At 55.2% G+C, this 57,671-nt stretch carries 41 protein-coding genes; 6 read left to right on the top strand and 35 right to left on the bottom strand.

Annotated elements, in window-relative coordinates:
* Positions 1–85: 85 nt before the first annotated feature.
* Positions 86–1,900 carry an asparagine synthase-related protein gene (locus tag AAF465_06340; GenBank protein ID MEM7082334.1) on the top strand — a complete coding sequence of 605 codons (1,815 nt, stop codon included), beginning with the start codon at positions 86–88 and terminating at the stop codon, positions 1,898–1,900.
* Between the two features lie 21 nt (positions 1,901–1,921).
* On the opposite strand, the gene AAF465_06335 is transcribed toward AAF465_06340, so the two are convergent.
* From AAF465_06335 to AAF465_06260, 16 genes are all read right to left on the bottom strand, one after another.
* Entirely contained in the window at positions 1,922–2,872 is a 951-nt protein-coding gene (locus AAF465_06335; GenBank protein ID MEM7082333.1) for a polysaccharide deacetylase family protein, read from the bottom strand.
* A gap of 2 nt (positions 2,873–2,874) precedes the next feature.
* Complete coding sequence (locus tag AAF465_06330) at positions 2,875–4,203, bottom strand: putative O-glycosylation ligase, exosortase A system-associated (protein ID MEM7082332.1); 1,329 nt, start codon at positions 4,201–4,203, stop codon at positions 2,875–2,877.
* A gap of 16 nt (positions 4,204–4,219) precedes the next feature.
* Positions 4,220–5,536 carry a nucleotide sugar dehydrogenase gene (locus tag AAF465_06325; GenBank protein MEM7082331.1) on the bottom strand — a complete coding sequence of 439 codons (1,317 nt, stop codon included), beginning with the start codon at positions 5,534–5,536 and terminating at the stop codon, positions 4,220–4,222.
* Between the two features lie 42 nt (positions 5,537–5,578).
* Positions 5,579–6,754, bottom strand: coding sequence for a glycosyltransferase (locus AAF465_06320; GenBank protein MEM7082330.1), 1,176 nt, complete (start codon positions 6,752–6,754; stop codon positions 5,579–5,581).
* Positions 6,755–6,763: 9 nt separating this feature from the next.
* A complete protein-coding gene (locus AAF465_06315; GenBank protein MEM7082329.1) occupies positions 6,764–8,680 on the bottom strand; it encodes an XrtA/PEP-CTERM system amidotransferase in 1,917 nt (638 codons plus the stop codon).
* Positions 8,681–8,683: 3 nt separating this feature from the next.
* Positions 8,684–9,823 (bottom strand): TIGR03088 family PEP-CTERM/XrtA system glycosyltransferase, encoded by a 1,140-nt coding sequence (locus AAF465_06310; protein MEM7082328.1) that lies wholly within the window; start codon positions 9,821–9,823, stop codon positions 8,684–8,686.
* The gene (gene xrtA / locus AAF465_06305) at positions 9,816–11,366 is read right to left on the bottom strand and encodes an exosortase A (protein ID MEM7082327.1); all 1,551 of its coding nucleotides are present in this window, start codon (positions 11,364–11,366) and stop codon (positions 9,816–9,818) included. The genes AAF465_06310 and xrtA overlap by 8 nt, the downstream gene beginning before the upstream one ends.
* Positions 11,366–12,556, bottom strand: a complete 1,191-nt coding sequence (locus AAF465_06300) for a TIGR03087 family PEP-CTERM/XrtA system glycosyltransferase (protein ID MEM7082326.1) — start codon at positions 12,554–12,556, stop codon at positions 11,366–11,368. Before AAF465_06300 ends, xrtA begins: the two co-directional genes overlap by 1 nt.
* Before the next feature lie 2 nt (positions 12,557–12,558).
* Positions 12,559–14,484, bottom strand: a complete 1,926-nt coding sequence (asnB, locus tag AAF465_06295) for an asparagine synthase (glutamine-hydrolyzing) (protein ID MEM7082325.1) — start codon at positions 14,482–14,484, stop codon at positions 12,559–12,561.
* Positions 14,485–14,617: 133 nt separating this feature from the next.
* Entirely contained in the window at positions 14,618–15,667 is a 1,050-nt protein-coding gene (locus tag AAF465_06290; GenBank protein MEM7082324.1) for a FemAB family XrtA/PEP-CTERM system-associated protein, read from the bottom strand.
* Positions 15,667–16,494, bottom strand: coding sequence for an XrtA system polysaccharide deacetylase (locus tag AAF465_06285; protein ID MEM7082323.1), 828 nt, complete (start codon positions 16,492–16,494; stop codon positions 15,667–15,669). The genes AAF465_06290 and AAF465_06285 overlap by 1 nt, the downstream gene beginning before the upstream one ends.
* An 84-nt stretch (positions 16,495–16,578) precedes the next feature.
* Positions 16,579–17,652 (bottom strand): AAA family ATPase, encoded by a 1,074-nt coding sequence (locus tag AAF465_06280; GenBank protein ID MEM7082322.1) that lies wholly within the window; start codon positions 17,650–17,652, stop codon positions 16,579–16,581.
* Positions 17,653–17,660: 8 nt separating this feature from the next.
* Positions 17,661–19,145 carry a TIGR03016 family PEP-CTERM system-associated outer membrane protein gene (locus AAF465_06275; GenBank protein ID MEM7082321.1) on the bottom strand — a complete coding sequence of 495 codons (1,485 nt, stop codon included), beginning with the start codon at positions 19,143–19,145 and terminating at the stop codon, positions 17,661–17,663.
* Positions 19,126–20,097, bottom strand: a complete 972-nt coding sequence (locus tag AAF465_06270; protein ID MEM7082320.1) for an XrtA-associated tyrosine autokinase — start codon at positions 20,095–20,097, stop codon at positions 19,126–19,128. The genes AAF465_06275 and AAF465_06270 overlap by 20 nt, the downstream gene beginning before the upstream one ends.
* Positions 20,094–21,689: an XrtA system polysaccharide chain length determinant gene (locus tag AAF465_06265; protein MEM7082319.1), complete on the bottom strand. Its 1,596-nt coding sequence runs from the start codon at positions 21,687–21,689 to the stop codon at positions 20,094–20,096. Before AAF465_06265 ends, AAF465_06270 begins: the two co-directional genes overlap by 4 nt.
* 92 nt (positions 21,690–21,781) lie before the next feature.
* Positions 21,782–22,327: an XrtA/PEP-CTERM system exopolysaccharide export protein gene (locus AAF465_06260; protein MEM7082318.1), complete on the bottom strand. Its 546-nt coding sequence runs from the start codon at positions 22,325–22,327 to the stop codon at positions 21,782–21,784.
* Positions 22,328–22,729: 402 nt separating this feature from the next.
* Here AAF465_06260 and AAF465_06255 point away from each other — a divergent pair, with 402 nt between their 5' ends.
* The gene (locus tag AAF465_06255) at positions 22,730–24,847 is read left to right on the top strand and encodes a tetratricopeptide repeat protein (GenBank protein MEM7082317.1); all 2,118 of its coding nucleotides are present in this window, start codon (positions 22,730–22,732) and stop codon (positions 24,845–24,847) included.
* A 111-nt stretch (positions 24,848–24,958) separates the two neighbouring features.
* On the opposite strand, the gene prsT is transcribed toward AAF465_06255, so the two are convergent.
* From prsT to AAF465_06225, 6 genes are all read right to left on the bottom strand, one after another.
* Positions 24,959–27,784: an XrtA/PEP-CTERM system TPR-repeat protein PrsT gene (gene prsT / locus AAF465_06250; GenBank protein ID MEM7082316.1), complete on the bottom strand. Its 2,826-nt coding sequence runs from the start codon at positions 27,782–27,784 to the stop codon at positions 24,959–24,961.
* A 12-nt stretch (positions 27,785–27,796) separates the two neighbouring features.
* The gene (prsR, locus tag AAF465_06245) at positions 27,797–29,164 is read right to left on the bottom strand and encodes a PEP-CTERM-box response regulator transcription factor (protein ID MEM7082315.1); all 1,368 of its coding nucleotides are present in this window, start codon (positions 29,162–29,164) and stop codon (positions 27,797–27,799) included.
* A 29-nt stretch (positions 29,165–29,193) separates the two neighbouring features.
* Positions 29,194–31,239 (bottom strand): XrtA/PEP-CTERM system histidine kinase PrsK, encoded by a 2,046-nt coding sequence (prsK, locus tag AAF465_06240; GenBank protein MEM7082314.1) that lies wholly within the window; start codon positions 31,237–31,239, stop codon positions 29,194–29,196.
* A gap of 36 nt (positions 31,240–31,275) precedes the next feature.
* Positions 31,276–32,679 carry a TIGR03013 family XrtA/PEP-CTERM system glycosyltransferase gene (locus tag AAF465_06235; GenBank protein ID MEM7082313.1) on the bottom strand — a complete coding sequence of 468 codons (1,404 nt, stop codon included), beginning with the start codon at positions 32,677–32,679 and terminating at the stop codon, positions 31,276–31,278.
* 345 nt (positions 32,680–33,024) lie between these two features.
* Positions 33,025–34,101, bottom strand: a complete 1,077-nt coding sequence (locus AAF465_06230; GenBank protein MEM7082312.1) for an endonuclease/exonuclease/phosphatase family protein — start codon at positions 34,099–34,101, stop codon at positions 33,025–33,027.
* Between the two features lie 70 nt (positions 34,102–34,171).
* The gene (locus tag AAF465_06225; GenBank protein ID MEM7082311.1) at positions 34,172–35,167 is read right to left on the bottom strand and encodes a hypothetical protein; all 996 of its coding nucleotides are present in this window, start codon (positions 35,165–35,167) and stop codon (positions 34,172–34,174) included.
* Positions 35,168–35,240: 73 nt separating this feature from the next.
* Here AAF465_06225 and AAF465_06220 point away from each other — a divergent pair, with 73 nt between their 5' ends.
* Positions 35,241–36,554 (top strand): nucleoside transporter C-terminal domain-containing protein, encoded by a 1,314-nt coding sequence (locus AAF465_06220; GenBank protein MEM7082310.1) that lies wholly within the window; start codon positions 35,241–35,243, stop codon positions 36,552–36,554.
* Positions 36,555–36,700: 146 nt separating this feature from the next.
* Here AAF465_06220 and AAF465_06215 read toward each other — a convergent pair whose 3' ends face one another.
* Positions 36,701–38,839 (bottom strand): ATP-dependent helicase, encoded by a 2,139-nt coding sequence (locus AAF465_06215; GenBank protein MEM7082309.1) that lies wholly within the window; start codon positions 38,837–38,839, stop codon positions 36,701–36,703.
* A 149-nt stretch (positions 38,840–38,988) separates the two neighbouring features.
* On the opposite strand from AAF465_06215, the gene AAF465_06210 reads away from it, so the two are divergent.
* The gene (locus AAF465_06210) at positions 38,989–42,711 is read left to right on the top strand and encodes a hypothetical protein (GenBank protein MEM7082308.1); all 3,723 of its coding nucleotides are present in this window, start codon (positions 38,989–38,991) and stop codon (positions 42,709–42,711) included.
* 111 nt (positions 42,712–42,822) lie between these two features.
* On the opposite strand, the gene AAF465_06205 is transcribed toward AAF465_06210, so the two are convergent.
* Together AAF465_06205 and AAF465_06200 are read right to left on the bottom strand one after the other, a co-directional pair.
* The gene (locus AAF465_06205; GenBank protein MEM7082307.1) at positions 42,823–43,338 is read right to left on the bottom strand and encodes a cyclic nucleotide-binding domain-containing protein; all 516 of its coding nucleotides are present in this window, start codon (positions 43,336–43,338) and stop codon (positions 42,823–42,825) included.
* Positions 43,339–43,499: 161 nt separating this feature from the next.
* Positions 43,500–44,183: a GntR family transcriptional regulator gene (locus AAF465_06200; protein ID MEM7082306.1), complete on the bottom strand. Its 684-nt coding sequence runs from the start codon at positions 44,181–44,183 to the stop codon at positions 43,500–43,502.
* A 116-nt stretch (positions 44,184–44,299) separates the two neighbouring features.
* On the opposite strand from AAF465_06200, the gene AAF465_06195 reads away from it, so the two are divergent.
* Positions 44,300–45,373, top strand: a complete 1,074-nt coding sequence (locus AAF465_06195; GenBank protein ID MEM7082305.1) for an alkane 1-monooxygenase — start codon at positions 44,300–44,302, stop codon at positions 45,371–45,373.
* A 40-nt stretch (positions 45,374–45,413) separates the two neighbouring features.
* Here the strand turns inward: AAF465_06195 and AAF465_06190 are convergent, their stop codons facing one another.
* From AAF465_06190 to AAF465_06165, 6 genes are all read right to left on the bottom strand, one after another.
* Positions 45,414–46,286 (bottom strand): NAD(P)-dependent oxidoreductase, encoded by an 873-nt coding sequence (locus AAF465_06190; GenBank protein MEM7082304.1) that lies wholly within the window; start codon positions 46,284–46,286, stop codon positions 45,414–45,416.
* 136 nt (positions 46,287–46,422) lie between these two features.
* Complete coding sequence (locus AAF465_06185) at positions 46,423–47,226, bottom strand: ATP-binding cassette domain-containing protein (GenBank protein MEM7082303.1); 804 nt, start codon at positions 47,224–47,226, stop codon at positions 46,423–46,425.
* The gene (locus AAF465_06180; protein ID MEM7082302.1) at positions 47,223–48,158 is read right to left on the bottom strand and encodes an ABC transporter ATP-binding protein; all 936 of its coding nucleotides are present in this window, start codon (positions 48,156–48,158) and stop codon (positions 47,223–47,225) included. Before AAF465_06180 ends, AAF465_06185 begins: the two co-directional genes overlap by 4 nt.
* A gap of 6 nt (positions 48,159–48,164) precedes the next feature.
* Complete coding sequence (locus AAF465_06175; protein ID MEM7082301.1) at positions 48,165–49,019, bottom strand: ABC transporter permease; 855 nt, start codon at positions 49,017–49,019, stop codon at positions 48,165–48,167.
* Positions 49,016–49,969 (bottom strand): ABC transporter permease, encoded by a 954-nt coding sequence (locus tag AAF465_06170; protein ID MEM7082300.1) that lies wholly within the window; start codon positions 49,967–49,969, stop codon positions 49,016–49,018. The genes AAF465_06175 and AAF465_06170 overlap by 4 nt, the downstream gene beginning before the upstream one ends.
* 58 nt (positions 49,970–50,027) lie before the next feature.
* On the bottom strand, positions 50,028–51,860 hold the full coding sequence (locus AAF465_06165; protein ID MEM7082299.1) for an ABC transporter substrate-binding protein: 1,833 nt from the start codon (positions 51,858–51,860) through the stop codon (positions 50,028–50,030).
* A 269-nt stretch (positions 51,861–52,129) separates the two neighbouring features.
* Between AAF465_06165 and AAF465_06160 the strand changes: the two genes are divergently transcribed.
* Complete coding sequence (locus AAF465_06160) at positions 52,130–53,197, top strand: glycosyltransferase family 4 protein (GenBank protein ID MEM7082298.1); 1,068 nt, start codon at positions 52,130–52,132, stop codon at positions 53,195–53,197.
* 80 nt (positions 53,198–53,277) lie between these two features.
* Here AAF465_06160 and AAF465_06155 read toward each other — a convergent pair whose 3' ends face one another.
* The 4 genes from AAF465_06155 to AAF465_06140 are packed head-to-tail and all read right to left on the bottom strand — an operon-like array spanning position 53,278 to position 57,590.
* Positions 53,278–54,279 (bottom strand): VWA domain-containing protein, encoded by a 1,002-nt coding sequence (locus tag AAF465_06155; protein MEM7082297.1) that lies wholly within the window; start codon positions 54,277–54,279, stop codon positions 53,278–53,280.
* A gap of 53 nt (positions 54,280–54,332) precedes the next feature.
* On the bottom strand, positions 54,333–55,430 hold the full coding sequence (locus AAF465_06150) for a VWA domain-containing protein (GenBank protein ID MEM7082296.1): 1,098 nt from the start codon (positions 55,428–55,430) through the stop codon (positions 54,333–54,335).
* Positions 55,423–56,790, bottom strand: a complete 1,368-nt coding sequence (locus AAF465_06145) for an FHA domain-containing protein (GenBank protein ID MEM7082295.1) — start codon at positions 56,788–56,790, stop codon at positions 55,423–55,425. The genes AAF465_06150 and AAF465_06145 overlap by 8 nt, the downstream gene beginning before the upstream one ends.
* A gap of 2 nt (positions 56,791–56,792) precedes the next feature.
* On the bottom strand, positions 56,793–57,590 hold the full coding sequence (locus tag AAF465_06140; GenBank protein ID MEM7082294.1) for a MotA/TolQ/ExbB proton channel family protein: 798 nt from the start codon (positions 57,588–57,590) through the stop codon (positions 56,793–56,795).
* Between the last annotated feature and the right edge of the window lie 81 nt (positions 57,591–57,671).

Raw genomic sequence — 57,671 nt, 5'->3', positions numbered from 1 at the left:
TCCTTTCGGACGACTCGCGTATAATTACCACCCTGCCGCGACGACCATCTGTCGTCCGTCTGGTGAAGCAAAAGGGACAAACAACATGACCGGACTCTGTGGCTGGGACCTTGCCAGCGCGCCCACAAAAACCGATCCTGCCGTGCTACAAGCCATGAGGCGACAGCTGCCGCCAATGGACGCGGTCAGTGAGGAAGTCGTCGAGCACCAGTTTGCCGGTTGCGTGCAGGCCATGGCCCACGGCCAACTCCACCGCGCTGCCGACGTGATGGTCTTAATCGATGGCAACCCTCGACTGAGCGGATCAAATCAGTCCAATGCCGCCGCCGTGGCCGCGCTGTACGACCGATACGATCTGGACTTTGTTCAGCATGTGTCTGGCACGTTCGCCATCGCCATTGTCGATCAAACGCGTAAGCGCACGGTCCTGGCGGTGGATCGAACCGGCACTCAACCGCTCGCTTATCACTGCGGTCAGAGCGTGGTGTTCGCCTCCACGTCCACCGCGGTGTATGCACACCCGGATGTACCGCGTGGACTCGATCATCAGAGCCTCTACAACTATCTCTATTTTCACATGATTCCGAGCCCTCGAACGATATTCGAGAGCGTTAAGAAGCTGCCGCCCGCTCACATGCTCGTCGCCGAAAACAAACGCATCACCCTCACCCGTTACTGGATGCCGGACTACACCCGTGCGAATCGCTCATCACTGCAAGGCCGACTATTGACCACACTCGGCACAGCGGTTGATCGCGCCGCAAGCAGCAACGCATCCGGCGCATTCCTAAGCGGCGGGCTCGACAGTTCCACCGTGTGCGGCCTGCTTCAACAACAACGTGCTGAAAAAGCCAACGTGTTCACCATTGGTTTTGCGCAGGAAGGTTACGACGAGCTTGAGTACGCTCGACTCGCCGCCGACCATTTTGGTCTCAATCTGACGTCCTACTACATCACGCCCGAGGATGTGCTCAGTGCGCTACCGGAAGTTGCCAAGGCTTATGATGAGCCGTTTGGCAACTCATCCGCCGTACCAACACTCGTTTGCGCTAGGCTCGCGCGCAAGGCCGGCATCGATACGCTGCTGGCGGGCGACGGCGGCGATGAGCTGTTTGGTGGCAACGAACGCTACGCAACGCAGAAATTGTTTAGCTATTACGACTATATGCCAGGCGTGCTCGATCGGGCCATCATGCGTCCGTTTTTCTTTCGCGATGCCGTTAAGCGCCGATCCAGCGGGTTTCAACACAAAGTCCGGCGTTACATCGAGCAAGCCAGCATGGCGATGCCAGAACGAACCCAGAACTACAATCTGCTTCACCTGCTCGGTGCCGACACAGTATTTACGCGTGAATTTCTCTCTAACGTGGATGCGGATGAGCCACGACAACTCTTGCGCGCCGAATATTGGCAAGACGGCATTCCAGACCAGCTAGAACGCCTGCTGTTCATGGACTATAAATTTACGCTAGCCGACAACGATCTGCGTAAAGTCAATCGCATGTGCGCGCTCGCCGGTGTGCAAGTGAAATACCCTATGCTCGATGATGAAATGGTGGCGTTTTCAAATACGGTGCCCAGCAACGTCAAATTAAAAGGACAGGTTCTGCGCAGCTATTTCAAAGACGAAACGCGCGCCTTCTTGCCGAGCGACATTATTAACAAGAGCAAGCACGGGTTTGGCTTACCGTTTGGTGAATGGCTCAAACTCGATCCGGATCTTTCACGTCACATTCATTCGAATATTGAGCGCCTACGGGATCGCCACGTTTTCTCACCTGCGTTTGTCGACGACCTACTGGATAAACATGAGAATCAGCATGCTGCCTATTACGGCAATCTGGTTTGGGTAATGGCGATGCTGGAAGAATGGCTGACACAGCACGCGCTTAGCGTGTAATCTCGCCTGTCGACTCGTTTACTACGCTGCGCGATCCGAAAACTCCGTCGGCGTATCAAAGTAGCTGCGCAGCACCTTGAGCACTAGCTTGAGCCCCACGTTGCGACTGAATCCCACACGCGGCAATTCAAACAGCGGCATGGAACGATCCACGTATCCCCACTGTGTCGTAAATGCGGCGTTGAAGCCAAGTTCTGGCAGCAGACGGGTGTGTTCGTGCTCAAAGTCTTGTCGATACTTACCGTTCGGATACGCAAAAAACCGCGGAGGGTGGCCTAAAATATCGGTTAGCCGATCGCGACCGCGGGCGATGTCCGCTCGCGCTTCGTCCAATGACAGTGTGAGCAGTATTGGGTGGCTAGAAGTATGACCACCAACTTCCATCCCGGCGCTGTGTAGCGTACGAATTTGCTCCGCACTCATCATCAAATCATCAGGCAGCGATACGTCTAGAGCTTGAGCAAGCCGATCCACGACACGCTGTCGCACATCGGCAGCCAGATACTTGACCGTGGGTATCAGTGTTTCCATTGCGTGCTTGCGGGCGGCATTACTGGCAAACGACAACGGCGCGTCGAGCCCCAACGGCTCGAGACCATCCGTATTGGCATCGAGTACCGGCCGCTGCGTCGTACGAACCGCCTCGATGAGCGTATCGTTCCACATGCGACCGCCATCGAGAAAGTCGGTGGCGATAAAAAACGTGGCCGCACATCCTGCACGATCGAGTTCTTCCAACGCCACATCGTGATTGTCGCGATACCCATCATCAAAGGTAATCGCCAACGCGCGGCTTGGTAAGGCATCATTACGCAACGCATCCATCGCTTGCGCCAACGGCAAGACATTAAAATAGCGCTTAAACGCGTGAAGCTGATCGCGAAATACCTGTCGATCGACCTGATCGGGCTTCATCCAGTCTGCCTGCTCCGGCACCTGGTGATAATTCAGCACAACAAGACGTTGGCGCACGCTTAGCTCCTTTGCATCGCTGGGCGCGGGGTGCTCATGGCCCGCTGCACCTCGATCTCTCGTAACTGGCTACTGACTTCACTGAAGTCCTCGTTTTCAGGCGGTGCGCGGATAATCATGCGAATGATGATGATCATGGCGATAAAATGCCAATACAAATCGAAGTAAGCCAATCCCAAAAAGGCGCCGCCAATCGCATAGGAACAGAGGCTCACGATGATCATGCGGGAGAGGTTTTCAGCCCACTTTAAATCCGGTCGTTTTTTCGCAAGCGAAATATTTCGCGCGCTGGTGATCAGCGCGCCCGCGCCGATCAACAAAAAGAGCACTAAGCCGACGTAGCCGTGCTCGGCGAGCACTTCAAAGTAGATGCTGTGCGCATCGTGGAAATCTTCAGGTTCCGGCGCGTACTGCATGAATAGCTCAGGCGTGAACGTACCAAACCCACCCCCTGTCCAGGGATGGTCATTGGCAAAATGGTAGGCAAAATACCAGGCATTAATCCGCCCCAGCGCTGAGCCATCTTCTTTGTAACTACCGATTGAATAAATGCGCTCGTGCCAGTGTTCCGGCATAAAGTTCCACATGACGATCGCCGCCACCACCAACGCACAGCCGATCAGCACTTTACGCGAACTGTAGTACCACAACACGACGCCCATGGTGCCGCACGCCAAAAAGGCACCACGGGAATGCGTGGTTAAAATAGACAGCGATGTGAGCGCCATAATGCCTAACAACGCCCAACGTACGCGCTTATCTTCGGCTTGGCCGAACAAGTAAAAAATGAGCGGCATTGTCATCACCATCGCCAGCCCAAGTTCATTATTGCCCTCGATAAAGCTACCTGGCGGCCCCCAAACCAAATAGTTGCCGCCGGTCAGAATCGAAAATAGCCCGCCCTTAACGCCGAAAAAGCCGAGCGAGCCCACAATCACCCAGATGAGAATATTGAGTTGATGTTTAGTGCGGATCAGCACCATCATCAAAATCGTGAACAGCATGATCTTCATTGTGCGGTCCCATTCGATCATCGAATAGGGCCGATCGAGTGCGGTCATTGTGCTCACGTTCATCCAGAGAATAAACGTAAACCAAAACACCACAAGCGGCGTGATGGGAAACTTTTTGGGACCTTTGTAAAAAATGAGTGCCACAAGGGTCGTGAGCGCGACCAGCATGGCGAATGGGAAGTTGTACGCAAACCCCCAAGTCAGACGATGAGGGTTCATATACCCCAACCAGGACCATACGAGGATACCTATCCATGGTCGGGACAGGATCAGTGGCAGCGAACCTGCCACAAGCATGAATACTAGTGCGTCTCTCATCGTCCTCTACGTTGGGTTACCAGCAGGCACCCCGATAGTCACTGGGCAGCGCCTCCACATCCGCAATACCCACCAGATCGAAAAGATAGTGCGCGCTGGTGAGCTTATCGCGTACCTGCGACACGATATCGTTGTCACCCAGACCAAGCACAATGACCTCGCCGTGGTTCATCACTTCGTCACACGAATCACACATGAGTTCAGCGACATGAGGAATGCTCTCTTCAAGATAGCGTTTATTCGCCCCCATCAACCGCGCCAGATTGACTTCGGGATCGTAGATTTTAATGTTCATACCCTTGCCGATCAGTCGTTCTGCGAGCGTTAATAAAGGACTTTCTCGCAAATCGTCCGTTCCGCTTTTAAAACTCAAGCCGATCATGCCAATTTGGCGTGTGCCGCGAGCCAAGATGGTCTCCACCGCGAGATTGACGTGTTCATCATTGCTGGGTAACAAGCCTGCCAACATCGGTATGTCCACGTCATTCTCGCGAGCAACATGCAACAGCGCCCGCAGATCTTTGGGCAAACACGAGCCGCCGAAGGCGAAACCGGGCCGCATATACGCCGTGGAAATATTGAGTTGCTTATCTTCACAAACAAGACCCATCACTTTCTTTGAATCCACGCCCAGTGATTGAGACACCCGACCAATTTCGTTCGCAAACGTTACCTTCAGAGCGTGAAAGGCATTACAGGCGTATTTCACACACTCAGCCGTGCCGACGTCGGTACTGATGAACTTGCCGGGTAAGTGACCAAATAGCGACTCAAGCTGAGTCGTCGAATCAGGATGATTGCAGCCAACGATGGTCATTGGCGGATTGTCGTAGTCGCGTATGGACGTACCCTCACGAAGAAACTCTGGCTGGAAACACAATCCAAAATCCTCACCGCTTTTCTTACCGGAGTGCTTCTCAAGCAGGGGTTCGATTTTCTGCAAAACCGTGCCGGGCCGCACCGTCGAGCGAATAACAATCGTGTGAAACGCGTCTTTTTTGCGCAGCGCTTCACCCATTTGTTCGGACAGTCGCAAAATGGCCGTCATGTCTTGATCACCGTTCTTTTTTGACGGCGTGCCGACGCAGACAAACGACAGCTCAGTCGCATTCATCGCCTCGTCGCACTCTTTCGTAACGTGCACGCGACCGCTGCCGACCGCTTCCGCCATGGTTTCCTGAATACCCTCTTCAATGATCGGTGGCTTACCGCTGGCGATCAAGTCCAGCTTGGTCTGATCGATATCGACGCCATACACGATGTGCCCGTCCCGCGCGAGACAGGCGAGGGATACTGCACCCACGTAACCAAGACCAAAAATACTAATGTTCACAATGCATTCCTTTCTATTGTCGATGGGTCGTCTGGGCCCGATTTAATGCGCCATTATACGTTGAATCAGTCCGTCCAACCTGTGACATGTGTCGCCCCAACCGAATTTTTGCGCAAATTGCCGAGTTCGCTGGCGACCGGGATACTGGGCATAGAGTTGCTCAATTTCCGACCAAATGGCCTCTGGCGTGCGCGTGGTGACCAGCCGGCCGGCGGCGGCGTCCGAGACCACCTCGGCATTCCCCCCCACGTCGGTGGCAACCACGGGCAGACCGCTGGCGACTGATTCCAACAGGACATTAGCCAGCCCCTCACGACTCGATGCAAGAACCAACATGTCAGCCGCCGCATACAGCGTGCGCAGCGCGTTACGACTCTGCTGCCCCAGCAGACGCACTCGGTGGGCGAGACCGAACTGCAAAATGCGGTCTTCAAGCTGAGCGCGAAACGGCCCCTCTCCCGCGATCAGCAACGTGACATCCTCATGCGATCGGATGGCGTCGATAATCAAGTGATGACCTTTTAGCTCAATCAGGTTACCCACACTCAGCAACACGCGACCCTGCACACCCAGTTGCTCGCGCGCCGCATCTTGCGCGCGCAATCCGAAATATTCCAGATCGACACCGTTGCGCAACACATGAATTTTGTCGCTGCCAAAGCCAAGATCGGCCATACGATTGGCCAGTGCGGACGAGACAGCCACAATCGCATCAGCCTGCGCCGCCGTTTCGCGCATGAGCCGCAACGGCCGCGCGTATTGCGTGATCAAATTGATATCGCTACCGCGCGCCGTAACCATTAATGGTCGGTCAAGGGAGCGCGCAACGCGCGCGGCGGCCACAGCATCAGGATAAAAATAATGTGCGTCGATAAGATTGGGTATAAAACCCTGCTTTGCAAACGCTCGCGCCAATCGTACGCCCGCTCGTCCCATTGCCGCCGGTGCGGTATGCATGCCGATTTTAGGCACATGCAAATAGCGCGGATGGTCGATCTGAATACCGTGTCGGGTGCCTGAATGAGGCACACCGGCAAACGCACTGAACTTGCCAAAACGTGGATGCGTAAACGGAAACCAAGGCACAGGCGCGACCACGCGGGCGGCGTAGTCGCGTCCGCGCATAAGCTGAAGCAAGCGCGTTTCGACAAACAACCCAAGTCCGGGTTGCGTCTCGTTCGGGTAAAGATTACTGAACGTCAGCAGAGAGGTTGTCATGGCACACGATCAGGCAGCAGCCTTTGATTCGGATAACATGACGCGCTTGTAAAAACCCTCGAACATAAGCAGCGCCCAAATAATGGCAGTGTGATCGCTTTTGCCACTAAAGTGCGTCTGACCGATTGCACGCAAACGGTCGGCATCAAAAAAACCGCTGTCCGCCAGCGCGCCACCTTCGAGGCATTGCTCAACTTTGTGCTTGAGCGGCCCTCTGAACCAGCTGCCAATCGGCACCGCAAAACCCATTTTAGGCCGGTACAAAATATCATGCGGCAACATCGGTTCCAGCGCCTTTTTGAACGCGTACTTTCCTTCACGGCCATTGAGTTTGACATTAGGCTGCAGCCCAGAAACCCAATCAACAAAGTTGTGATCCAGAAGCGGAACCCGAACTTCTAAACCCTGCGCCATGCTCGTGCGATCCACTTTGGTGAGAATATCGCCGGGCAAGTACGTTTTAAAGTCCAAATATTGTACCAACGAGAGCGGATCATCGGTCGGGGCTTGCCCGGCATAACGGCGAAAATGCTCGATCGACTCGTAGCCCGCCAGGTCACGTTTGAGTTCCGCCGAGAACAACTTCTGCCTCAATCCCGTTGGAAAAATCGATACGCTGTGAAGATACGCCGCCAAGCTGTCTCGTCCCAACGCCTCAAACGTTGATTTGGCACGGAACATCTGTGGCGCCCAATCCATCTTTGGATAAAGACGACCCAAACCGCCAAACAATGGGCCACGTATCGCTTGCGGTAGACGGCTACGCACTTTCTCTTCGTACATATGCCAACGGTATCGGCGATACCCAGCGAAGTTCTCATCGCCACCGTCTCCCGACAGCGCCACTTTCACGTGTTTGCGCGCTAACTCGCATACGCGATATGTGGGCATGGCAGAACTGTCCGCATAGGGCTCGTCGTAGAGATAGCTCAGATGATCAATAAGGTCGAAGTCTTCTGGGTCCACCTGTTCCACATGGTGCGCAGTGCCCAGGTGCTTAGCGACCTGGTCGGCATATTTGGCCTCGTTGAACTGTGGATCACCAAATGAGATTGAACAGGTTTGCACTGGCGCGTCGGAAAGACGCGACATGAGACCCACAATTGCGCTCGAATCAACGCCGCCAGACAAGAACGCGCCCAACGGCACATCAGCAATCATACGCAGTTTTACCGAAGCCTGAAGGCGCTCAATAATCTCGCGCTCGATATCCTCCGCGGTCATTATCGGTGAATGCATTGAGAACGAGACGTCCCAGTATTGCTTGGGCGCAGCCGGTTTTTTGCCGCGCTCAATCAACAGTGTGTGACCCGGCGGTAGCTTGAATACGTGCTGCAAGATCGTGTGCGGTTCTGGCACGTAACCGAAGGTAAAATAGTCTTCTACAGCAGTCGGTAATATCTCGCGCGGTATGCCTGGATATTCAAGCACCACTTTTAGCTCGGAGCCGAAGACAAAATGCTGATCGGGCGTTAACGCGTAGAAAAACGGTTTGATCCCGATGCGATCACGCGCAGCAAAAACGGCCTCACGATTTCGATCCCAAATCACAAAGGCAAACATACCGTTAAATCGCTCAACACATCGCTCGCCCCACGCCTCCCAGGCGTGAACGATTACCTCGGTATCGCTGTCGGTCTTAAAGGCAAATCCAAGCTGTCGCAACTCGTCACGCAGCGGTTGGTAATTGTAGATTTCGCCGTTAAACGTCACGGCGACCGTGCCATCCGCATTGAATATGGGTTGCTTGCCGCCGGCAAGATCGATAATTGATAAGCGTCGATGTCCGAGCCCAACGCCCGGCTCAATATGCAGACCAAAGTCATCGGGACCCCGATGACTCACGGTGTCGTTCATGCGCGTGAGTAAGCCTTGGTCGATAGGGCGACGCTGCTGATAATCAAAAATTCCTGATATTCCACACATCGTTCAGATTCCGTCATTTAGGGAGTAGCGCTCGGAAGCGGTGCCGGAGTTCAAGCACTGCTGATAAAACTGTTCATAGCGGTGCACCATGGCACCCAGCGTAAACTGTTGATCGACGCGTTCGCGTGCAGCCGCGCCATGTTGTCGCCGCAATGCCTCATCGTCGGCATAGCGTCTAAGACATTCGGCCATTTGCTCATCACTATCGCTGTCATACAAGTACCCGCAGTGATCGTCGACAACGAGCTCCGGATTACCGCCTACGCGCGTCGCCACGACCGGTACGCCGGACGCCATGGCCTCCAGAATCGTATTGGATATGCCCTCGTTGTACGAAGGTAAGACAAACACATCCATGTTGCGCATCCGCTGCGGTATGTCCGATTGCGCGCCTAACAGCCTCACCTGTTCATGCAGTCCACCACGATCGATTGCGGCTTGCATCACATCGGTTTGCGAGCCGCCGCCAATCACGTCGAGTTGCACGGGACGTTTGGCGGGCCGATCTGCCAGGCGTTTCATTGCTCTTACCATCGATTGCGGATTCTTAACTTCTTCGAGCCGACCGACGAAACCGACTCGCAGCGTGGTATTGGCATCGCGCGACTCAGGACAAAACGTATCGGCGTCGACGCCGTTATAAATATGTTCCAGTTTTCTCGCGTCAATACGCACCGTATGCTCGAGCCAGTCGCGAATATTGGCTGACACCGCCAACCAGCCCACCGCCAGCGGCGCGAGCCAGCGGCGCAATCGAATGTACTTCGGATTGCCGCCTGCCAAATCGCTCATGTCCCAACCGTGTTCGCTGTGAATCAACGTGCGCACCCCCGCCAGTCGCGCGACAAGACCGCAATCCACCGTTCCAAAATTCCGCGTATGCACGATTGTCGGACGGATGCGCCGCAAGAGCTTGAACAAACGCCAATACACACCGAAGTCTTTGCCAGGTTGTTTGTCTAATGCGCTGACTCTAACCGCGGAATTGCTAATGCGCTCAGCGAAGTCGGTGACGTCGGTCAACGACACGATATGATGCTCAAACCGAGCGTCCATTCGGTTGACAAGATTGACTAGCCCGTTTTCCATGCCACCGGTAGCCAATCGATAGATGATATGCACGATGCGGATAGGCTTAGTCATTCACTTCGCCTCGTTCACACTCGTTACCCATCTCGATCGCACAGCGCTTGAGCGCAGCGGCATGGGTGGCAAGGAAGTCACCGAGCCGCTGCTCCGCCGCAACGCCGCGTTCCGGTGTCGCCAGCACAACGAGCGCCTGGTCTAAGTTGATGCTGCCGGTCAAGAGTGACACAGCCTCAGCAAGCTTTGCCTGGACAAGGCCGCTCTTAGTCTGTTCATTTAATTGATACCAATGCCAGATCGTGTATTCGTCAAAGCGATCACCCAAGTTGGTTTCGATCACAGCATGAACATCGGTTTCGCGGGCTCGCTGATCGAACACAGCCCAACGATCAAGATCTGCCAAGACATTGGTCGCAGTCACCATCTCGTGTTCGGCGCTGAAGGCTGGGTATCGAAACACCCAGACAAACACCGGTTGGTATCCGGCATCCGCACGTGCGCCACGCTGAGGCTCAAAGCGCCCCCGTGTTGACGCGATAGCACCGCTAAAATCTGGTGCAAACGAGGTGGTGACCGTCTCCGGTCCGCGCCAGGCTGAACCGGCTTTTGGTAATGCCACCGGCAGCGCCGTTGCCGCGTTGGTCGACCGTGCGTATACGCCGAGTCCATGCGGGATCACCAACGCCACGCCCAGTACGAGTACCGCCGTTATGAGCTGTTTACCGTTAATGAAATGGGGCGACATCACCGGTTTCTCACCCTGTGGCGCTAAATCGTCCGCGGAGCGAAAGCGCCCCCCAATATAGAACAAAAGTAGCATCACAAAACCGAAAAACATCCAGCCGTAGACAAGGTGATCGACACCAACCGCATAACGCATATCCGAAAAATGCGCGATCATGACGATGCCATAGGCTCGGATACCATTGGCAATAATCGGAACGATCAGAGAGATAATCGAAAACACCAGCTGCTTACGAAAACTGCGGAAACTCAGATAGGCATAGAGCGTGCCCAAGGCAAAGGACGCCATCAGATAGCGGATGCCACTGCAGGCTTTTGCCACTTCGAAATCGCCGGCCGGAATACTAAAAAACATCCCATCGCGATAGACGGGCAGTCCGGTTGCCTTGAGGGCCCAAATGGTAAAGTCCGCGGTAAAATCCATAAGCACCGGCACTAGGCTCTCACCCATGGGTACGGCAAAATAGAGGTAGGCCAAAGGAAATAATAGGGTGGCGACCTTACTCAAACCAAAATAACTGGCGGCCAATACTAAAATCATCGAAACGAACATGAGTTGACCAATCACATGCACGTTGAGTAGTTCGGCCACTATCCACAGCAATCCGCAGCCAATCAGTACCAAAGCGCCCAACAGAACAGGCTGTTGTGGCGCAGCGGCAAAGCGCGACCATTGTGTGTAAATGAGATAGGCAGACATAGGAAAAACAATGAAGCCATGCTGATAGGTGTTCGAATCACCCCATGTGTGCCACATGGTTTGCAGCGACGGAAAATAGAGCACGCCGAGTAACACAAGCAATACACCGCCGCCCACAAGTGCGGCGCGATGCAGGGAATCGGCGGCGCTGTCCATCAGCCCGTCTGCACAACCGATTTGATCAGCGCATCGAGGCGAATCATTGACTGTTGCCAATCATGATTGCTCAAGACACGTGCGCGGCTGGCCTTTGCAAGGCGACCGCGATAATCAGGATCATTGAGTAGAGACAGAATGTGGTCCGCATACTCTTGTGGCGAGGTCGCCACCAATAGATGCTCAGCTGGCACGGCGTCAACACCGCCTGCGGCCTGTGCACTACACACCACCGGCACTTCCTGAGCCATGGATTCCAGAATCTTATTTTGTGTGCCACGTGCGATTTCCAATGGCGCAACCGTCAGCTGGCAGTTTTGCACGTAGGCACGGATATCATCGACGGTACCGGTAACGGTCACCCCGTCCAACTCACCTAAGGCACGCACTTTGGCACTGGGTTCCGCGCCGATAATATAGAGCTTGAGACCTGGCTTCGCCGGCCTGAGTAACGGCAGAACCTCCTCGCAAAAGTCGAACATCGCCAATTGATTCGGATAATAATCCATCCGCCCAACAAACCCGATCGCATCGGTCTCCGGTTCGATACCAAGCGGCTTGAAGAACGTCGCGTCCACGCCATTTGGAAACCAGCCCGTAGCGTGTGCAGCCCCATACTCGTTTAGGGTATCGAGCTCGGCTTTGGTCGTGCAGGTGCTCAGATTAAACTGGCGCGCCAGCCGCTTTTCCTCGCGCTCAAGTCGCACACCTTCATACCAATACCCAACCGACAGAGGAAAGGGCTTGAAGGAAGAATAGATCTGCCATTTCTGCGAATCCATATCGCCAAAGTCGATAATTTTTGGCACGTGCTGGACATGACGAACAAACTGCGCAACGGATGAACAATGCACGAAAATCAGATCGTACTGATTCTCTTGCAGCAGGCCATCAATCACGCCTTTTAGTTCAGTTGTGTAAAAATAGCCCATGCTGGCAGGTACCGGCGTTGGCAATCGCAACACCATGCGCGCAATCGGCAACCACTTTCCTGTCACCGACACATGGTAGGCGTGGCAGTGCTCCTTGATGCCGTCTCCAGCCTGTGCCTCGTCCTTGTCTCGGGCGAGAGAGCAAACCGTTACATCGTGGCCCGATCGCGTCAAATGACTAATGATATTAAACGGCCGAATCTTGCCTCCGCGTTTGGGCGGAAAAGGGAATCGATGACAGACAAATAAGACACGCATAACTACATTACCTGCTTGAGTTCGCTGTTCACGTCGTCATGGCTGCGACCGTCAAGATACATTTGCGACCAGATCTCAAGGTTAATCAGCGCCATCAGTTCATCGGTTCGGTCGGCTTTGTTATGGCTGTGCTCATCGATCATATTGGCCACGATTTGCGGTTTAAACCAACCGCGTCGCTCAATACGATCCGCCGCAAGCAAATGCTCCATCATCGGCTTGAGCTCATGCTTGAACCACGCACCCATCGGCGCGCCAAAACCGCGTTTTTTTCGAAACAGAATGTTCTTGGGCAAGACCGGCTCGAGCGCTCGCTTCATGATGCTCTTAAGCTCGCGACCACGTATTTTTTGTTTGCCAGGCATAGCCATCGCCAGCGAAACCATGCGCTCATCGAGCAATGGTACGCGGCACTCCAGCGACGCAGCCATTGACATTTTGTCGGTGAGCATGAGTAGGTCGTCCGGCATTTGCGTCACCAGATCGAGTTGCATCATGCGATTCACGCCATCGCCCGTCGTAAAACGCGCAAAGGCGTTTTCCAGTGCATCCTCACCCTTCTGTGTCGAGTCTTGCAGCAAGTCGGCGACCGCCGAGTCTTGCATAGCACTAACATACCCTTTGTAGCGCTGTTCAAAGGACAGCTCACTCGACTCGAGTACGGCCTTGGCGTATCGACTCAAATTCATCAATGGCGAATGACGATCGGCTGGCAGTCGATTGACCACCTGCTTGAGCAACCCGCGGCGCAGTCCACGCGGCATCCAATTCACCGCTTTAAGGTAGTAGTCGCCTAAATAACGACGATAACCCCCGAACAACTCATCGCCGCCGACACCGGACAAAATCACCGTGACGTCTCGACGCGCAAACTCCGAGACCAGGTACGTCGTGACAAATGCTGTATCGGCAATGGGCTCGTCCATATGCCACAACAAGCGTGGCATCAGGTCTACCGCTTGCGGCTCAACCACGATTTCTTGGTGATCGGTCTTAAACAGCACGGCGACTTGCTGAGCATAAGGTAGTTCATTGTAATACTGACCACCGGACGCGTTGCCAAAGCCAATCGAGAAAGTCTTAACCGGGTGGGCACTGTTGCGTGCCATATAGGCTACGACGGCGCTCGAATCAATACCGCCTGACAAAAACGCGCCGAGCGGCACATCACTGATCATCTGGCCCGTTACCGAGGACTCGAGATCGTGACGGAATCGTTCGCACCACTGCTCGTCCGTCATCGTCTCGATCTGTTGCTCGAGTGCCCAATAGGTGTGTTCACGCAATTCGCCGCGTTCAACCACCAGCAAGGTGGCCGGAGGTAGCTTGCGTATGCCCTTCACCATCGAGTGAGGCGCCGGCACGTAGCCAAGCTTGAGATACTCAGTGAGCGCCTGCTCGTCCAGCTGCGCGCTCACGCCCGGCAGGGCCAGAATGGACTTGAGCTCGGAGGCAAACAGGATGTTGCCATCAACCACCGAAAAGTAGACGGGCTTGATACCCAGGCGATCGCGCCCGATCACCAAGCGTTGTTGACGGCCGTCCCAAATCGCAAAGCCAAACATGCCTTCCAGCTTGGAAACGAAATCGAGCCCTAAACGCTCGTAGAGATGGAGAACCACTTCCGTATCGCTGTGGGTTTTAAACACCGCACCCGCGGCCAGGCATTCTTCTCGCAACGCCTGAAAATTATAGATCTCTCCGTTACATACGACCCAAATCGAATCGTCCGCATTGGAAATTGGCTGATGACCGCCCTCGACATCGATAATCGACAGTCGTCGCATCGCGATAATCGCCTCTGACGCAGCGTATAAACCCGCGTCATCCGGACCACGGTGGGTGGTGATGTCACCCATGCGCTCAACATCTTCACGCGAAAACCGCAGCGGTCGATTAATCGACGCGACACCATGGATGCCGCACATTATCGACACCCTCGCCATTGGACGCGACGGACGCACGCTTCACGATTGGGTGACACGGCTCGCTCTGTGTGAAACGAATGTGTTGTGAATAGCACCATGCTCAGAAAACGCTGCTCAATGGGTTATCGCTATATCAGCCAAGTTGGCGAGCAAGCCACGGGCCAACGCGATTGGCGATGCCCACCGGCAGCTTGCGCCAGGTATCAACAAAAATTCTGTACTTTGGATTATTCGGGCTGATGTTGGGCACCGCATCCGCTTTAACCAAATGATACGAGTACGCAAGAGGCACTGGCTCAAACCCCCAGTGCTTCTTAAATCGATAGGAGCCTGAATCGACTTTGCTCCGTCCGTAGTCAAACAGTGTGATACCTTTTTCCCGCGCGTTCTCCATGACCTGCCAGTACATGAAGTCATTCGCATAAAGCTTGCGTGCCGCAAACACACCACCACCGTAATAAGGCAGTACTTCGTTCTTGAAATAAAAGCTCATCACACCGGCAACTGGCGTACCGTCATGGGTGATAGACAACACTTCGCAGTCATCACCAAAAACTTCTTTGAGAATGGCAAAATAACGCTTTGGAAAAACTGGCGTTCCAAGATTCCGTACGCTTTCGGCATAGCACGCGTACATGTCGTCTACGTGTTGATCCTCGCGTGCGGTAAGCCCGAGCTTGATGCCCTTTCGCACCATTGCCCGTTGCTTGCGCGGAATATTCTTCATGTTGACATCGGGATCTGGATCAATCTCACGCCGGAAAGTGACGTACAACTCTTTACCCGGCCAACCCTGTTCGGGCGTACATCGATTCCGCAGCTCCAAGACATCCACATTCAGACCGGCTGCAATCTGGCAGGCCTCATGAATCAGCGCTTGGCGGTCGATTTCATTTGTCCCAACCGCGCCGCCATATACGCAAAAGGGCACAGACGTCAGGGCATTGCCAAACAAAACACTTTTTGTATGAAAGAGCGGGAGTATGGCCGACACTTCCCCATCGCGCTCCGTATAGAGGTAGTACGGCGTATGACGAAACGCGCGCGAGATAACGTCAAACCACTCTGCCCGATGGAAAAACGTTGCGTCATCACAGCGATCTACACACTGATTCCACTGCGCAAACTCATTGGGCGTTAACTGTTTTACCTCAACCGCTAGCTGATCAATCGCTGCCGCCATTACGCTGCCTTCCTTGCTGGTGCAAACACGCGATCCATCCGGTCCCAGGCAAAATCCCGTACCAGACGCTTCAAGCGCGCTTCCATTCTATTGAGATTAAGATAGTGACGAAATCGTGTTTTAGCAGTCGCGCCCGGGACTCGCGGCTGATCCGGATCGATTTCCCACGGGTGAAAATAAAACACACCAGGTTGCTGATCCACGGCGTTGACCCTCTGTAGTGCTTTGCGATACATCGGATAAGGCAACAATCGAAAATACCCGCCGCCGCCGCATGGAAAATTCCGCCCGCCGAATGATGCCGTCGTCACCGGCACTTCCAACAGACCATTTTCACCGGTAAGAAACGCAAACCGAGGCGCCTCGGGCATGCCGTACAAATCGTGACGGATGGGATACAAACTGGATGAGTATTCATGCCCCGCTGCGTGAAGCTCATCGAGCGCCCATAAATTATCGCGACCGATCGAATAGCTCGCCGCACGATAACCGGTTATCGCGACACCTGACATGTCTTCGAGCAGCGCTTTGGTTTTACGGATATCCGCGCCAAATTGCGCCCGATCTTGATGAATGACGCGCACGTGTTCATAGCCGTGGCTGGCAAGCTCATGTCCTTCTTTCACGATACGCTGGATGAGGGAGGGACAGCGTTCAGCGACCCAACCGAGCATAAAAAATGTCGACTTAATACCAGCCTCGTCGAAGATATCCAGCACACGATGGGTGCTGCGTTCGACCCGCAGCTCCCAGTTATCCCAGTCGTTGCGTTTGATCGTCTTTTCAAATGCCGACACTTGAAAGTAGTCCTCAACATCGACGCTCATCGCGTTGACAGGTCGTTCAGAGCGCAGCCTGTCAGCCTGCTCAATCCAGTGAGAGGGATACGAAGACATGATCAAACCTCGGAACTAACGGCGTTGTTGGCGGGATTTTTCACTAAGCTTTTTCAGCTTGCGATCCAAACCGCGAAGTCGTTTTTCAAGTGGCGAGCTTAACGTGTCATCCGGTGATGGATCGGCATCGGCTTGACGATGACCATTGGAACCGTTACTGCCGTTAACCTTGGTCGCCGGCTCTTCTGGCTCTTCCTCCTCATCAAACGCCATTTCTTTCTGTGCATTTGATTTGGCCAGTGCGCGCTCGCGCAATACCGGGCGCAGAAAATCGCCCGCTAGCTCATTCGAAAACTCTTCGGCCACTTTCTCAGCGTGGTCACGGGTAAACTCATTGATCTCTTCCAAAAACCCATAGACGAGAAAACGGTCCATAAAAATATTGATGCGCCGTGGAATGCCATCGGTAAAGTCGAGGACAACATCATAGACATCATTATCAATCGTTGGATTGCCATCCCAGCCGACGGCCAACAATCGAAAACCGATATAGCGTTTGAGCTCGGCGCGCGTCAGATGCGCCATGTGATACGAGGCAACCGTGCGCTGACGCAGTGGCTCCATCTCTGTGAGCAACAGCGTTTCACGAAAGTCGCTTTGACCGACTAAAAAGATCTGCATGAGGGCTCGGCCGTTGCTCTCCAGATTGGAGAGAATGCGCAGCTCCTCGAGTGCATCCGGTGTGAGTGTTTGGGCTTCATCCACAATCAGCAACACACCCTTTAGATACTCACGAGCGCGACGCAATGACAGCTCGAGATCACGTATTAAAGCGGTTTTGCTTTTACCTTCATAAGGCTGTTTCAAAGCCGCCGCGACCATCGGAATTATTTCTTCTTTGGTTAGGTTTGCAGCCGCTACTCGTGCCGTCGCGATCTCCTGCGTCTTGAGGTCCTCGAGCAGCGCTTGAATCAGCAGCGTTTTACCGGTTCCAATATCGCCAGTAATAACGACAAATCCCTCGGCTTGCTCCAGTCCGTAATGCAGGTAAGAAAGCGCTCGCTTATGGCTTTCGCTGCGAAACAAAAATCGCAAATCGGGCGTTAACGCAAACGGCTTCCCATTGAAGTTATAAAAATCTGAATACACTGTCCGTCCTAGAACCTACGACCGAATCCAATTCGAATAGCCAACTCTTCATACTCTTGGTTAGCCTGTGGCGCATTGCGCTCATTGCGACCGATGCTCGCGGTAATGTAGCTTTGATTCAAAATTTCACGACGCATTTGTACGCTGATCCGCAAATCTTCGGGGCGACTGACTTCGTCTCTTGAATCGAGCAACTGATAGGTTGCGCGGGTTGCCACACTGGTTGCCCCATCCAATTCCCAAGACCATTCAAACGACGCGCCTCGCACATTCTCACGCGCACCGTCCAGCTCAGTTCGGATAAAACTGCGATCTTCGTAGTAGATGCCTGCACGGATGGAGCTGCGGCCCGATTCAAGCGTATTGCTAAAATCCAATCGGCGGCGGATATACAATTCCGGATCACGTGTGGGCAGTTCGAATCCGTCCACTTCGATTTCGTTAGCAAAATTGCCAGCCAAATTGAGCAGCGACAGTCCATTGGAAAAATCCAGCTGCTGGGCGCCGATGGTCGTGGCCTCTTCCGAATAGTTCAGTGAGGTCGTCAGTGCGCGGGACGAACGCGTGAACTGCACGCCATAAGAATCACCAAAAAACTGCTCGCCAACGCGCAGGTCAAATTCCACCGTATCGCCAAAACCACCTCGAAACCCTACGTTCCAAAACGTGCCTTCGGCGACGCGTGTGCCAGGCAGGGCACCAAAATCGTTAATGTCTTCGCCCCCGGACATGACAAACTCGGTACGCGGGCTGATTCTAATGCCCACCTCAGCCGAATAGCGGGCCAGCTCGATCTCGCGATCGACATCGTATTCCACCCGTTTAGAGGTAAACCCCAAGGACCAATCGAGCGGCCCTCCTCCGCCTGAGTTCGTGATCGAACCAAAGTAGTCCAGCTGATTGTTATCGATCAGGCGAGGCTCATCGTACTCGACCAAACCAGCGGAGGCACCCAGACGCAAAAATGTGGACGGGGCGAGACGTCGCAAAATATAAGGCGACGCATTGATTGTCATGGTTTCGGCGGTATTTCCGCTAACGCTGATCGAACTGTTACCGGATGCCACACGAGGATCAATAACGGTTTGACTGATACTGGCGTCCGCATCGAAAAATAGAAAATCAGGAATCACCAATGCCTGCAGCGTCGATTGCAGATAGTTATACGCTTCGTTGAGACGATCTTCCCGAGCGTAAAACAAGCTTTGCAACCGATAGTCGAACTCAATGTCGACACGCTTGCCGTCTCGCGACGCAATTATCGTCGGGCTCAATTCCCAGACATACTCTTCGTCCTCGCCCGGTGGTGGCGACAGGATAAAGTTGTCCGTATAGGTGATGCCGGTAAACAAATCCGCGGCAAATTCCCACTCGGCGGCAGAAACGGACGCGCCATTCGCAACTAGGCCGGCAGCGGTCAGAGCCAACAGACGTTTCGATGTGAATGAGCGGCTATTGGCGTCGCCTCTCGGGTTAGCTGTATTCCTGGCCATAGTACCCACCGTAATAGTCGTTTGAGGACTGCACACGACATTTATTGAGGATTAGATTTATTGCTTTATTCGAATCAATCATTTCCAGCGCTGCATTGACTGCGGCCTGAGGGGTTTTGCCCGCCTGGATCACCATAACGACCTGCCCCACCAAACTGGCGAGCACCTGCGCCTCCGATGTTTGCAACAACGGTGGCGAATCGAAAATGATCATGCGATTAGGATAACGGCCCGCCAGTTCATCCATCAGCTCTTGCATCTTGTCGCTGGCAAGGTACTCGGTTGAATACTGGTGGCGGGTGCCCGCCGGTAAAATGCGCAAGCCCGGCATGTCCGTTTGAACAAGCACGTCACCGATGTCGAGTGAGTCGTCAGTCAACAGATCCATCAATCCACGCTGCTGATCGATGCCCAGTGCGCGGCTGATATGGGGTTTGGCCACGTCCGCATCAATAAGCAACACGGTACGCTCACGCTCAAGGGCCAGACTCATAGCGAGATTCACTGACGTAAAGGTTTTGCCTTCTCCTGAAAACGCGCTGCATAACATCAGCAGATTACCGTTCTCAACCGGCACCACACCCTTACCGAATGCATTCGCGATCAGCGGCCGCTTAATACGCCGAAACTCGTCAGCCATGTGCGGCGCAAGGTCTTCGGCCGGCACAATACTGGCTTCTCGCAGCGCATCAAAATCCAGATGCAGCACGCGCTGCTTATGGAGCGCGGGCAATCCATTGTTATTGTCATCACCGCTGGGCACGATGGTGCGACCGTGCTTGTCGTGCGTCGCTTCCTCGGTAGTTTGCTCCAGCGATTCCTCTGCCGGAATAAGCGTCGCTTCTTCGTGTGGTTGCAGCCGCACGGTTTCCTGCGCCTTCTGACTCGCATCGCCGGAGGGCTTCTTGCCGTCCTTACGATGTTTCTTAACCGCCTTCTCTACAATACTCATGCGCTTTCACGTCCCTGCAAGCCGCTGGCTAATTCCACCAGTCTGTCCTCCATCACCAACACTCCGAAAAACGCGCCGATGAGCGCCAACAAACCCACCGCAAACGCCACGGTCTGCAGTCGCGTCGATATTCGCTGATGCGGCATGAGCACCACGCCGATCGTGCCAAGCACAGGCAACCCGGTTTTACGTCGCAGTTCGCTGCGAGTGCTAAATACGGGCCTGAGCTGATCGAGTAAAAATGAAATGGCAAGACCAAAAACCAAACTGGCCATCAACACCGCGGTCAAAAACAGCGGACGATTTGGGCCGGTTGGGTCGAGTGGCAACACCGGTGGATCCAGCACCTGGAATTTAATGTCGTCGCTTTGCGCATTGGCATCTTCTCCAAGGCGCGCCGCCTCAAGTCGATTTAGCAAATCGTCGTGATAGGTGCGGGTCACATCATAATCGCGGTTGAGTCGACTGAGCTGCGCCTCAACCTCCGGAATGGTGTCGACCAAGCGCCGCAAGTTGGCCACTTCAGAGCGAGCCTGCTGCAAGTTAATGCGCAATTCGCCCAACTCGATTTCGGTGTTGCTCAGCTGAATTTTCATCGACTGATACACCGGATTCTGGTCAAGCGGATTAAAGGCCGGACGATCGGGAAGCACGGTGGCGCGCTGAGAAAGCTCCTGCTCCCGTTGCGCTTTAAGGGTCTCAATGGTCTCGCGTGTGGAAATCACATCCGGATGACGATCCGTAAGACTGAGTTTCAACTGTGCCAAAGAGAGCTCGAGTTCGGCGATTTGGGCGTCCACCGTGGAACCGCCCGGACCGGCCGACGGTGCGGCGGTGCTCGTCGGGTCCAGACCGAAGGTGGGTTCTTCGCCCTCGAGTTGAGCGATCAATTCATCCCGCGTGTTGAGCTTGAGGCGATACTGCAACTCCAATCCCTGCAGATTGCTTTGTGCGGTTTCCAGTCGGGTGTAGTAATCGCCCTGTGAACCTGGCATTAAACCAACGTTCTCTTTCTTGAAGTCGGCCAGGCCTTTTTCCGCATCGAGCAGTCGCTTTTCGTAGATGGCAATCTGCTCTTCAAGAAACCGCATCGCTTCGGTGGTATCGCGGTTGTTCTCGCGCAAACTGCCGCCAACGAAGTCGCTTAGCATGGTTTGCACGACACGCTGCGCCATCTCGGGATCACGATCGTGATAGGTAATCGAATAAAGCGATCCGTTTTGGAGGCTGCGCAGCTCGATGGTGTTGCGCAATCGCTCGACGAGCTTTTCCATCGCCAGCGGCGTGGTGGCTCGCAAATCCATATCGGTGTCACGCGCCACTTTTTTGAGATTGGGAATCGACACCATCTCGCTAAGTTTCATCTGCACTTCTTCACGCACGTCGCTGCTGCTACCCAGCCCGCGAATCGCATCGCCGAGCGCCGACTGCATGTCGACGTACACACGCGTACTCGATTCATACATGTTTGGCAGCGTGTACACCCAGATGAAGCCGAGCATACACAACACCCAGCTACCCAGTAGCGCCCACCAGCGAAAGCGCCACATGCCCCGCAAGTGCGCCATAATTTGAGCAATTATTTCAGCCATGACCTTATCTTGGTATTTCCGTTAACGAAGTATCAATGAGATAGCTAAAAGTATCCGTGATGTAGATCACGTAACGTCGTATTTTGTTAAATTTAAAATCGCGATTCAGGGATGATCAGTACATCGCCCGGTCGCATCGGAATGTCATAACGAATATCCCCACGCTCGAGCAGCAGATCAGGCCGTACCGGAATCTCCGTGCCCTCCCCATTCACTCGACGCAGGATTTTGGATCGACGCGGCGCAGCAAATTCAGACAATCCACCGACTGCGATCATGACGTCGAGGAGCGACATATTGGCCGTGTAAGAAATGGCCCGAGGTTGGCCGCCCATGCCAATCACGCGTATTTGGTCGTTGGTTTGACCCACAAAGCCGGTCACGATAACCGTAACCTTCGGGGTTTTGATGTATTCGGAGAGCTGCGCCTCGATGTCCCGGGCGAGTTCGCTGGCGGTCTTGCCGGCCGCACGCATGTCTTCAACCAGCGGCGTGGAGATCTTCCCGTCCGGGCGAACCGGCACCACGCGGGACAAATCCTCATGTCGCCACACGTGTACGTCCAGGTTGTCTCCCGGTCCGATCGCATAATTTTCAACAGACTGGGTGGCAACTGGCTCCGCCGTCGATGTATCCACTCTAGGTGCGCTGCCTGCGCACGCGGAAAGCGCCAGAAGCGAAATTAGGAGGACGAAAATATTGGGCCGCTGCAACATGGTGAAAATTCTCCAAAAACATTGATCAATCAATAACTAGCGCGAGCGAGTTTACCACAGCTCGCGTCCGCGAACAGGGTGCGGTTCACGAATTTGGGGGTTGATTCGATGGCCCCCAACCGCGTGCCGATTTCAAGGGATCATGGCTGAACAGGCGCTGCTGGATTGCCGGTGGACCGAGCCGCACGACGCACTCGCCTTTTTACTCATCGTGTTACATAAATATAATGTTTTCTAGTAACTTATGAGAAAAAAGTATAGATTCCAATGATCGGTGTTTGTTCCCATACAACAATAAAGCGGCAACGCAACGGAAATTCCAGCATGGACCACGCACAACCACGATTTTGGCGCACCATCGGCCTGTGGCTGGTGATTGTTCTGGGGCTGCTGAGCGGCTGTTCGGAGCCGGAATCCGTGGATGGACGCCTCGATTTGGTCCGCGAAAACATGCAGCGCGCCGACTACGGCGCCGCGTCGCTGGAGCTGGCCAATCTGATCCAGACGTTTCCCGACAATTTGGAAGCGCGCCTCATGCAGGGCAAGGTGTCGCTCGCGGCCGGTCGCGCCGAGGCCGCTGAAGCGCAGCTCAAATACGCGCGAGGCCTGGGTGCACCGGGCCGACTCGTCTATCGACCCCTCGCCCAGTCACTGCTTGCTCAGGGTCAACCGGAGCGAATCGAATCGGTGCTCGGCCCACGACCGCCGGGCGATGCCGATCTTATCGCCTGGCTATCCGCTAACGGCTTGGGCGCACTGCAACTGAATCTGCCGGGGCGCGCGGAACTCTTTTTCACCGAAGTCATGCGGCTGGACAAAGAGAGCCTCGACGGCAAACTGGGATTGGCGGCTGTGCAAAAGGCCGAAGGGGACTTCAGCGCGGCGAGCGTCTACTTAGAAAACGCAACGCGCACGCACCCTTTATCGATCGCTGCATGGCAGGCGTTAGGCGCGCTTCACTACGACCAAGGCAGACTCGTGGACGCCGAACGTGCCTTTGTGAATGCCATCGATGGGCAGGACGGTGTCGACCGACCTTACGAGTTTATGCTTGCGCAGGTCGGCTTAATCGAAACGCAGTGGTACCTCGACAAGCGCTCATTGGCAACGCAAAACATGAAGGCGCTTATCGACAGCTATCCTTGGCACCCATTGCCCAAATATGTTCGAGGACTTTTGGCATTCCAAGCCGGCGAATATGGCACGGCTGGCGATTTTCTATACCGCGTGATCGCGATCATTCCCGATCATGAGCCATCGCTAAAACTGCTCGCCGCAATCAACTCCTCGCAAGGCAAATTTGGTCGTGCCCAGTTGTATCTCGATCAGTATTTCGAACTCAACGACAACGACCCGCAAATGGTCGCCCTGTTGGCGGAAACGTACCTACAAATGGGTAACGCCGAGGAATCGGTGTCAACACTCAAACCGATTATCGAAGACAGCCTTAACCCCGCCCATCTTGATCTCTACGGAACGGCCTGCCGCTATGCTCGCTCCTGCACCGATGGTGAAGCGTACCTGCGCCGAGCCGTGCTCGCAGACCCCTCCAACCTGCGTCGACAAACCCGTTTGGCGGCCGCGTATCTCAATCGCAGCGATCTGACAGCGGCGGACGATTTAATGAAAACGTGGAATCCACCAGGCCAAATCACGGAAAGCTCGCGCCAGGTGCTGCGTTTGGAGCGTTTTTTGCGCTCCGGTCAACTTGATCGCGCGGTGGAATACGCCAAAAAGCTCCGGCGTGAAAACCCGGCGAATCTCCACGCACTGTTGGCACTGGCTGAAATCGCGTATCTTCGCGGCGAAACCGAAGAAGAAATGGCGTGGCTGGAGCTGGCACGCGGACGCAATCCGGAGGCTGTTGAACCGCGCATTATTCTCGCGAGCCGTCATTTGAACAAACAGCGCTACCACGAAGCGGTGCGCGTAACACAAGAGGCCGCATCGGCACACCCTTACCACGCTGACGTGCTGCGTATGCTGGCCTATGCCTTGATCAATACCGGGCAAAACAGCGAAGCACTAACGGCGGCGGCGGAGGCACGCCGACTGGCACCCACAGAGCCGCATAACGCACTGGCGTTAATCCACGCCAATCTGTTGGTCAACGACTACCCAAAAGCGCAGGCGCTAATCGAAGCGCTGATCGATGAGCATGGCGACGCGATCAACAGTCTGCAGCCGATGATTATCGAACTACACAAACGGGGCTTTGATCGAAAAGCGCACGATGCCGTCAAATTGCTCGCTGAGGTGGATGTGGGCGCCGATCTCATCGCCGAGATCGAAGGCGATTTGTATCTGTTAGAAGACGAAACGGCGCTGGCTCAGTCCGCGTATAAAAAAGCACACGAACTGGGTCCAAGTCCGATCAGAGCGCTCAAGTTGCAACTCGCGCCGGGCGATCAACGCGCGACAAGCCAGCTGGTGCCGCGCTAGGTATCAGGTCGCAACCGACACCGCGACCCCATCCCAACACACCGCCTCGAAACCGACACGTTGAACGCGATAACATGACGCAGTAAGGCGGTTTGGCCCGCCCACGATGTGTCAAGGACGCGCTAGGCTGTCAAACAACTGCTGCGCGCTCTCGCGACTCTGAAACGGCGACTCATCACTCAATATGGTGCGCAGCGTTTGACGGGCTCGACTGCGATCACCCGACTCATTCAGTGCCGCCGCGTAATGATAGGCGATGTCCCGGGCGTCGGGCACGCCCTGGTCGCGCGCGGCCGACTCCGCAAGACCCAACACGCGAAGACTCTCAGCGACTTCACCTGAGCGAAACAGAATCCAACCGTACGTATCCGCTATCTGCGGATTGTTGGGTAGCAAGTTATAGGCTCTCTCAGCCAATTCGATCGCTCGCCCCTGCGTGTCGCTGGCACCGCTTTCAAAGTAGAGCCAGGCCAGATTGTTGAGCGCGATGGCATCGTCGGATCGCTGCTGAATCACGGCCTCGTATTGACGGATCGAATCGTTGCTTCGACCCAGTTGCTGCAAACGCTGTGCGTAAACCAACCGCGCAGCGACATCCTCGGGAGCTTGATTAAGCCAGCGCTCGATGACCGGCAAGCCGTCTTGCCCCATTCGCGCGGCAGCTCGATCCAACTTGAGCGTCAGATCCAGCGAGGGTCGCTTCGCATAGGCCTGATCGTAAAGGCGATAGGCGTCTCGAAAGTTGCCAGACTCGGCCTTGATGTCCCCTTCCACAATCATCACGCGCACATCATCTGGACGAGCTTCTTTGAGCGCATCGAGCATCTCGTTGGCGGCAGCCGTGTTGCCACTGCGAAGTTCTAACAGCGCGATACTCTGCGCGGCTTCGATCGTTCCTGGCACCAGCGCCCATAACTCCTCGTACGATTTTTTCGCCTGGGCAAACCGCTGCATTCGCGCCTGGGTACGCGCGCGGTACGTCACAATCTCCGGATCGCCCGGCCGCAAACTATCGGCCTTCTTAATGAACTCGAGCGCGAGATCATACTGTTGGGCTTCGAACAACGCGCGCCCATAAATAAACTGAGTAACGGCAACACTCTCAAACTGTGTGGCGGCCTGCTCGGCGACCTCCAGCGCTTCCTGCACCCGATTGAAGGTCAATAGGACACGTGTTTGGACAGCCAACGGCATGTACTCATTGGGTGCCGCAGCACGCGCTCGTTTCAACACATCAAGCGCGCCCTGTTCGTCGCCTTCGACCATGTAAATGGACGCAAACGACACCCATGCGTCAACGTTGTCGGGGTTCCTGGACAAAAAGTCTTCATAACGTGTTTTCGTGTCGGCAATTTTGCCTTCTTGCGCATCCAGCTTGGCCAGGTTGGTCAACAATCCTGTGAAATCTGGGTTGCGCGCAAACGCGTTTTCCAACGTCGAACGCGCTTTGACAATCATGCCCTCTGATAAATACCAGCTGGCGATCATGTTGTGTGTGCGCGGGTTGTCCGGCCAGGTCGACAAAATTATATCGGCCTGCGCGTTCGCCGCCTGTCGGTCTTTGGCCTGAAGGGCGGCAATGAATTTGATCGTCGCTTGACGCTCGGGCGTGACCGCCTCCGACGTGCTTGACTCGCTTAAAGCCAGCGCTTCATCCGCCCTGCCTGCGGCGATGTACGCAGCAATCAAGGTCAGTCGGGTTTGCTCATTGTCTGGATTGCGCTCTAGCGATTGTTCCAATTGGGCGATGTTGTCACTGGAATTATCCAGCCGGATATTCACGCGCCCAAGCATACTCATGAGCTCCTCGGCTCCCGGCCCTAAGGCGATCCCGTCGCGCAAAATTTGTGCAGCCTGACTGGCGTTGCCCAGGCGAATGTTCGACTCCGCAAGGAGTTTGCGCGCCTCGAAGTTATTCGGCTGCGCGGCGACTACGTTGGATAAAAACATCTCAGCCTGAGGGTTTTCTCCGCGTTCGAGCGACAGCGCACCTTGCAAGAATTGGGCGGGAATAAAGTTGGGATACTTGGACAATACCTTTTGCGTACTTTCAAAGGCGAGTTCTTTATCACCGGCGATATAGGCGACACGCGCCAACAAGTACGAGGTAATCGGGTGCTCTGGTGCGAACGCAAACAGACGATTCGCGACCTCCTTCGAGGTTTCAATATCGCCCGTACCAATCGATGCCTCCAACTCGCCGGACAACATTAGGAAACGCTCTTCCTCGGTCAACCCCGCGGCCTCTTGACCCTGTTTAAAAAAGGCATATGCGTCGTCAAAACGCGCTTGTGAAATGGCGATTTGGCCTAGCGCAATTGGGGCTGACGCCGACTCTGGATACAGTGCCAACGCCTGCTCGCCAAGCGCGATGGCCTGCTCCACGTTCCCCTCGGTACGGGCTAACAATGACAGACCGATCAGCGCCTCCGATCGCCACCGCGGATTTGCGTCGCTATCGGCAAGGGCTCGATAGCGTTGTTGCGCGATGTCGGTGTTGCCGAGTCCATTCTGCGCCTTCGCAAAGAGCAGCTGCATTTCTGCCCGCTCTTCATCACCACTGGCTTTTACATCGGAAAAATTATCAATGAGCTCTTGAAAGCTGCCGAGCTTGAGCCAAGTGCGCTGTTGCAGTGCGTAGATTTCCTGAGGTGTTGCGCCAAGTCGCGCCGCGCGCTCAAGTTCCTTTGCTGCTGAATCCGCGTCGCCAATTTTGATCGACGTGTTGGCCAGCAATACACGCGCGTCTTTGTTGTTCGGGTTTTCCTGAAGAACGTTCTTCAGCTCGATCAGTGCCGCTCGGTATTGGCCATTTTCATAGGCCACAGCGGCATCCGCCATGCGCTGCTCTTCCGTTTTACTTTCACCACAGCCGCTCGCTACGCCGATGAGCATCAGCAACACCGCGCCGGAAATCAGTTTACGTACCCTGTTCATAGTTGTTTGCCTTTAGGAAGAGTTATTGTCGCCCATGCCATGACGCTGCATGAGGTCATAGAAGGTCGGGCGTGTGATGCCCAGCAGTTCGGCTGCTTTCGAAATGTTCCCATCGGTGCGCGCGAGCGATTGTCGCAGTGCTTTAAGCTCGGCGGCTTGTCTAACCGCGCGCAAGTTCAGCGGCTGATCCGGCCCGGCTTCTTGTACGAGTAGACCGAGATCGTCTGCGTCTACCTGCTTACCGTCGGCCATGATTACCGCGCCATTAATTTTGTTCTCAAGCTCGCGAACGTTGCCCGGCCAATCGTACGCCTCAATGGCATTGTTCGCGTCTTGTGTAAAACCACGAATCGGCCGGCCGTGGCGCTCAGCGAATTTTTGCAAAAACACGCGCGCAAGAATGACCGGATCACCTTCGCGCTCCCTCAGCGGCGGAATATTGCAGGTGACTTCTGAGATACGATAGAACAAATCCTCACGGAACCGTCCGTCGCTAATGCACGTTTGCAAATTTTGGTTAGTGGCGCACACCACCCGCACGTCAACCGGAATCTCCGTGCGCCCGCCGATTCGCTCGACCACACGCTCCTGTAGGAATCGCAGTAGTTTGGCTTGCAGTTGCATCGGCATATCGCCAATTTCATCAAGAAACAGCGTGCCGCCATTAGCGAATTCGATCTTGCCTTCCGTGCGTTTGGCGGCGCCGGTAAAGGCACCCTTCTCGTAGCCGAACAACTCACTCTCAAGCAAGTTTTCTGGGATTGCCGCGCAGTTGATCGCCACAAACGGCTCTTTCTTACGGGGACTCAAACTGTGCACCGCGCGCGCTAGCAGCTCCTTACCGGTGCCGCTTTCGCCAAGCAGCAGCGTCGTGACGTTGGTCGGCGCCACTTTTTCGATAAGACGACACACTTTCAACATCGTATCGCTTGTGGCAATAATGCCCTCGAGCGCGTAGTAATCCGTCGTGTTCATCAAATTGCGATGCTGCTGCTCGAGCTCGTAAATATGAAAAGCGCGCTGCACTAACAGCAACAGCACATCGGTATCAATGGGTTTGCTGTAAAAATCGTAGGCCCCCGCCGCAACAGCGTTAACCGCATTGTTGGTATCGCCGTTACCGGTCACCACGATGACCTTGGTGTGTGGCGCAATCCTCAGCGTTTCATCCAGTGTCGCCAAGCCTTCGCTCACACCCTCGGCGTCGGGCGGCAACCCGAGGTCCTGAAGAATAACGGGCGGTTCATGGCGCCGTATTTCGTTAATCGCCGACTCGCGGTCGGCCGCAAAGATCACCTCGTAATCTTCAAAACACCACTTAAGCTGGCTTTGAATACCGGGGTCGTCTTCCACCACAAGTAATTTACGATTAGCTGTCAATGCATTGCTCCTGCAATTTCAGAACGACGTTAATCCGAGTGTTCGGCGAGCGGCATGACAAGTCGAAACGTGGAACCGGCACCGACTTCGCTATCCACTTGTAGCTCGCCGCCGACCGACTGCACAAACTCTCGCGCCTGATACACGCCAATGCCCATGCCCTTAACACCTTTGGTCGTATCAAACGGTACAAACAGACGCTCGCGGATAAAATCGGGGCTCATGCCGCTCCCATTATCACTGACCTCAATGATAGCGTTTATGCCCTCCTTACGGGCGACCAACGTCACAGATCCGTCAGCCGACGTGGCATCTTGGGCATTTCGAACCAAATGCACCATCACCATCAGCAGCCGCTCGCGGTCTACGCGCACCCGTAATTCCGGAGCATCAACCAGCACCGGGATCGGCTGACGCTCATGGGTCGCGTCAATCACCGCGTGACACAGGCGCGCCACCTCGACCACCCGCACATCCCCGCCCTGTTCGCCGCGGCGAAGTTGGTCAAGAATTCGATTCATCCGATTGACCGAATTATCGACCGTCGCAATGGCGTCATCAATGAACTCGGGGTTACCCTTATGCTTCGCCGCATTGCGAACCACCAGCGACTGCTGCGCGATCAGGTTTTTGAGATCGTGCATTAAAAAGGCAACCAATCGATTGTAGGCTTCAAACTGCCGGGTTTGTGCCAGTTCCTGAGCTGACTCATGCAGCGCCAGGTGACTGGCAACCTGCCGACCCACTGATTTTAACAGATCGCGGTCTTCCCAGGTGAGCTCGTTCACCGCCATGGAGCGCGCCAACACCATAAAGCCGATCAGCTCCTCATTGTGAATCAGCGGAATGGTCAGCCATGCTTTTGGGTCGTCGGCGAACCACGCGGGCAGCCCCATCTGGTCAACCTCTCGCTCCTGCTCATGCTTGTCAACTATCCACTCGCGCTGGCCGATTCGAGCACAAAAAGACGAATTCGTTGCCTCGACGATACCCGCGTAATCACTCATGTTCCACGCTTCCCGCACGCTGTAGCCGTTGGGCCCAAGCTGCCACAAGGTAGCGCCAGGACTTTGCACGATGTTGCTCACCGCACGAAGTGCGCGAAGCGGCAAACCCTCTTCGTTGTTATTCGCCGACAGCGAGCGCGTGAGATTGAGCCATTCCCGTCGGTAGTCGTAGCGATAGTGGAAAAAGTTCTTTTCGAGAAACACCCGAAGTCGCGCCCGCGCTTGGCCCGAAAACAACACAATGGCCAGCAGCATGAGTGCAATAAATAGGAAGACAATGAGTGCAAAGGTGCCCCAGTCGCCACCAACGACCTGAATGAAATAGCCGCCTACCGCAATCGCGACCAGATAGAGGCCGACCCCGAGCATGCCGGTCGAATAAAACACGACCTTGCGCGACAGGGTCACCTCCTTGCTGGGGGCCTGCATGCGCACAACGGCCACGGCGAGTAGTCCGGCAACCACCGCATTAACCACACCACGGGCATCCCACAAGTCCTGCGCCAGACCTCGAAACAGTACGCCCAGGGAAAAGACAAACAGATCGTAGACAAACAGACTACCGACGCCGAGACAGAAGAACTTAACTTGCCAACGCTCATCGACCGTGCTGTTGCGATAAAACTGATACACAAGGAGGTAGCCAACGATCGACAGCACGAACATGCTCATCAAGTAGCTAGTCGCGCCCGTCATGAACGGCGTACCGGTGGCCGCGGTGATTAAGACGACCACATTCAACAGCACAACCAGCACCCACGTGCCATGAACGTAATAGGCGGTTTGTCGAGGCCATTGACGCCGGTCGTCGCCAAACAAAAATCGCCACACGAGCAGCAGCCACAACACCATCCGCACCAGCTCGGCGATGACCACCAACAGCAGGTCTTCGAGTCGATTCGGGCCGGTAAATTGGGTGAGTACGCCCGCCCACACTGCATTGAGCAGTACGGTTATGAGAAATTGGCGGCTGCCAGGTCGATTGCCCCAACGCGCAAGCACAAACACGGCGAGCGCCAGATGGAATACCGCGCCGAGCAGGTAGCTGCCAAAACCGAGGTTAATCACGCCACACTCCTGGGCTGGACACCGCGCGCTAGACGATTAGCGCGCGCCGGATTTCCACAAGACCACTTCGGCGGTCTGCAGAAGAATGAGCAAATCAAACAACATATTGTGATTCTTAACGTAGTACAGATCGTATTGAAGCTTCTCCAGCGCATCTTCGCTGGATGCACCGTAGTCGTAACACAGTTGTGCCCAACCGGTAATCCCCGGTTTCACGGTGTGCCGTTCTTTGTAGTACGGGATGGCGTGACTCAGCTCTTCCACAAAGCTTGGTCTCTCAGGGCGGGGACCGACAAAACGCATGTCGCCACGCAATACATTAAAAATCTGCGGTAGCTCATCGATTCGATACTTGCGAATCACAGAGCCGACACGCGTTATGCGACTATCATTTTTTTCCGCCCATTTCGCGACACCATCTTTTTCAGCATCGGCGATCATGCTGCGAAACTTCATGACATCGAACACGGAGTTGCGCAGGCCTACCCGCTGTTGACGATAAATAATGGGCGCATCCAGGCCGTCTTCCCACCAGATGGCCAACACCACGATGAGCATCACCGGCCAAGTGAGAAACAGTAAAAACAACGCCGCCAGCACATCGAACACGCGACTGGTTAATACTCGAAGCGGATTCCGTGAAAAGCCTTCTGAGAAAATCATCCAGCTCGGATACAGAAGATCGAGTTTGACTTTGCCGGTCTCTCGCTCGAAGAACGACATGGCGTCGATCACGCCAATTCCGTTGAGCTTGCACTCGAGAAGCTCTTGAACCAAAAACCCACGCCGACGGTCATCAATGGCGACCACGATTTCATCGATCCGATGCTCGTGTGCCAACTCCGCTATGGTACCCGAAGGCTTGAGCAGTTTATCTTGATCTACCGAGTGCCGTTCGTTGTTCTCCGCGGGCAAGAATCCGATCACCTTGAAGCCACGCTGGTCGGATCGCCGTCGCAGCCCCACTATATTGGCCGCTTTTTCGCCTGCGCCATAGACCAGTACACGGCGACGAAAGACGCTGCCATCCACTAAGTTGTGAAACATAACGCGAGTGAGCAGCAACCCAATCAAGATCAGAAGCATGGTGATCGCCAGCGCACCGCGACCGAGATACAACCCTGGAAAGATATAGAACAACAGCGCGAGGGCCGCTCCCGCGGCGACGCAGCTGGCCACCACCCGTACGGCAATGCCGCTCATTCGGGTGCGTAGGCGACCGTGATAGAGCCCCATGGCCACCATGCTGGCCAGAACAACTAAAGCGATAAGCAAAGCGCGCGGCCATACCGCGCCGATCGAGTCGAAAATAGCATCAAGGCGGCCCCCGAAACGAAGCCGAGCGCCAAGGTACACCGCTCCGATCATCATAAGCGTCTCGACAACGGCGAGATAAAACACTTGGCGGTGAATGTAATTATTGAATATCCGTATCGGCATGTGTGATCTGCAAACCCTGTATCGCAATGGAGAACGCCGAGCTAACCCTGCTCGTCGTTCCTATCGTGTTGTGGCCTTCAGCGAGCGTCAGACAATGAAGGCTGCGCACGGACGAAACGCCCACCGCGCAGCAAATGTAATTCAGAATTTAGTTAAAAAGCGTGCGTTTTCTCGCAATTTCGCATCGAATTCGGGAGCGGAGAACATACACAGGTCGGTCGTGATTGGCAAGCGTTTGACGGAAGTTTATTATATATAACAAACACTTATTGGCCAATTGCTGCCATTTACCGCCCTCGGCTGGCGATTTTTTAACCAGCCGGCATCCCCAGTGTTTGCCCGGATTTAGCGCGCCGTATCCTGGGCGGGTGATCGTTCGAGCTCCACGAGCAACGGCCAGTGGTCTGACACACCGCTGAGCGGGGCCACGCTGAACGACAATGGGTAGCCGTCGCGTTGCTGTTCTGGGTGACGGTTGACCAAACGCGTGGCGTCATTAAGGCGCCATTCGCCAATCTCGTTTGTCGACTTGCGCACCAGAATCATGTCGAGAAACGACCAATCGTCTTTCGGCGGATAATAGCTGGTGCCTGGACAAGCACGGCAGCCCGATTCGTGACCGATGAGCCACTTGGGCTTCGCAATGCGCTCGATAATACGCTGTTCGTTTTCTTCCAGCGATGGCGTGTTGAAATCGCCAGCGGCAAACGCGAGGCGATCAGCCGGTAACTGGGCGAGCAGCGCATTGAGCGATCGGTAGGCGTCAATGCGTAACGAATAAGGGTGATACGGCGCCGGAAAGTGCACAGAATAACCCGTGAGCACGGCACCGTCAGGGAGTTTGAAATTGGCCTGCAAAATGCCGCGAGTGTCTTTTTGGCGCCGCTCACTAATTTGCGTAAACGTGATCGGATGAAGCGTGGGTGTGCCCACCATCGGCAAGCGAGATAAAAACGCGACATCAATGCCACGATCATCGTTTCCTTCGATTAGAATCGGCTCGCCATACCCTTGGTCCGACAAATAACCTCGACGGAGACGCTCTAATACGTGTACGTTTTCGACTTCTTGCAGAGCAATGATGTCCGGTCCACGTCCTTCTTGCGTAATCACGTCCGCCAACGTTTTGAGCTTGAATGTAAGCGCCTGCTCGCTCCAATCCCAATACAGACACTGCTCGCGCCACTTACGCACGCTAATCTCGTTGCAACGCGCCCGATGGGCGTCGTTGTCTTTTTTGACTCGGGGTAAAAAGGTGTAATCATTCTTGCCGACATCATGCTCAGTATCGAACAGGTTTTCGACATTGAACGCCATGATGGTGACGGTTTCAGCATCTCCCAGCCGAGGCGTGGTTTGAGGCGCAACCGTCGAACAGCTCGCCAGCAGTATGAACAGGCCAATCGATAAAACTACACGCATAACGTTTCCAACAGGTAAGCCGACCGTGAGTGTAGCAGCGACAGCATCAGAACACAGGCGTGACGAAATGCTAGTCCGCTCCATCAGGCACCAGCCGGTACAAGGGCGGATTGCGCCCCTCACTGGTGTAATACAGATTGCGACTGTCGAGGCCGATGGCAACCGCCTCGGATTGCTTCATCGCTGGCACCTCAATCTGCCGAGGCGCTTTGGCCAATGCCTCAGCCCAGCTTTCGGTTTCCGCTCGATCGAACCGATACGAGTGGCCGTAGGTGTGAATCACGGCAAACGTGCCGTCGGGCGCGATATCCATGGCGCTCGGCTGAGCGAACCAAAAGCCCAGATTAGGATGATCCAAGATATCCTGCAATGTGGGTGCGGGCAGCGCGTAAAGCTCGGTTTCGAGCTGCGCGGTCACAATGTCTTCAGAGCCAAACGCACTGAGTGGCACACTGAATACCCGAGCGGGCCGCTCGCGCTTCGACACGAGATAGACCGTTTCGGTGCGACTGTCGACCGCCACCGCTTCGGTATCAGCGGCCCCCGTCGGATAGGTCAGTCTCGCCATTTGGACATTGCGCAGTGGCAATAGACGATTTGACCGTTTTTTTGGTAGCGGCGGCTCTTTGGCCAGATACAGCGTATAAAACGGCTTGCGTGAACTGTTGTCACCCACATCGGCAATGAGCAGCCAGGACTCGCCTCGCCATCGAAACGACGCCATATCCTCCCAGTCCTTGGATACCGCCCGTTCAACCAAAAAGCGACCGCGCGGTTCGCCGTCTTCGCCGAACGCGAACAATGACGGACCGTATCCGGAATCATTGTGCGACCAGAACACGTTTTCAGAACGGGTCGAAACAGCCAAACCGCTGGCCTCACGCAGCGCGGCGTTTTGGATATTGCCCATAAACTCGATTCGATACGTCGACGCAATGGGTTGGTCTTTTGCGGCGGATTCAGCCGATTCGGGGCGCGATGACAATTCGGCACCGACCGGCGGCGCCATGACGCCCGCCAGCAGGCCGGTCGCGACCAATCCGCAGAAAAGTGAATAGGGCTTCATGCTCGGCTCCAGACCATCCATTGTAGTGTTCTGACCGCAATTATAGCGCGGATATCCCGGCGCGGTGGCCTGAGTGAGTCATTCTGAGCGCAACTTGTCGATGACGTTCCGCTGGATCACTGTTAATCTGGCCTGGGGAAAAATTGGGGACGCCGACTTGGACCATCTCACTCAACGCATCACCGCTGTTTTTGGCATTGTCGTTATGCTCGGCATTGCCTGGTTACTGTCTTCTGCACGCAACCGCTTTCCTTGGCGTATCGCGTTGTGGGGTCTCGCCATTCAGTTTGCGCTCGGGCTGGTGTTTCTCGGCACATCGATGGGTCAACGCTTTTTCGATGGACTCGAAAGTGGCGTCACTGGTCTTCAAGGGTTTATCGATAAAGGGTCGGCGTTTGTATTCGGCTCGTTGATGGAAACCGGCTTTTCGTTTGCGCTTAACGTGCTGCCGGGCATCATCGTGATGGGCGCGTTGTTTCAGATATTTTATCACCTGGGCATCGCCCAGATTATCGTCCGTGCAGTGGCTCGCCTTATGTCGCGCGCCATGGGGCTCTCGGCCGCAGAAAGCCTGGCTGCCGTGGCCAACATTTTTGTTGGGCAAACCGAGGCTCCGCTGATGGTAAAGCCCTATATTTCGCGCATGACTGAATCCGAGTTGTTTGCCCTTATGGCCACCGGCATGGCGACGGTAGCGGGCTCGGTGATGATCGCCTACACGCAGTTTATCGGTGCCGACTACGCGGGGCACTTGGTCACAGCCAGTCTCATGTCCGCCCCTGCGGCATTGGTCATCGCCAAAATCATGGTGCCGGAAACCCGCACGCCCGACACCTTTGGCACCGATCACGCCGACATCCCGCGCACCTCCGTTAACGTGATCGATGCGGCGGCCGATGGCGCACTTGCCGCCATGCGACTGGCCGCCAACATTCTAGTATTGCTTATTGCGTTCGTTGCCCTCATCGAAATCATTAATGCATTGATTGGCAGTGCTGGCGGCCTGTTTGGGGTCGAGGGACTCACACTGCAAGGCATTCTCGGCTGGATACTGGCGCCGCTCGCCTGGTGTATGGGCATTCCATGGGAAGAAGCGCGCGCGGTCGGCTCTCTGATCGGCATGAAAACGGTCGTGAATGAGTTTCTGGCGTACCAAGACTTAGGCGTGCTGATGGCAAACGAGGGGATTTCCGCGCGTTCAGCGGCCATCACCTCCTATGCACTGTGCGGCTTCGCCAACTTCAGCTCGGTCGCCATACTCATCGGCGGCATTGGCGGCATGGCGCCGGATCGTAAACAGGATGTCGCGCGCTTGGGCATTCGCGCCATCGTGGCCGGTACGCTTGCCACACAGCTGACCGGCTGCGTCGCCGCGATTCTGCTCTAACCCATCGTCGTTCGCGCCCACCGCGAGCCGGACGCGCTCGGTCGCCCGTTATGCAGCAATGGATATCGTCTTCCAGCGAACCAAACAGGTTCGTGCGGTGCCGGCCCACGCTCATGCTTACAGTTCATTGGGTGTTGTCGCAGCGTCTACCACAAATCGCTAATCCGCGACGGCAAATCCAGATGCGCGATCGCTTTGCCCAGTTCACTCGTCGCCTGCTGCTGGCCGTAAAACGTTCGCTGACAATGCGTAAGGAGCGCGTGGGTCATGAAGCGACTTTGCGCACCGTAAACATGATTATCGCCGTGACGAGGCTGCTGCGGCACGTAAAACCGAAGTGGCACCAGTAGATGGAGCCGATCTTTGGCGCGCGTCGCGGCGACATACAACAGCCGCCGTTCTTCTTCGATCAGTTCGTCCTTGCCTGTGGCAAATTCGGATGGAAAGCTGCCATCCACCACATTCAGAACAAACACGCTGTGCCATTCTTGCCCTTTCGCCGAGTGAACGGTAGACAAAATCAAATAGTCTTCGTCTTTGAGCGGTGCCCCGGCCAAATCGCCGCTTTTGCTGGGCGGATCGAGGGTCAGATCCGCTAAGAAATGCTCCGCATCCGTCGCTTGGGAAGCCAAGCTCATCAATTGGTTAACATCCTGCCAGCGTACGCCGGCGTCATCGTAAAGCCGGTCCAACTGAGGTTGATACCAGTGCGCCAACGCCGGCAAGACCACATCAAGTCCCTCGGACGCACAGCGCCCGAGTTCGCTTGTGAGTTCGCGCCACGCGGACTTCGCGCTTTCAGGCACATTGAAACGCGCCAACGCATCGAATCGACAGGCGTGAAGTGTGAAGTAGTCCCAGGCTTTCTGAGCAAGCTTCGGACCGATTCCGCTCAATAACTGCATACTCCGAAAACCGGCCAGCTGGTCCTTAGGATTTACGCCCCATCGCAATAAGCACAGCAGGTCTTTGACATGCGAAGCCTCGAGAAACTTCAGCCCACCGTATTTGACGAACGGAATATTTCGCCGCGCTAACTCCACTTCAAGCCGATCGCTGTGGTGACTGTTTCGAAACAAAACGGCCTGTTGCTTGAGCGCAATCCCATCCTCGCGCTGCCTGAGTATCTGTTCGGCGATATATCGAGCCTGACAAGCGTCATCCTCGACGGTCACATAGAATGGTTGCTCCCCCTCTTCACGTGCCGAACGCAGCCGCTTGCGATGCGACTGGGCGTCGCCATGCATGAGTGTGTTGGCGAAATCCAGAATACGTTGGTGAGAGCGATAATTTTGCTCGAGATCGATCACGGCAGCCGGCTGGTCGTACTGTGCAGCAAACTCTCGTATGTTATTGACATCTGCCGCGCGGAACCGATAGATCGATTGTGCATCATCTCCCACTACCGTCACGCCCGCGCCGCTTGGTTTGAGCGCTTTGAGTATCGAGGCCTGCAGTAGATTGGTGTCCTGATACTCATCCACCAGCACATGAGAAAATAGCTCGCCGATCTCTTTGGCCAGCCAAGGTTCCTGCATCATGTAGTACCAATAAAGCAACAGATCGTCGTAATCGAGTGACGCGGTGTGTTGCTTGAGCGACACGTAGCGCTTAAACAACCGGCCGAGCTCATCTTCCCAATCACGGCACCAGGGATACTCCTCAGTGAGGATGTCCTCCAACGACTGTTGGCGATTGGTGCACAAGGAGTAAATTTCAAGGCACGCCGACTTACGCGGAAAGCGTTTATCCAACGACGACAAGTTCAGTTCCTGTCGGCACACATCCATTAAATCGGCGGCGTCACTCCGATCGAGAATAGAGAACTCGGGCGCCAGCGAAATATGTCGAGCGTATTGGCGCAATAGCTTGTGCGCAATGCCATGAAAGGTGCCGGCCCACGGAAAGCGGGTGTGCCCGCCTCGATGATTGAGCACATGCACAGCACGCTGCGTCATTTCGCGCGCCGCGCGACGGCTGAATGTCATCAACAGAATGCTCGCCGGCGACACATTATTCGCCAGCAGCCAGGCAACGCGATGGGCGATTGTGGTGGTTTTGCCGGTGCCGGCACCGGCCATTATCAGCAATGGTCCGCCGGGAGTATCGCTCGTGTCGACGCCTGATGGAGAATCGACCGTCGATTGAGGCACGCCATACCGGACGGCTTTGGTCTGCTGCGGATTCAAGGACATGGCGCCATTGATACCGGTTGCATCGGGCGGCGCAGCGGTTTCAAGCGCCTCTTTGACGGCGTCACATGCGGTGTCAAGAACGTCGGACATCGCAAAACTATAGCGAATGACTGTATGTTTATCCAGTATGTTGCCGATTAGTCATATCCCCTAGGCAATGTCATAATCCATCGCGACAACAAACACGAGTACAACGCTTGGTCGCGTCACTCGCGTCCGCTACTAACGTGCGGGGAGCTATGAAAAAACTGGTCGTATTCGGCCTTTGCATCGCGCTCTTTGGCCTGCTCTACACAGGCCTCGTTGCGACCCCGACTCCCGGTGATACGCCTAGGGTCACGACCACGGATTCCGACCCGCCGCCCAGCCAAGACACCACCTTCGCGCTAAAACTCGACCGTACTTTGGGTTCGTCGCCGAACGCCGCGGTGCCGGTTCAACGCGCGCCCTTCTCCGACTACGTTACGCCAACCAATCTTCGGCTGTTGGGTATTCTCTTGGCCACACTCGCGCTAGGTTGGCTCACCGCACGAGCGTCCGCACCACAGTATACGGAGCGCCACCGGTCTACCACCGAGAGTCCTCACTCGCACACGACCGCGCCCGCACTGGACACACTCACTGCGAGCGACACCCCAACGCAGCAGGCAGTGGACGACGCGCTGCAGTCCCTTCGCGAACAACACGACGAACAAAACCAGGCAATGCAGCTTCGTTTAGCAAGTCAAGAAACCGAATTGACGGACGCACATGAACGCCTGTCTACACTCGACTCGACGCTCAACGATTTGCGCGGCGAACTGGAGGAAATGGACGCGCAGCGACAGCAGCTCGACGCCAGTCTGATTGATCAGCAAGCCAAACGAAACGAGGAGTCGGTCTACATTCAGCAGCTCGAACACGACAACGCATCACTTCAAGAGACGATCGATACACTGCAACATGACCTTGCACAGAGTACGGACGCGATACTCGCACGTGACGAGCAAATCGGCACGCTGAATGAAGACATCGAAACGGTCAGAACATCGCTCGACACGCAGACACAACAGGCGGATCAAGATCGCCATGCGCTGCGCGCTGACCTCGATGCGCTCCACGCGCAGTTTGAGTCCCAGAACGAGTGTTATCTCGAATTGGAGCAAGACAATGCGTCGTGGCAGTCGCGCCATAATGAGTTGCTTGACGCGTTATCCGCCGCGGAAAAACAACGCGATGAGCTGGTGCCGATAAAGGCGGCGCACGCCGAGCTCCATAGACGTTTTGACACGCTGGTCAACGAGTTTGAACAAACGCTTGAGCGCGCGACGGATGCGGACACGCTCGATGAGCAAGTGGCCACACTTGAACGCGAACTGGCGCAGCGCCGGGCTGAACATGACGCATTGAGTGACCACCTAGCCACTGCACGCTCGCAAATAGAAACGCTCGAGGCGCGCGCGGTCGAAGCGGATACACTCGAGGAAGCGTTGGGCCACCTGAAACTCGACTTCGCCACGATGAGCTCGGAGCGTGATGCGCTGGACGAACAGCAAATGGCGCTTTCCGCGGAATTGCAATCAGCCAAATCCTCACTCGACGCACGTGCACAACATGTCGAAACGCTGGGCGAGCAGCTAGCTGAAACCAAGAAATCGGCCGAAACACTTAGCGCTGATTTGGCCTCGACGCGAGACGAGTTAGATCAGTCGAATACCTCACTGTCCGCGACACAACTCGCGCTCGACGAGAAGACGGAGGCGTTAAATGCGCTAAATGAAGCGCATGATGCGCTGACCTTTCAATCTCGCGCGTTGAGCGATGCGCTTGATCAGCAAAAACAAGAGACCATCGATCTGCAGTCAGACAATGAAGCCCTGTCGGAAAGCATCGGCGTATTGCGCGAAGACCTGTCAGATCTAGTGCAGCAGCAAGGCGAAAGAAACAGCGAAAACGAGCAACTCAAGCGCCAGATTATTGATGAACAGAAACTCAGTTCCGCAAAACAGAGCGAACTTGACGTGGTCAGCGAAGCACTCGACACCGAACACACGCAGAACGAATCACTCCATCATCGCCTGGATCAACAGCGTGAGGAAACCCAACAGGTCGAACAAAAACTGGCCGCTTGGGACAACAGCCTAAGCACCTACCGCGACGACATTGCCGCGAAAAATCGAGCACTTGATTCGCTGCACGATACGATTCGCGAACGTGAGCAGTCCATCCGTGAATTGACCGAACAGCGCGAGGCATTAGCCGGCCAGCTAGCCGAATATGGTGAAATGCGCCAGGGGCTTGAATCGGCGGCCGCCGCCCAGGTTGACCTCGACGCCGAGCTGACGAAACAAAACGAGACGCTAGCGCTCATGACATCGCAACTGACAGCGCATGCCGACGCCATTGTCGAACAAGACAAGCTGCTCGAACAGGCCGACACCGATCGGCAAATGTGGCTCGATGAAATGACGCGACAGTCTCGCGTAATTGATCGACTCGAAACCGAGTTACTCGAACAGCACGAACTTACACAGGCATTCGAAGAACTTATTGACGGCGCCCTGGTGCATCGGGAGATGCTTAATGCCCCGCCGCACGCCGCTAACCACGCGTCAAACGCTGACGAGGAGAGCCCGGTTGCGCCAACGCCCGACGATCAACCTACCTCATCGCTTCTCAATAAAGGTCAGCGTCTTCTGCACGCCCTCGATACGGCGAATCGCTCAAATAGCACGCTTACCACCACGCTCGAAGCAACGAAACGCGAAGTGCGGGATGCTGAAAAACTGGTCGGCGATCTGCAACGCGCAGGAGATCAACAGGCCGACATGTTTGCGTACAAGGAACGGCTCCTGCATGACCGACTGAATACCGCTACACAAGAAAAGGAAGCGCTCGAATCAGAAGTATTAACACTAAAAGACGCTCGTGAGGCCGCTGCGGAGGAAGTCGCGGAGTACGCAGCTCAAATCGACCAACTGCAGCGCTCGCATCATGAAGAAATTGAACGAACCGAACACACGCTCCAATCTCGACTCGACGCCACACAGCAGGAACACGAGCGTGCGCTACGGGAACAAGAGGCGCAGCTTGATGGCGCACGACAAGCCGAACTAAATGTGCTCATCGCCGCCAAAAATGAAGCGGAAAACAGTTTGCGCGCCACAACGCTGGACCTTGCCTCGCGCGACGACGAGCTCTTAACGCTCGGTGCGGATAAGGACACCCTGCTCGAAGAGTTAGGCACGCTCAAAGACGCATCAGCGCGGCACACCCAGACGCTAACCACTCAGTTGCGTGAACTTCAAAGCGATGTTGACGCGTGGCGCGCGGAAGCCGACAGCGCCAAAGAATGGGCGTCCACCTTAGCCGATGAAGTCGAGCGCAAAGCTCAAGCCGTCGTTACGGCCGATCAGCGCGTTGCGCAAATCGAGCAACACAAACTCGATCTGGATACCGCCTTAGCGGCCTCAGAGACCAGTAAAAAACAGCTTGAATATGAAGTAGAAGAGCTCAAGGAGCTAATGACAACCGTTGATGAAACGGATCGCAATATTCGTCAAGCGCATAATGAGCTACAGGATGAACTGGCTACTAAGACCGCGGAATTAACCGCGCTGCGCTTAGCCGAAGAGCGACGTCGCTCAAACGAAGCGTCATTGACCACTGAGCTCGACGATACCCGCACACGATTAGAGACCTTGTCCTTGCAATTCGCTGATGCCGAAACGACCTTTACACAAGCGCTTCAATCACAGCAACAGCGCAACCAAGACTTACGTGACGCACTGGCAAAGCAAAAAGAAGCACTGGCGTCGACCGGCGTGATACCCGTTCTATCTACGACCGTTACACCGCGCGCTTCGCGTCGCGATATTCCTACGTTGGGCAAACCGGTCCAAACCGGATCCCGCGATAAGCACGCCACCCGCAAAGACGATATTCCTGTGCTGAAACAACCGGTGAGCACAGAAGAAAGCTGACCGTACTCCAATCGGCATTTTGGCAGAACACTCCGTCAAGACCGCTCACCCTGCGGCCGCGCGGTTGACGTTTTGACGACGCGCTCAAACTAATAAAACCGCGGAGGCGATTTAAACTTTGAGGCCGCGGCGCAAGCGCGCGGTCAGCAACAAAAGTAGATTGTGATAAACCGTTTTGGCAATGCGGTAGTCGGACATCATCAGAGACTCAAATGCTCGACGCGGTATCTGAATGGCCTGGGAACGCTCGGCGGCGACAACCGATGCAGAGGCCGGTTTGCGATCGATTAACGAGTATTCACCAAAGCATTGGCCTTTGATGAACGTATCGAGTTCTGCCAGATCGTCCGGATCGGCCGCCGAGTGAACGTGGGTGTTCTCAGGACGTAAAACTAAGAAACGACCGGCGATCACAATATAGAGCGCCGCCGAGAAGTGATCTTTTACGATCACCTCATCCATGGGTTTGAAATTCAAGATCTGGAGATTTTGCAGCAGCGGTTTTAGGTCCGCCACAGACAAACTGCTAAAGACCTGACTTTCCTCAAGCCAGCCCATCACGTGTTTTTCGGTTATCGCACCCGCTGCGTCTCGCAGAGGCAGGCTCAAAGAATCAACGTCGGCCATGAAGTGTTACCCGGCGGTCTGGTGGTCACGATCTGCCCTCGAACGACTCGCGCAGGGCCTACATTGAGAAACCCAGGTCAGCGACTCGCCCAAGTCGACAGGCTTGGGAACTGTACCCCGACCATCGGGGCTTGTATAGCATGGGCCACGCCGAGCTGTCGTCATCGCGCCGCAAACGTATCGAGCACCAGTCGCCGCTGTCGCTCTGAAAACTGACCGATGAGTCGCTCACAGGCCGCGAGCTTGCCATCCACAATGTGCGTGATGAGCTTGAACGTAAAATCGGCCAGGCTTTTCATTTCCTGACGGCTCACCGTGAGCGCGCGATAATACGCTCGACTGAAACTTGGTTGAAGATCAACAAAAGCAGACGTGAGGTAGTTGTTACCCACCACATCGCAGGCCGCGCGCTGAAAACGAAAAGAGCCGCTGATCATGCCTAGTGCATCACCTTGATCGGCCGCCTCGGCAAGGTCACCCTGAAGATCGCTGAATCGAGTCAGATCATCGGCGCGCCACGCCCCACTTATTTTACGCACCAGCAACAGCATCAGCGCCTGCTGCAGATCATAAAGCGAATTGACGTCGTCGGCGCCAAACGCACTCACTCGCGCACCTTTGCGCGGCAGCAAATCCACTAAATGACGCCGTGAGAGAACGCGCATGGCCTCGCGCACAGGCCCGCGGCTGACACCGAGTTCGCGCGTAATGCGCGCCTCTGCGATTCGGTCCCCGGGATTTAGATTTCCGCTAACTATCTGTTCCTGAACGTAATCAGCCACTTGATCGGCGAGTCCAGGAGCGCGCTCAAAGGCGCCGGTTTGCTTTTCAACGCTCGTCGTCATATTGTCCTACAATCTTACATTTCTACAATATTACAATTTAGAGGCCATACGTCGTGCTGCACATCCCAGAGACTACCAAAGATCACCCACTGATCGTGCTTAAAAAAGTCGGTTTCATGCTTTATCTCGTTCCGGCGTTGCTGCCGGCGAGCTTTTTCGCCCTCTGGTCTCTCTTACGGCACAGCGAATTCGCCGTTTTGGCGTCCGCCGATCTGTATGCCTGGCTGCCTCTGGTGATGCTGTACGGTGTCATTCCGCTGGCCGATTTCGTCATCGGAAAAGACCCGCACAATCCAGACGATGACGAAGTCGCCATGTTAAGCGACCAACCCTTTTACAAAGTGCTGCTCTACGCCAATGTCCCCATTGCTTTTGCCAGTCTCGCATTCGGGCTTCTACTATTTATCTACTGGCGCGACCTCAGCCTGCTAGGCCAGATCGGCTTGATCCTGTCGTTTGGCGTGGTGCACGCCGGTATCATGATCAACGCCGCACACGAGTTGATCCACCGACGCAGCGCCTTCGAACAGCGTTTAGGCGGCATACTACTGTCACTCGTGCTCTACCCTAGCTTCAAGATCGAACATGTGCGCGGCCATCACGTCAATGTTGCCACGCCCGAAGACGCCAGTACGTCACGCTATGGCCAAACGCTCTATCATTTTCTCGCGCGCGCCCCGTATCGAAACGTCACCGCGGCCTGGCGCTTAGAAGCCAAGCTGCTAGCACGCCGCGGCCTGCCAGTATTGAGTCGCCATAACGAGTTATTGCGATGGTACGCGCTGTCCGTGATCGTCATGGTGGCGTGCACGCTCGTGTTCGGCCTACCGGGACTTGTGTTTTTCATGGCACAAGCCCTGGTGTCGATCGGTGTACTGGAAACCGTGAACTATTTAGAGCACTACGGCCTGGAGCGCCAAAAACTGCCGAATGGCCGCTATGAGCGTACCGATCACCATCACTCCTGGAACAGCAACTATCTGTTGAGCAACCTCATTACGTTTCAACTTCAACGTCATTCGGACCATCACGCCCATCCGCAACGACACTATCAAGTGCTGCGCCACTTCGACGACAGTCCGCAATTGCCGGCGGGATATCCGCTTATGATCTTGCTGGCGATGGTGCCGCCGCTGTGGATGCGCGTAATGAATCCGCGCGTTGAGCGCTATTATCGGCACAACGAGTGACCGCCGTCGCAACACGCCGGCGGTTGACCGTTCGATTCGTTCAGGTATCGCGCTGATACCGCGCAATAAGACTCGAGGTATCCCATCGACCACCACCCATGCGCTGTACGTCGGCATAAAACGTATCGACCAGCTGACTCACCGGTAAGTCGAGCCCCAGAGTACGGGCGGCCTCCAGCGCAATGGACAAATCCTTCCTCATCCAGTCGACCGCAAAGCCAAAGTCGAAGTCACCGTTGATCATTGTCGTTGCGCGATTGTCCATTTGCCAGGATTGAGCAGCGCCTTTGCTGATGGCGGCGATCACCTTATCGGTATCCAAACCGCTGCATGCGGCAAAGTGCAAACCTTCTGCTAGGCCCTGTACCAATCCAGCGATACACAGCTGGTTGACCATTTTCGCTTTTTGCCCATGGCCGACCGGTCCGATGTGCTGACAGGCCTTGGCATAAGCGTCGAGCACAGGCTGCGTCTGCGCGTAATCATCAACATCGCCCCCTACCATGATCGTCAGCTGACCCTTGACTGCGCCCGCCTCACCGCCAGAGACAGGCGCATCGAGAAATCGCACCCCAACCCGTTGTGCATCGACATAGAGCGATTCGGCCAAATGCGCGGACGCCGTGGTGTGATCGATCAGAACCGACGAGGGACGCATCCCACTGAGCGCGCCGTTGTCGCCAAGCAAGACCGCGCGGACATCGTCGTCATTACCCACACAGCTCATGACGATTTCTGCGCCGAGCGCGGCATCTTTGGGTGTGACGGCCAGATCACCATCGTATTCGGCGATCCAGCGCTCTGCCGTAGCGGTCGTGCGGTTATAGACGGTGACGACATGGCCTGCCCGCGATAGGTGCCCCGCCATGGGGTACCCCATAACGCCTAATCCGATAAACGCGACCTTCGCCATTGTTGACTCTCCTGCCTGTTCGTTTGAGCGGAAATCGCATACTGCGATTCGCAAATCCAGTTACCATTGAACCACTGTGTGATTGGGATGCTCGCAGCAACGCACAACACACACCGTCTTCGAGCGCCGTGTTCGGTCAGTCCCGCACGGCAAGAGACGGCATATCGGGCACGGCCGCCAGCAAACGGCGGGTATACGCGTGCTGCGGACGCAAGAATACATCGGCCGCCGCACCCAACTCGACCAGCTCACCATGGCGCATTACCCCAATCTGATCGCTCACGTGTTGCACAACCGCCAGGTCGTGCGAAATAAACACATACGATAAGCCGCGCGCGCGCTGAATATCGGCCAGCAGATTCAGCACTTCTGATTGCACCGACACGTCGAGTGCCGACACCGCTTCGTCCGCCACGATGACCTCAGGGTCGAGGGTGAGCGCGCGGGCGATGCCCACGCGCTGACGTTGGCCACCTGAAAACTCATGTGGATAACGATTGAGCATGCTCGCATTCAGCCCCACTTGCTCAAGCAATGTAACCACCCGATCAAGTCGGGTTCCGGGTGGACCTATGCGGTGCGTTGCCAGTGGCTCAAGCAGCGTCTGAGCGATAGTACGGCGGGGGTTGAGGCTGGCATACGGGTCCTGAAACACGATCTGCATTCGTGGGCGCACAGCGAAAAGATCACTTGCCGACAGCGCGGTAATGTCTGTCTCACCGAGCATCACGCATCCGGCGTCGGGCTCGGTAAGCCGCATTAAACACCGCGCGAGCGTGGACTTGCCGCACCCCGATTCGCCAACAAGCCCAAACGTTTTGCCGGGGGCAACGTCAAAGCTCACGTTGTTGACGGCCGTCAAAATCTGCCCTTGGCGCAAAAACCGGCCACCCGTTTCAAAGCGCTTGGTTAAGCCTCGTACCGACAGCGTCTCGCTCATTGGGAAGCACCACCGATGACCGCAGCATCGTCAACGCCGCTATCCAGGTCATCGTTGTTAAAAAACGGCCGACCGGACGGCAGCAGCGTGTCGACGGGCACCGTGTCTGACACCACCGGAAGACGGTCTGCGCGGTCTGCGCGAATGCGTGGTACGGCATTGAGCAGGGCCCGCGTGTAGATGTGCTGGGGTTTCGCAAGCACCTGCGCCGTCCGCCCCACTTCGAGCGTTTCACCGCGGTACATGACCATCACATTGCGACACACTTTGGCAATCACACCAAAATCATGACTGACCAATACCACACTCATATTGTGCGCTTCTCGCAGTGAGTCAATGAGGTCTAACACCTGTGCCTGCGTAGTGACGTCGAGCGCGGTCGTCGGCTCGTCCGCCACCAGCACACTGGGCTTACAGGCCAACGCCATAGCGATCATGACGCGCTGACGCATACCGCCTGAAAGTTGATGAGGGTAGTCGTCGAGACGTTTGGCCGCGGCCGCAATGCCGACCTGATCCAACAGGGTTAGCGCTCGGGCGTTGGCGGTCCGACCGCGCAGGCCCTGTCGCTGTAACACGTCAACTAAATGACTGCGGACACTGAACACCGGATTGAGCGCCGTCATGGGCTCTTGAAAAATCATTGCCACGTCTTGCCCACGAATTGCCCGCAGACGGCGCTCACCCAATCCCACGATATCGCGACCCTTGACGCGTATTGCTCCGCGCACAATACGGCCAACCGGCGATGGCACAAGGCCTAACAGTGCCAGGCAGGTCATGGTTTTGCCACACCCCGATTCACCGACAATACCGAGGGTATCGCCATGTTGGAGCGAAAAACTCACGCCATCGACCGCACGCACGACCCCCTGGTCGGTGGTCAACTCGACCACCAAATCCTCGACCTCAATAACCGGTTGCGTCGTCATCGAAGATCACACCACACGAGGATCGAGCGCATCCTGAAGCGCATCCGAAAATAGGTTAAAGGCCATAACAAGCACAAACATAAACAGTGACGCAAACAAAAAATTGTTTAAGTGTCCAGCCGACACCTCTAGTGTGGCTTCGGCCAACATGCTTCCCCAACTCACACCATCTTGAATACCAAGCCCGAGAAAACTCAATATGACTTCCGACTTGATCGCCGCGACAAACACGATAGTCGCCTGTACGAGTAAAATATGATTCGTGTTCGGGAGAATATGCCGGAAGGTAATCACCAAATCGCTCACACCAATGGCACGCGCCGACTCAACGAACTCGAGCTGCTTAAGTTTAATAACCTCCCCACGCACCAACCGCGCGGTTGTTGTCCAAAACGTGGCCACCATCGCCACATGCATACCGTAGGGGTGCCCTTGCAGGGCATAAGCAACCGCCGCCACAAACAAATAAAACGGGATGGCGTCCAGCACGCCCATCAGCCACAGCGCGATCGCATCCAGCCACGTGCCGCTATAAAAACCGGATATGGCGCCGAGTACTGCCCCCAGTAGCGTCGACAGCAGCGCGACCGATAATCCCACTTCAAACGCGGTGCGCGTACTGTAAACGGTGCGTGCGAAAATATCTTGCCCATTGATATTGGCGCCAAACCAAAACTGCGATGAGATTGGTGCAAAGCGGTTGCCTTCGATTTCGGCCCAGTTCGTACCCCATAAGCCCAGCACCACGCCCAGTGCCATCACCGCAAACAGCAGCACGACCGCCAGACCCGTCATACCGGCTGTGTCGCGCCATAGTCTCGAGCGAGCTCTCGACCACAGCGTGTGTGTCTTCACGTTCATGTCAACTCCACGCGTGGATCGACAAGTCGGTACAACATATCAGCGAGCAACAGCGTGAACACAAACAGCACGGCAGTAAGCCCAACCACTGCTTTGAGTACGGGCTGATCACCCTGAGTAATGGCGTCATAGGTCATTTTTCCCGCACCGGGAATACCAAAATAGGTTTCGATGATGAGGCTGCCACTGATCAGAACAAGCGGGATGGAAAACAACACGCGGGTGATAATCGGGATTAGTGCGTTTTTAAGTACGTTGCGACACAGCAATCGGGCAGGTGGCGTGCCGTAGGCTAGGGCCGTGCGCACGTGATCACGATTGAGCTCCTCAACCAATACCGCACGGTAAAAGCGCGTGTTGTAGCCCAACGCAACAAACACCACCGCCAGCGTTGGTACTGTCACGTAGTACAAATAGCTCGACACCGAGTCCACCTCCCAACCACGTGACGGGAACCAATTGAGCCCCATGCTGGAGCAAAACAAGAGCTGGAAAAAAATCACCACGATCAGAAAGCTGATGCTCATGCCGACAACCGAAGCGCCCATGATCGCTTTGTCGAGCCAGCGCCCTCGGTGATAGGCCGCAACCAACGCAAACCCCAGACCGAGCAAATTGCCCAGCACAAAGCCCGGTGCCATCAGCGCGAGCGTAATGGGCACGGCCGTGGCGAGCACCGTCGACACGCGCTGACCGCTGGAGGCCGACAAACCAAAATCAAGCGTCACAAGCTCAGTCAGATAGTCGACATACCGCGCGAAGAACGGTTTGTCGTAGCCAAGCTGCGCCCGCACTTCTGCAATTTGCTCCGCTGTCGGGTTCTTACCGACTATTTCATTGGTGCGATCGGGGCCGAAGTACACCATGAGCAAGAAACTGATGAAGGTGACACCCAGAACAAGTGGGATGCCGCCCAGTAGCTTACGCACAATAAAGGGGATCAGACCCATCGCGCTAGTCGGGCGTTACCGCGAAGAATAGATGGACGCGGCAGAACGGCTCAAGCAACTACCGCTCCTGCGCCGGTACATCGACGTACGGAAAGTAGAAACCGCCGACAAACCCGCGATCGGGGTAGGCCGCCACGCGTTTATCCCAGAGCAATACTTGCGTACGCGACAACCCTGTCGTCGACACGCAGTCGTCGATGACCATTTGATTCATGCGCCGATAAATCGCAGTGCGATTCGTACCGGGCTGCATCACCGACGCTTCCTCAAATAGCCGGTCATAGGCCGGGTTTCGATAATTAGAGTCGTTTGAACCCGGTGCCGCATTCGGGCCATAAAACAACTGAAGCGTGTTTTCCGCGTCGGGATAATCGAGTGTCCAGCCTTTATAGATCAGCGGCAACTCTGAATTTCGCCAGGCCTTAGCGATATCGCCAAAGGTTGCGTACCGTTTGAGCACAATTTTATCGCGTGGATAACCAATATCGCCCATGAAGCCTCGAAATTGCTCAAAATATTGCGTCTGGAGCACCGAAGACGGAATACCATAAACCAACTCTGGCAAGTTATCGGCATTCCAACCCGCTTCGGTAAGCAGTTTTTTAGCGCCCGGCACATCGCGTGTCACCGTATCGCGGGGTAGATTGGGATCGAACTCAGGTACCGTTGGCGTAATGATGCCTGGAAAGATCTCGCCGAGGTTGGAATAGTACGCGCTGTTGCGCAACTGCCAGTCAAACCCTTTGAAGATCGCGCAGCGAAGTGCTTTATTGCGCGCGCTTTGTGCCGGGTCGTCCGTCACACCAAAATCTGGATCATCCAGATTAAAATTCATATAAACGAAGCCGGATTCAAGACCAGCGACCATATTAAACTGCTCAGCGTATTGCGACTTAAGCGCAGCTGGCTCGGTCGATGCCAGAAACTGCTCGTACATCAAGGCCGGCAATCGCGCGGTGTGCAGCTCTCCACCCTTGGTGAGCGACGTGACGCGCGCGGTGTCTTCGGCAATAAAATAGACGTGTACACGATCACTGATCGGCAGTGCTAGACCATCGATGCGCTCGAGGCCGAGACCACCGTGCAGGGCCGGATCAAATCCTTCGGCCGCAAGATCGACACGGTCTTCACGATAGCCAGGATTGCGCACCAGCACGACCTGCGTGCTATCAAACTTCTCGAGTTTATACGGGCCGGAGCCCACTGGGTGCGTCGCCAGTTCTCGCCCGTATCGCGCAACAGCCTCGCGCGGCACGACGCCTGCATAGCCTTGTGCCAGTGTGTGCACAAGCTGCGGGTAGGGTTTGGTAAGGCGAATAACGAGCGTATGGGAATCCGGCGCCTGTAATCCTTCGACCGGCTGCGCATAGTCGGCACCCGCTTCTTTCCAGGCATCGAGACCTTTGATGCGGTTCTTCCAAAACCAGTCGCCGCTGGACAACGTCTCTGGATCAAAGTGGCGTTTTAGCGAGTACACCACGTCGGCGGCGGTCACTTCGCGACCTTTGCCCTCTTCAAACGCCGGATCATCCATAAACCGTACGCCCTTGCGCAGACGGATGGTGTAGGTGAGCCCGTCGGCCGACACTTCGGGCAATTCTACCGCCAGTCGCGGTTTGAGCTTGTAAGGCCTCGCAAGGTATTCATAGCTGTACAGCGTGTCGTACAGATTCAGCACGATATGGTTTTGATACAGTGTCGAAGAATGCGCTGGGTCAAGATCGCGCGGCGTCTGGTCCAGAGCAACTCGATACACTTTTAGCCCTGCCTGCTCGGTCGGAGCAGTGTTGTCACTGCAGCTGCACGCTCCTAGCATCTGCGCAAGTATCACGATGGCAAAAACCGCCAAGAAACGTGAGCCCATGGCACCTCGCTTTTGTATTGACATCATTAACCAACCCTCTGACGGCCCGCAACTCGTCTGACAGCGCGATATACGGCCACTGCCTCGGCGGTCCGATTTTTTCAGCGATTTCGATCGGTTAGAGTAACTCAAGCCCACTCGCGCAACAACTTTCACGGTGGTATCAATATCGCCGATTCGCTCGGGCGTGGTCGCGCGGCAAGGCCCAACAAAAACCGAATAAAGTCATGCACTGTGGCTACAGAACGGTCAATAATTTGGTATCGTCGCGATTCTGTCTGGCGGCATGCGATTCCATGAAAGTACTTTTGGTCACCGACACCTATCCCACTCCTGATCGGCCTTCCGCCGGCATTTTCGTGCGCCATCAGTTTCGCTTCTTTACGCGTCACGCCACGGACGATGAAGCTTTTGACTTGTTTAAAGTCCGTACACATTCGCGCGGCAAACGGTTTTCTTTCTGGCATCGTCTTTGGTCATCCATTAAGTTCATCCCAAAGTATTTTCGACGCTATGACATTGTTCATGTGCACTCAGTGACCACTTTGCTTCATGCCGCGCGCTTTTATCGATTGCTGCATCCGCGCGTTCGCCTCATCCTCTCTATTCATGGCGGCAGCATTCGACAGTTCGATCAACACTCGGTACGCACGCAACGCCGCTTTGCCAAAGCGGCTCAACGCTACGATGCCATCATCATTGCGGGCGAGAGCCTGCGACCCGTCATCGAACGTCAGCTTGGCGTTAAGACTGCACAAGTAATCTGCGCGGGGGCCGACGATCTTCGTTTCCATCGGAACGACAAAATCACGAAGGAATATGATTTTATTTTTGTTGGCTCATTCAGCGAGCATAAAGGGGCGGATATTCTGCTATCGGCGCTGAACATGCTCGAGGACCAAGCCATTAAAGCCTGCTTTGTTGGCAGCGGCGAGCTCAAAGATGCGCTCAAACGCGCCGGTCATCATCTGGATATCGACGTGTTCGTGGATGTCCCGCAAACGCGACTTCGTCAACTCTATGCCGCGTCTCGATTTTTGGTCTTTCCAGCGCGCGGAGAGAGTTTTGGCCTGGTCGTTACCGAGGCCATGTACTGTGGTGTGCCCGCCATTGTGAATGCCGAAAGCGGCGCAGCCGAACAGGTGGTGCATCAGCAAACCGGTATCACGTTCAAACCGAACACGGCCGAGCAATTGAGTCGCACGCTTGTCGCGGCGATCCGAATGAACTCGGATTCATACCAAGAAATGAGTGACCAAGCCGCGCGCTCCAATCTCGAATTCAGTTTGAGTCGGGTCGGTACGCAGCTCATGCAGCTGTATCGGCAGCTCAGTTCCGAGCAGGATCTTGCCAAACGCGGATAATGACGCGCCATTCATGCGCGTAGGTATAGCGTTCGTCTCCGGTCTCGACACCCTTTTCGAGGGTGCTCTACGCGCCAGAATTAACGGAAGCTCTCCAAGCCGACGAACGTGCCCTCATTGCGCTCACATAGCGCGCGCATGAGCACGGCAAAACGCACACCCGTGCGCTGAATACGGGGGTCTTGTGCAAACAACACAGGAAAACCCACGCCGTGAATGCGAACACGCCGGCGCCCCGACGAATCGCGACGGTTGATCGCATCGACCTTATCAACCACCGACTGAATCGAGCCACCCGTAAACTCATCGCCAAACACATACAGGCTGATTTTTTTATCCGGAGAATAAAACGTATTGATGGCTTTCGTGATGCCCTCGACAGGACTACTGTTGCTAAACGCATTCCAGCTTCGCATGCGCTGAACGATGGCTTTGCGGCGCGCAGGCGTGTCCGGAATCCACTCGCCGGCGTAGCGGCTAAACATATAGTTACCCATATCGTTCATCACCTGGATTCCCTTCACCTCCGGATACACTTCGAGCGTCTCTTCCATTTTTTGCACCGCCATCGTCCAGGCGTAGTTGTACATACTGCCCGATGTATCGATGATGAAGATCACGTACTCACTGTCGACGGGTATACCGGCCACGAGATCCGAATTATTCGCTTTGGCGATTTGCGTCACCTGCAGACGCTGCATCTCTTCGGTGAGGGTCTGCTGGGCACTGGCCAGTCGACCCGCGATAATATTGGCGACCGAAGAATCCTGCGTTGATGCATTAAATGCGCCTTCGATTCGAGACAGATCACCCTGGAGCCGGGCGAGACGAAGCTCTTCTTTTGAAACCTGATTTTTCTTGTCTGACAGGGTGCGCGTGACCGTCTTAACTTCGCCACGAATTTCAAACAGCTCAGCCTGGAGCTGTCGCACTTTGCCTTCATAGTCGATCGTTGATTCTTCCAACACAATCGGTTCTGTCACCTTGACGATCACAAGTAATAAGATAATCGCACCGAAACCACACGCAATGGTGTCGAGAAAACTCAGGCTAATGCCTTCAATGTCGCGCCGTTGTTTCATGTTCGCTCTCTTACTGTTTGCTCATCGATCAACTGAGCGTCAATCTAGCCCGCCTACGGCCAGTCGCGTGCCGGGCTAATAAATGAGCCCGCCGTCACTTGAGCCAAGCGCCAATAGCTGGGTGCGGCTTGGGGATCGCCTTCCATTGGAAACAAAATAGTGTTGACCGGAATACCGGGGATCAGATTGTTGACCGCACGATCGAAATGACGTTGACGTACGGCGCCCGATGCGGTTTTTCGAATCGGGGCATTCTCACCCATGGTCGGCAGTCCATCCGTCAGCAAATAGACGTTGTCGGGGGCCGGCTTCATCGCTCTGACCACATCGAAAGCCCGATGCAAACTCGTGCCATTCGACGGCACCACCTGATTCAGCCCAACCATTGCGGTCTCAACGTGCGCCGGATCCGCTGTAGACAACCACTGCCCATCGGTGCCATCGGACGTAGCGGTTGCCCGCTGATTAAACGTGTAGATTTGAAATTCGATGTCCTTGGGCAGCTTGGAAATGAGCCAATCAACGCTGCCTAACGCGCGGCGCCATTTCTCTGAGCGTCGCTTGTCCTCATCGGCCATGTTGCGCCGCCTAATCACATTTACGATTGTCTCGTCGAGCATGCTGGCGGACGCATCGACCAATATGAGTACGCGCTCGCCACCGAGTTTCAAGCCGGTTAAATAGAGTCGATCCCCATCGCCGGTGATCGAGCGCAGATTATCGCCCGTTTCGTCCTGGTTAGCCTGACTGCCTTCGAGCCGACGGGCCTCCTCGTCGAGACTCTGCACGTCGGCTTTAAGTGCCTCAATCGCCTCTTTTTGGGCCAGCGTGAGCTCATCGAGTTCGGCTAACTCCTGCTCTTTTTCATCCAGCACTTGAATGACTTTCTGCACCTGCCCGGTGAGCTCGTCACGCCGCTCATCAAATTTCTGCACCGTGTTCTGCAATTCGAACAAATTACGTTGCGCCAGTTCGAGACGCTTTTCCATCAGGTTGACCTCTGAGATCATATCGACGTTAACTTCGTCATTCGTCTCTTTGGTCGCGTGATTAATAATCATGAACAGCAACACAACCGCGCCAAAACCGCACGACATGATGTCCAGAAACGAGAGACTGAAAACCGTTGTACGGCGACGAGCTTTAGCCATGGTCAGCCTCTCGCACCAAACGTATCTCTATGCCAGGGTTGCCAAGTGAAATGCGGTCACCCACAGCTAAGGGTTGCGATGACGCAGCGGGCTTCCCATTGATGTGCGTGCCGTACGTACTCATATCGTCCAACACCACCTGCCCGGATCGCCGCGTGAGCGAGCAATGCTGACGTGACACGCCTTTGACAGCGCCTGTTACCTGGTAAGCGCGCTGATTGCTGGCTGGTGACGTGCCGATCACGAATGGCTCGTCCCCCAACGCGTATATCTGATTCTCAATAAGAACGTGTGTGGCCAAATCACGCGAGCGCGATTCGGTCGGCTGCTGTCGATCTGGCACCACGCTTGGCGTTTCCTGCCACGGCTTGGCTTTCACCAACGCGAACTGACCGGCCTCGCTCTCAAACTGCTCGGGCTGCTGCAGCACAGAACGGGTGACCGCGTATTCATCGAGCGTGACAACACGTACGCGCTCATTATCGGCTACCAACGCCTCAAACCCCGGCAGCCTGGCAACCCGATGCGACAAGAGCACCGTCGTTACCGATGCGGAATCGGTTTGCGCGTGGATCGCGTTGACCATCGGTTGATAGAGACCCGCCACTGACGCAACCATATCGGCGGTGTTAATTTCCGCGATATGTTCATTGCCTTCGCTGACCATCGTCGTGTTTTCGTCACCCGCATGCCAGGCATCGATCGCGGCTGGAATCTGGTTATAGAGGTATTGTTCCGACTGCGCAGAGTGCAGCGGGTCGAAACGGGTTTGTTTCACAAAGATATCGCCTAGAACGGTCGCCCAACGATCCGTAAAATCCAGTAGTCCGACATTATCGAGTCGTGTCACATCGCCGCGATGCAGCCCTTGCTCAACGCGCAATTCATTGATGAGCACGCAATGGTTGGTGGCGTCGATGTGCAACATGCGACGTCCCGGGACCGGGTGACACACAGCGGCCACGGAGGCGTCGACAAGACCGGTTACCGGTATGTCAGCACGCTGACAAATGCCGAGCAGCAAGCCTAATTGGCGCGCTGAAAAACTCGAGGGTATGGCCATCACCACACGCTCAGTCGTCGCTTTATACGGCGCAAACACATCGACCAGCTGAGCGTGCGCAAGATCCGCAAACGACTGCGCAACAGTGGTTTGTCGGCTCATCGGCTCGAGTGACAGCTGGTGCCAGTAGGCATTTTCGACCTCATGCGGTAACAAACGTGCAACCGCCCGCGCCGCCTGACCGGTTTCAATGAGCGCGTCAGTGTAGCGCGCGCAGCCGTCGGCCTTCTCCCCGACCAGCGTTGCCGAGGCTGGCAAAACGCCCGCGTCGTTTAGTTCGATTGCCAGAACAGACACAATTAACGCACCTGTAATTGACTGACCAGACGCTCGTCGCAGTATGACTCTGTATCGAGCACCAAACGCTCTAGCACGAGCTGCAGCTGGTGCAGCAAAAACATCAACACAATACTCAACAATAACGCGATAAACGTCGAATTAAATGCAACACCGAGGCTGGCGGTCACACCGGTGATGTCACCCTCCACCGCCTGATGCGCCTGGCCGAGTGCCTCACCGATACCGCGCACCGTACCAATAAAACCAATGGAAGGTATGGCCCAGGCAATGTAGCGCACGAGTGACAATTCCGAATCGAGCCGTTCTGATTCACCCTCACACAAATCTCGTACCACGGTCGAGACATCTTGAATATTCCGCGTGGTTCGAAATCGATGCAGCGCGCTTCTTAAAACCCTCGGCAACAGCAAATTGCGTTGTGGTAACGGTAACTCTTGCACCGTGCGCGAATACGCGCGTGTATCCTCGGGCAAGATACTCACGCCCTCCGCGAGCGGAATGAGGTTTTGCTCAAGCAGTTTTCCTTCGCGGGAGGCCATCACTGCCTTGTAAGCCATAATCGCCATCGCCCAGAGCATTAAAATAAAACACATCTCCTGCTCGAGGTCTTTGATCAAAATATAGGGCGAACGTTCCGGCACGTAGTTTTCATCGGCTTCTAACTGTTCGAGTTGCTGTACGCGAATGGCCTCAGCCTTCGGCCGAATCACGAGCGTGTACATACCATGCACCACAATAATCGCAGTGATTAGCGCAAACACCTGAAAGGCAAACTCAACCGGAAATTTTCTGTTCATTAGTTATCCTCAAAAACGGCTTACACCTGGCGATCTGTCTCACTGTCCTGCCCGCTGTATCACCGGCGCTATATGTCGACC

It is taken from the genome of Pseudomonadota bacterium (genome assembly GCA_039028935.1).
In the GTDB taxonomy this organism is placed as follows: Bacteria; Pseudomonadota; Gammaproteobacteria; order Steroidobacterales; family SZUA-146; genus SZUA-146.
Note: the sequence above shows the minus strand (reverse complement) of the source record. Positions and strands in the feature narration are given on the sequence as shown.

What these genes read in the sequence shown, in the direction of transcription:
- AAF465_06320 (MEM7082330.1), bottom strand. Translation starts at nt 6,754, where the DNA reads ATGACAACCTCTCTGCTGACGTTCAGTAATCTTTACCCGAACGAGACG.
- AAF465_06225 (MEM7082311.1), bottom strand. Translation starts at nt 35,167, where the DNA reads ATGAAGCCCTATTCACTTTTCTGCGGATTGGTCGCGACCGGCCTGCTG.
- AAF465_06315 (MEM7082329.1), bottom strand. Translation starts at nt 8,680, where the DNA reads ATGTGTGGAATATCAGGAATTTTTGATTATCAGCAGCGTCGCCCTATC.
- AAF465_06185 (MEM7082303.1), bottom strand. Translation starts at nt 47,226, where the DNA reads ATGAGCGAGACGCTGTCGGTACGAGGCTTAACCAAGCGCTTTGAAACG.
- AAF465_06340 (MEM7082334.1), top strand. Translation starts at nt 86, where the DNA reads ATGACCGGACTCTGTGGCTGGGACCTTGCCAGCGCGCCCACAAAAACC.
- prsT (MEM7082316.1), bottom strand. Translation starts at nt 27,784, where the DNA reads ATGAACAGGGTACGTAAACTGATTTCCGGCGCGGTGTTGCTGATGCTC.
- AAF465_06175 (MEM7082301.1), bottom strand. Translation starts at nt 49,019, where the DNA reads ATGAACGTGAAGACACACACGCTGTGGTCGAGAGCTCGCTCGAGACTA.
- AAF465_06195 (MEM7082305.1), top strand. Translation starts at nt 44,300, where the DNA reads ATGCTTTATCTCGTTCCGGCGTTGCTGCCGGCGAGCTTTTTCGCCCTC.
- AAF465_06300 (MEM7082326.1), bottom strand. Translation starts at nt 12,556, where the DNA reads ATGCGTGTCTTATTTGTCTGTCATCGATTCCCTTTTCCGCCCAAACGC.
- AAF465_06200 (MEM7082306.1), bottom strand. Translation starts at nt 44,183, where the DNA reads ATGACGACGAGCGTTGAAAAGCAAACCGGCGCCTTTGAGCGCGCTCCT.
- xrtA (MEM7082327.1), bottom strand. Translation starts at nt 11,366, where the DNA reads ATGGACAGCGCCGCCGATTCCCTGCATCGCGCCGCACTTGTGGGCGGC.
- AAF465_06165 (MEM7082299.1), bottom strand. Translation starts at nt 51,860, where the DNA reads ATGATGTCAATACAAAAGCGAGGTGCCATGGGCTCACGTTTCTTGGCG.
- AAF465_06265 (MEM7082319.1), bottom strand. Translation starts at nt 21,689, where the DNA reads ATGGCTGAAATAATTGCTCAAATTATGGCGCACTTGCGGGGCATGTGG.
- AAF465_06155 (MEM7082297.1), bottom strand. Translation starts at nt 54,279, where the DNA reads ATGAAACAACGGCGCGACATTGAAGGCATTAGCCTGAGTTTTCTCGAC.
- AAF465_06230 (MEM7082312.1), bottom strand. Translation starts at nt 34,101, where the DNA reads ATGCGTGTAGTTTTATCGATTGGCCTGTTCATACTGCTGGCGAGCTGT.
- AAF465_06150 (MEM7082296.1), bottom strand. Translation starts at nt 55,430, where the DNA reads ATGGCTAAAGCTCGTCGCCGTACAACGGTTTTCAGTCTCTCGTTTCTG.
- AAF465_06190 (MEM7082304.1), bottom strand. Translation starts at nt 46,286, where the DNA reads ATGGCGAAGGTCGCGTTTATCGGATTAGGCGTTATGGGGTACCCCATG.
- AAF465_06290 (MEM7082324.1), bottom strand. Translation starts at nt 15,667, where the DNA reads ATGGCGGCAGCGATTGATCAGCTAGCGGTTGAGGTAAAACAGTTAACG.
- AAF465_06160 (MEM7082298.1), top strand. Translation starts at nt 52,130, where the DNA reads ATGAAAGTACTTTTGGTCACCGACACCTATCCCACTCCTGATCGGCCT.
- AAF465_06235 (MEM7082313.1), bottom strand. Translation starts at nt 32,679, where the DNA reads ATGCCGATACGGATATTCAATAATTACATTCACCGCCAAGTGTTTTAT.
- AAF465_06215 (MEM7082309.1), bottom strand. Translation starts at nt 38,839, where the DNA reads ATGTCCGACGTTCTTGACACCGCATGTGACGCCGTCAAAGAGGCGCTT.
- AAF465_06140 (MEM7082294.1), bottom strand. Translation starts at nt 57,590, where the DNA reads ATGAACAGAAAATTTCCGGTTGAGTTTGCCTTTCAGGTGTTTGCGCTA.
- AAF465_06180 (MEM7082302.1), bottom strand. Translation starts at nt 48,158, where the DNA reads ATGACGACGCAACCGGTTATTGAGGTCGAGGATTTGGTGGTCGAGTTG.
- AAF465_06170 (MEM7082300.1), bottom strand. Translation starts at nt 49,969, where the DNA reads ATGGGTCTGATCCCCTTTATTGTGCGTAAGCTACTGGGCGGCATCCCA.
- asnB (MEM7082325.1), bottom strand. Translation starts at nt 14,484, where the DNA reads ATGTGCGGCATCCATGGTGTCGCGTCGATTAATCGACCGCTGCGGTTT.
- AAF465_06330 (MEM7082332.1), bottom strand. Translation starts at nt 4,203, where the DNA reads ATGAGAGACGCACTAGTATTCATGCTTGTGGCAGGTTCGCTGCCACTG.
- AAF465_06205 (MEM7082307.1), bottom strand. Translation starts at nt 43,338, where the DNA reads ATGGCCGACGTTGATTCTTTGAGCCTGCCTCTGCGAGACGCAGCGGGT.
- AAF465_06285 (MEM7082323.1), bottom strand. Translation starts at nt 16,494, where the DNA reads ATGAGCGTCGATGTTGAGGACTACTTTCAAGTGTCGGCATTTGAAAAG.
- AAF465_06310 (MEM7082328.1), bottom strand. Translation starts at nt 9,823, where the DNA reads ATGACTAAGCCTATCCGCATCGTGCATATCATCTATCGATTGGCTACC.
- AAF465_06275 (MEM7082321.1), bottom strand. Translation starts at nt 19,145, where the DNA reads ATGGCCAGGAATACAGCTAACCCGAGAGGCGACGCCAATAGCCGCTCA.
- AAF465_06210 (MEM7082308.1), top strand. Translation starts at nt 38,989, where the DNA reads ATGAAAAAACTGGTCGTATTCGGCCTTTGCATCGCGCTCTTTGGCCTG.
- AAF465_06270 (MEM7082320.1), bottom strand. Translation starts at nt 20,097, where the DNA reads ATGAGTATTGTAGAGAAGGCGGTTAAGAAACATCGTAAGGACGGCAAG.
- AAF465_06255 (MEM7082317.1), top strand. Translation starts at nt 22,730, where the DNA reads ATGGACCACGCACAACCACGATTTTGGCGCACCATCGGCCTGTGGCTG.